The sequence below is a fragment of the Liberiplasma polymorphum genome, assembly GCF_043951795.1.
Taxonomy (GTDB): Bacteria; Bacillota_I; Bacilli_A; order Izemoplasmatales; family Izemoplasmataceae; genus Liberiplasma; species Liberiplasma polymorphum.
Map to the genome: position 1 here is coordinate 1 of NZ_JBIOAG010000013.1, position 55187 is coordinate 55187.

At 35.2% G+C, this 55187-nt stretch carries 70 protein-coding genes and 1 other annotated feature; of the genes, 68 read left to right on the top strand and 2 right to left on the bottom strand.

Annotated elements, in window-relative coordinates; all coding sequences use genetic code 11:
- Positions 1 to 21: 21 nt before the first annotated feature.
- Both ACHAJD_RS04280 and ACHAJD_RS04285 read right to left on the bottom strand, forming a co-directional pair.
- Positions 22 to 708, bottom strand: coding sequence for an ABC transporter permease (locus ACHAJD_RS04280; protein ID WP_435584634.1), 687 nt, complete (start codon positions 706 to 708; stop codon positions 22 to 24).
- A 35-nt stretch (positions 709 to 743) separates the two neighbouring features.
- Positions 744 to 1691, bottom strand: a complete 948-nt coding sequence (locus tag ACHAJD_RS04285) for an MqnA/MqnD/SBP family protein (protein WP_435584635.1) — start codon at positions 1689 to 1691, stop codon at positions 744 to 746.
- A gap of 83 nt (positions 1692 to 1774) precedes the next feature.
- On the opposite strand from ACHAJD_RS04285, the gene ACHAJD_RS04290 reads away from it, so the two are divergent.
- From ACHAJD_RS04290 to ACHAJD_RS04625, 68 genes are all read left to right on the top strand, one after another.
- The gene (locus tag ACHAJD_RS04290) at positions 1775 to 2374 is read left to right on the top strand and encodes a Crp/Fnr family transcriptional regulator (RefSeq protein ID WP_435584636.1); all 600 of its coding nucleotides are present in this window, start codon (positions 1775 to 1777) and stop codon (positions 2372 to 2374) included.
- A gap of 232 nt (positions 2375 to 2606) precedes the next feature.
- The gene (gene rpsJ / locus ACHAJD_RS04295) at positions 2607 to 2912 is read left to right on the top strand and encodes a 30S ribosomal protein S10 (protein ID WP_435584637.1); all 306 of its coding nucleotides are present in this window, start codon (positions 2607 to 2609) and stop codon (positions 2910 to 2912) included.
- 16 nt (positions 2913 to 2928) lie between these two features.
- Positions 2929 to 3624 carry a 50S ribosomal protein L3 gene (rplC, locus tag ACHAJD_RS04300; RefSeq protein WP_435584638.1) on the top strand — a complete coding sequence of 232 codons (696 nt, stop codon included), beginning with the start codon at positions 2929 to 2931 and terminating at the stop codon, positions 3622 to 3624.
- Positions 3625 to 3645: 21 nt separating this feature from the next.
- On the top strand, positions 3646 to 4269 hold the full coding sequence (gene rplD, locus ACHAJD_RS04305; RefSeq protein WP_435584639.1) for a 50S ribosomal protein L4: 624 nt from the start codon (positions 3646 to 3648) through the stop codon (positions 4267 to 4269).
- Complete coding sequence (gene rplW / locus ACHAJD_RS04310; protein ID WP_435584640.1) at positions 4269 to 4553, top strand: 50S ribosomal protein L23; 285 nt, start codon at positions 4269 to 4271, stop codon at positions 4551 to 4553. Before rplD ends, rplW begins: the two co-directional genes overlap by 1 nt.
- A 27-nt stretch (positions 4554 to 4580) precedes the next feature.
- A complete protein-coding gene (rplB, locus tag ACHAJD_RS04315; RefSeq protein ID WP_435584641.1) occupies positions 4581 to 5408 on the top strand; it encodes a 50S ribosomal protein L2 in 828 nt (275 codons plus the stop codon).
- Positions 5409 to 5426: 18 nt separating this feature from the next.
- A complete protein-coding gene (gene rpsS / locus ACHAJD_RS04320) occupies positions 5427 to 5705 on the top strand; it encodes a 30S ribosomal protein S19 (RefSeq protein WP_435584642.1) in 279 nt (92 codons plus the stop codon).
- Between the two features lie 11 nt (positions 5706 to 5716).
- Positions 5717 to 6052, top strand: a complete 336-nt coding sequence (gene rplV, locus ACHAJD_RS04325) for a 50S ribosomal protein L22 (protein WP_435584643.1) — start codon at positions 5717 to 5719, stop codon at positions 6050 to 6052.
- A 14-nt stretch (positions 6053 to 6066) separates the two neighbouring features.
- Positions 6067 to 6717 (top strand): 30S ribosomal protein S3, encoded by a 651-nt coding sequence (gene rpsC, locus ACHAJD_RS04330; protein WP_435584644.1) that lies wholly within the window; start codon positions 6067 to 6069, stop codon positions 6715 to 6717.
- A complete protein-coding gene (gene rplP, locus ACHAJD_RS04335) occupies positions 6717 to 7145 on the top strand; it encodes a 50S ribosomal protein L16 (RefSeq protein ID WP_435584645.1) in 429 nt (142 codons plus the stop codon). Before rpsC ends, rplP begins: the two co-directional genes overlap by 1 nt.
- A complete protein-coding gene (rpmC, locus tag ACHAJD_RS04340; RefSeq protein WP_435584646.1) occupies positions 7135 to 7326 on the top strand; it encodes a 50S ribosomal protein L29 in 192 nt (63 codons plus the stop codon). Before rplP ends, rpmC begins: the two co-directional genes overlap by 11 nt.
- 17 nt (positions 7327 to 7343) lie before the next feature.
- Positions 7344 to 7604: a 30S ribosomal protein S17 gene (rpsQ, locus tag ACHAJD_RS04345; RefSeq protein ID WP_435584647.1), complete on the top strand. Its 261-nt coding sequence runs from the start codon at positions 7344 to 7346 to the stop codon at positions 7602 to 7604.
- A gap of 26 nt (positions 7605 to 7630) precedes the next feature.
- On the top strand, positions 7631 to 7999 hold the full coding sequence (rplN, locus tag ACHAJD_RS04350; RefSeq protein WP_435584648.1) for a 50S ribosomal protein L14: 369 nt from the start codon (positions 7631 to 7633) through the stop codon (positions 7997 to 7999).
- Positions 8000 to 8017: 18 nt separating this feature from the next.
- Entirely contained in the window at positions 8018 to 8344 is a 327-nt protein-coding gene (gene rplX, locus ACHAJD_RS04355; protein ID WP_435584649.1) for a 50S ribosomal protein L24, read from the top strand.
- Positions 8345 to 8366: 22 nt separating this feature from the next.
- Positions 8367 to 8909 carry a 50S ribosomal protein L5 gene (rplE, locus tag ACHAJD_RS04360; protein WP_435584650.1) on the top strand — a complete coding sequence of 181 codons (543 nt, stop codon included), beginning with the start codon at positions 8367 to 8369 and terminating at the stop codon, positions 8907 to 8909.
- A 10-nt stretch (positions 8910 to 8919) separates the two neighbouring features.
- Entirely contained in the window at positions 8920 to 9105 is a 186-nt protein-coding gene (locus ACHAJD_RS04365) for a type Z 30S ribosomal protein S14 (protein ID WP_435584651.1), read from the top strand.
- 40 nt (positions 9106 to 9145) lie between these two features.
- Positions 9146 to 9541, top strand: coding sequence for a 30S ribosomal protein S8 (rpsH, locus tag ACHAJD_RS04370; RefSeq protein ID WP_435584652.1), 396 nt, complete (start codon positions 9146 to 9148; stop codon positions 9539 to 9541).
- Positions 9542 to 9563: 22 nt separating this feature from the next.
- On the top strand, positions 9564 to 10100 hold the full coding sequence (gene rplF, locus ACHAJD_RS04375; RefSeq protein WP_435584653.1) for a 50S ribosomal protein L6: 537 nt from the start codon (positions 9564 to 9566) through the stop codon (positions 10098 to 10100).
- A 17-nt stretch (positions 10101 to 10117) separates the two neighbouring features.
- Positions 10118 to 10483 (top strand): 50S ribosomal protein L18, encoded by a 366-nt coding sequence (gene rplR / locus ACHAJD_RS04380; RefSeq protein ID WP_435584654.1) that lies wholly within the window; start codon positions 10118 to 10120, stop codon positions 10481 to 10483.
- Between the two features lie 15 nt (positions 10484 to 10498).
- A complete protein-coding gene (gene rpsE, locus ACHAJD_RS04385; RefSeq protein ID WP_435584655.1) occupies positions 10499 to 11014 on the top strand; it encodes a 30S ribosomal protein S5 in 516 nt (171 codons plus the stop codon).
- A gap of 1 nt (position 11015) precedes the next feature.
- Complete coding sequence (rpmD, locus tag ACHAJD_RS04390; RefSeq protein WP_435584656.1) at positions 11016 to 11195, top strand: 50S ribosomal protein L30; 180 nt, start codon at positions 11016 to 11018, stop codon at positions 11193 to 11195.
- An 11-nt stretch (positions 11196 to 11206) separates the two neighbouring features.
- Positions 11207 to 11647: a 50S ribosomal protein L15 gene (rplO, locus tag ACHAJD_RS04395; protein ID WP_435584657.1), complete on the top strand. Its 441-nt coding sequence runs from the start codon at positions 11207 to 11209 to the stop codon at positions 11645 to 11647.
- The gene (gene secY / locus ACHAJD_RS04400; protein WP_435584658.1) at positions 11647 to 12957 is read left to right on the top strand and encodes a preprotein translocase subunit SecY; all 1311 of its coding nucleotides are present in this window, start codon (positions 11647 to 11649) and stop codon (positions 12955 to 12957) included. Before rplO ends, secY begins: the two co-directional genes overlap by 1 nt.
- Positions 12958 to 12968: 11 nt before the next feature.
- A complete protein-coding gene (locus ACHAJD_RS04405; protein WP_435584659.1) occupies positions 12969 to 13616 on the top strand; it encodes an adenylate kinase in 648 nt (215 codons plus the stop codon).
- Positions 13616 to 14365 (top strand): type I methionyl aminopeptidase, encoded by a 750-nt coding sequence (map, locus tag ACHAJD_RS04410; protein WP_435584660.1) that lies wholly within the window; start codon positions 13616 to 13618, stop codon positions 14363 to 14365. Before ACHAJD_RS04405 ends, map begins: the two co-directional genes overlap by 1 nt.
- A 12-nt stretch (positions 14366 to 14377) precedes the next feature.
- Positions 14378 to 14596 carry a translation initiation factor IF-1 gene (gene infA / locus ACHAJD_RS04415; RefSeq protein WP_435584661.1) on the top strand — a complete coding sequence of 73 codons (219 nt, stop codon included), beginning with the start codon at positions 14378 to 14380 and terminating at the stop codon, positions 14594 to 14596.
- Positions 14597 to 14627: 31 nt separating this feature from the next.
- A complete protein-coding gene (rpmJ, locus tag ACHAJD_RS04420) occupies positions 14628 to 14741 on the top strand; it encodes a 50S ribosomal protein L36 (RefSeq protein WP_022299089.1) in 114 nt (37 codons plus the stop codon).
- 14 nt (positions 14742 to 14755) lie between these two features.
- Positions 14756 to 15121, top strand: a complete 366-nt coding sequence (gene rpsM, locus ACHAJD_RS04425) for a 30S ribosomal protein S13 (RefSeq protein ID WP_435584662.1) — start codon at positions 14756 to 14758, stop codon at positions 15119 to 15121.
- 12 nt (positions 15122 to 15133) lie between these two features.
- The gene (rpsK, locus tag ACHAJD_RS04430) at positions 15134 to 15520 is read left to right on the top strand and encodes a 30S ribosomal protein S11 (RefSeq protein WP_435584663.1); all 387 of its coding nucleotides are present in this window, start codon (positions 15134 to 15136) and stop codon (positions 15518 to 15520) included.
- 30 nt (positions 15521 to 15550) lie between these two features.
- On the top strand, positions 15551 to 16498 hold the full coding sequence (locus ACHAJD_RS04435) for a DNA-directed RNA polymerase subunit alpha (protein WP_435584664.1): 948 nt from the start codon (positions 15551 to 15553) through the stop codon (positions 16496 to 16498).
- A gap of 12 nt (positions 16499 to 16510) precedes the next feature.
- The gene (gene rplQ / locus ACHAJD_RS04440) at positions 16511 to 16873 is read left to right on the top strand and encodes a 50S ribosomal protein L17 (RefSeq protein ID WP_435584665.1); all 363 of its coding nucleotides are present in this window, start codon (positions 16511 to 16513) and stop codon (positions 16871 to 16873) included.
- A gap of 97 nt (positions 16874 to 16970) precedes the next feature.
- The gene (locus tag ACHAJD_RS04445; RefSeq protein WP_435584666.1) at positions 16971 to 17777 is read left to right on the top strand and encodes an energy-coupling factor transporter ATPase; all 807 of its coding nucleotides are present in this window, start codon (positions 16971 to 16973) and stop codon (positions 17775 to 17777) included.
- The gene (locus ACHAJD_RS04450; RefSeq protein ID WP_435584667.1) at positions 17753 to 18616 is read left to right on the top strand and encodes an energy-coupling factor transporter ATPase; all 864 of its coding nucleotides are present in this window, start codon (positions 17753 to 17755) and stop codon (positions 18614 to 18616) included. Before ACHAJD_RS04445 ends, ACHAJD_RS04450 begins: the two co-directional genes overlap by 25 nt.
- Positions 18613 to 19578 carry an energy-coupling factor transporter transmembrane component T family protein gene (locus ACHAJD_RS04455; RefSeq protein ID WP_435584668.1) on the top strand — a complete coding sequence of 322 codons (966 nt, stop codon included), beginning with the start codon at positions 18613 to 18615 and terminating at the stop codon, positions 19576 to 19578. Before ACHAJD_RS04450 ends, ACHAJD_RS04455 begins: the two co-directional genes overlap by 4 nt.
- A 1-nt stretch (position 19579) precedes the next feature.
- Positions 19580 to 20584 (top strand): tRNA pseudouridine(38-40) synthase TruA, encoded by a 1005-nt coding sequence (gene truA, locus ACHAJD_RS04460; RefSeq protein WP_435584669.1) that lies wholly within the window; start codon positions 19580 to 19582, stop codon positions 20582 to 20584.
- Between the two features lie 141 nt (positions 20585 to 20725).
- On the top strand, positions 20726 to 21346 hold the full coding sequence (tmk, locus tag ACHAJD_RS04465; protein WP_435584670.1) for a dTMP kinase: 621 nt from the start codon (positions 20726 to 20728) through the stop codon (positions 21344 to 21346).
- Between the two features lie 13 nt (positions 21347 to 21359).
- The gene (gene holB, locus ACHAJD_RS04470; RefSeq protein WP_435584671.1) at positions 21360 to 22355 is read left to right on the top strand and encodes a DNA polymerase III subunit delta'; all 996 of its coding nucleotides are present in this window, start codon (positions 21360 to 21362) and stop codon (positions 22353 to 22355) included.
- Complete coding sequence (locus ACHAJD_RS04475; protein ID WP_435584672.1) at positions 22345 to 23196, top strand: PSP1 domain-containing protein; 852 nt, start codon at positions 22345 to 22347, stop codon at positions 23194 to 23196. The genes holB and ACHAJD_RS04475 overlap by 11 nt, the downstream gene beginning before the upstream one ends.
- Positions 23180 to 23926: a tRNA1(Val) (adenine(37)-N6)-methyltransferase gene (locus ACHAJD_RS04480; RefSeq protein WP_435584673.1), complete on the top strand. Its 747-nt coding sequence runs from the start codon at positions 23180 to 23182 to the stop codon at positions 23924 to 23926. The genes ACHAJD_RS04475 and ACHAJD_RS04480 overlap by 17 nt, the downstream gene beginning before the upstream one ends.
- A gap of 4 nt (positions 23927 to 23930) precedes the next feature.
- Positions 23931 to 24788: a 16S rRNA (cytidine(1402)-2'-O)-methyltransferase gene (gene rsmI / locus ACHAJD_RS04485; RefSeq protein WP_435584674.1), complete on the top strand. Its 858-nt coding sequence runs from the start codon at positions 23931 to 23933 to the stop codon at positions 24786 to 24788.
- 14 nt (positions 24789 to 24802) lie between these two features.
- Positions 24803 to 26734 carry a methionine--tRNA ligase gene (gene metG / locus ACHAJD_RS04490; RefSeq protein ID WP_435584675.1) on the top strand — a complete coding sequence of 644 codons (1932 nt, stop codon included), beginning with the start codon at positions 24803 to 24805 and terminating at the stop codon, positions 26732 to 26734.
- A 121-nt stretch (positions 26735 to 26855) separates the two neighbouring features.
- Positions 26856 to 27290 (top strand): 50S ribosomal protein L13, encoded by a 435-nt coding sequence (gene rplM, locus ACHAJD_RS04495; RefSeq protein ID WP_435584676.1) that lies wholly within the window; start codon positions 26856 to 26858, stop codon positions 27288 to 27290.
- Positions 27291 to 27300: 10 nt separating this feature from the next.
- Positions 27301 to 27696: a 30S ribosomal protein S9 gene (rpsI, locus tag ACHAJD_RS04500; protein ID WP_435584677.1), complete on the top strand. Its 396-nt coding sequence runs from the start codon at positions 27301 to 27303 to the stop codon at positions 27694 to 27696.
- A 93-nt stretch (positions 27697 to 27789) separates the two neighbouring features.
- Positions 27790 to 29217, top strand: coding sequence for a glutamate--tRNA ligase (gltX, locus tag ACHAJD_RS04505; RefSeq protein WP_435584678.1), 1428 nt, complete (start codon positions 27790 to 27792; stop codon positions 29215 to 29217).
- A gap of 113 nt (positions 29218 to 29330) precedes the next feature.
- Positions 29331 to 29528 carry a cold-shock protein gene (locus ACHAJD_RS04510; RefSeq protein WP_435584679.1) on the top strand — a complete coding sequence of 66 codons (198 nt, stop codon included), beginning with the start codon at positions 29331 to 29333 and terminating at the stop codon, positions 29526 to 29528.
- A 113-nt stretch (positions 29529 to 29641) separates the two neighbouring features.
- Positions 29642 to 30979, top strand: coding sequence for a cysteine--tRNA ligase (cysS, locus tag ACHAJD_RS04515; protein WP_435584680.1), 1338 nt, complete (start codon positions 29642 to 29644; stop codon positions 30977 to 30979).
- Positions 30976 to 31341 carry a Mini-ribonuclease 3 gene (locus ACHAJD_RS04520; protein ID WP_435584681.1) on the top strand — a complete coding sequence of 122 codons (366 nt, stop codon included), beginning with the start codon at positions 30976 to 30978 and terminating at the stop codon, positions 31339 to 31341. The genes cysS and ACHAJD_RS04520 overlap by 4 nt, the downstream gene beginning before the upstream one ends.
- Positions 31342 to 31434: 93 nt before the next feature.
- Positions 31435 to 32139: a 23S rRNA (guanosine(2251)-2'-O)-methyltransferase RlmB gene (rlmB, locus tag ACHAJD_RS04525; RefSeq protein WP_435584682.1), complete on the top strand. Its 705-nt coding sequence runs from the start codon at positions 31435 to 31437 to the stop codon at positions 32137 to 32139.
- A gap of 3 nt (positions 32140 to 32142) precedes the next feature.
- Complete coding sequence (locus ACHAJD_RS04530) at positions 32143 to 32688, top strand: sigma-70 family RNA polymerase sigma factor (RefSeq protein ID WP_435584683.1); 546 nt, start codon at positions 32143 to 32145, stop codon at positions 32686 to 32688.
- A gap of 57 nt (positions 32689 to 32745) precedes the next feature.
- Positions 32746 to 32892, top strand: coding sequence for a 50S ribosomal protein L33 (rpmG, locus tag ACHAJD_RS04535; RefSeq protein WP_435584684.1), 147 nt, complete (start codon positions 32746 to 32748; stop codon positions 32890 to 32892).
- A 12-nt stretch (positions 32893 to 32904) separates the two neighbouring features.
- Positions 32905 to 33333, top strand: a complete 429-nt coding sequence (gene secE, locus ACHAJD_RS04540; RefSeq protein ID WP_435584685.1) for a preprotein translocase subunit SecE — start codon at positions 32905 to 32907, stop codon at positions 33331 to 33333.
- Between the two features lies 1 nt (position 33334).
- Positions 33335 to 33886: a transcription termination/antitermination protein NusG gene (gene nusG / locus ACHAJD_RS04545; protein ID WP_435584686.1), complete on the top strand. Its 552-nt coding sequence runs from the start codon at positions 33335 to 33337 to the stop codon at positions 33884 to 33886.
- Between the two features lie 181 nt (positions 33887 to 34067).
- A complete protein-coding gene (rplK, locus tag ACHAJD_RS04550; RefSeq protein ID WP_435584687.1) occupies positions 34068 to 34493 on the top strand; it encodes a 50S ribosomal protein L11 in 426 nt (141 codons plus the stop codon).
- A 70-nt stretch (positions 34494 to 34563) separates the two neighbouring features.
- The gene (gene rplA, locus ACHAJD_RS04555) at positions 34564 to 35259 is read left to right on the top strand and encodes a 50S ribosomal protein L1 (protein ID WP_435584688.1); all 696 of its coding nucleotides are present in this window, start codon (positions 34564 to 34566) and stop codon (positions 35257 to 35259) included.
- Positions 35260 to 35270: 11 nt separating this feature from the next.
- Positions 35271 to 35397 (top strand) — a sequence feature (ribosomal protein L10 leader region).
- Between the two features lie 15 nt (positions 35398 to 35412).
- Complete coding sequence (gene rplJ / locus ACHAJD_RS04560; RefSeq protein WP_435584689.1) at positions 35413 to 35913, top strand: 50S ribosomal protein L10; 501 nt, start codon at positions 35413 to 35415, stop codon at positions 35911 to 35913.
- Positions 35914 to 35939: 26 nt separating this feature from the next.
- On the top strand, positions 35940 to 36305 hold the full coding sequence (gene rplL / locus ACHAJD_RS04565) for a 50S ribosomal protein L7/L12 (RefSeq protein WP_435584690.1): 366 nt from the start codon (positions 35940 to 35942) through the stop codon (positions 36303 to 36305).
- Positions 36306 to 36385: 80 nt separating this feature from the next.
- Positions 36386 to 36979 carry a class I SAM-dependent methyltransferase gene (locus tag ACHAJD_RS04570; protein WP_435584691.1) on the top strand — a complete coding sequence of 198 codons (594 nt, stop codon included), beginning with the start codon at positions 36386 to 36388 and terminating at the stop codon, positions 36977 to 36979.
- Positions 36980 to 37067: 88 nt separating this feature from the next.
- On the top strand, positions 37068 to 40832 hold the full coding sequence (gene rpoB, locus ACHAJD_RS04575) for a DNA-directed RNA polymerase subunit beta (protein ID WP_435584692.1): 3765 nt from the start codon (positions 37068 to 37070) through the stop codon (positions 40830 to 40832).
- 17 nt (positions 40833 to 40849) lie between these two features.
- Positions 40850 to 44560: a DNA-directed RNA polymerase subunit beta' gene (gene rpoC, locus ACHAJD_RS04580; protein WP_435584693.1), complete on the top strand. Its 3711-nt coding sequence runs from the start codon at positions 40850 to 40852 to the stop codon at positions 44558 to 44560.
- 194 nt (positions 44561 to 44754) lie between these two features.
- Positions 44755 to 45165 (top strand): 30S ribosomal protein S12, encoded by a 411-nt coding sequence (gene rpsL, locus ACHAJD_RS04585; protein WP_435584694.1) that lies wholly within the window; start codon positions 44755 to 44757, stop codon positions 45163 to 45165.
- Positions 45166 to 45219: 54 nt separating this feature from the next.
- On the top strand, positions 45220 to 45690 hold the full coding sequence (rpsG, locus tag ACHAJD_RS04590) for a 30S ribosomal protein S7 (protein ID WP_435584695.1): 471 nt from the start codon (positions 45220 to 45222) through the stop codon (positions 45688 to 45690).
- Between the two features lie 15 nt (positions 45691 to 45705).
- A complete protein-coding gene (gene fusA, locus ACHAJD_RS04595) occupies positions 45706 to 47775 on the top strand; it encodes an elongation factor G (RefSeq protein ID WP_435584696.1) in 2070 nt (689 codons plus the stop codon).
- An 81-nt stretch (positions 47776 to 47856) separates the two neighbouring features.
- Positions 47857 to 49047 (top strand): elongation factor Tu, encoded by a 1191-nt coding sequence (gene tuf / locus ACHAJD_RS04600; RefSeq protein WP_435584697.1) that lies wholly within the window; start codon positions 47857 to 47859, stop codon positions 49045 to 49047.
- A 199-nt stretch (positions 49048 to 49246) separates the two neighbouring features.
- Positions 49247 to 51322 (top strand): elongation factor G, encoded by a 2076-nt coding sequence (gene fusA, locus ACHAJD_RS04605; protein ID WP_435584698.1) that lies wholly within the window; start codon positions 49247 to 49249, stop codon positions 51320 to 51322.
- Positions 51323 to 51431: 109 nt separating this feature from the next.
- Complete coding sequence (locus ACHAJD_RS04610) at positions 51432 to 52190, top strand: TatD family hydrolase (RefSeq protein ID WP_435584702.1); 759 nt, start codon at positions 51432 to 51434, stop codon at positions 52188 to 52190.
- 10 nt (positions 52191 to 52200) lie between these two features.
- Complete coding sequence (locus ACHAJD_RS04615; RefSeq protein WP_435584699.1) at positions 52201 to 53487, top strand: S1C family serine protease; 1287 nt, start codon at positions 52201 to 52203, stop codon at positions 53485 to 53487.
- 89 nt (positions 53488 to 53576) lie between these two features.
- The gene (gene ychF / locus ACHAJD_RS04620) at positions 53577 to 54680 is read left to right on the top strand and encodes a redox-regulated ATPase YchF (protein ID WP_435584700.1); all 1104 of its coding nucleotides are present in this window, start codon (positions 53577 to 53579) and stop codon (positions 54678 to 54680) included.
- Between the two features lie 11 nt (positions 54681 to 54691).
- On the top strand, positions 54692 to 55153 hold the full coding sequence (locus tag ACHAJD_RS04625; protein ID WP_435584701.1) for a hypothetical protein: 462 nt from the start codon (positions 54692 to 54694) through the stop codon (positions 55151 to 55153).
- Positions 55154 to 55187: the final 34 nt, after the last annotated feature.

The following is a 55187-nucleotide window of genomic DNA, read 5'->3' on the forward strand; positions in this document are numbered from 1 at the left end:
ATTCTTAGTAAGAAAGTGTTTTTATATTGTATTTAGTTTTTTTACTAAATTTTCTATTATGGTAACAATCACTATCAATATAATAGTCCAGGCAAAAACATTTGCATAATTAATACTAATAGATCCAAAATATAAAGCTCTACCAATACTGTTATCAGCTTGTGAAATAAACTCAGCCATTACTAGTACTTTAAAGCCTAATCCGATACTTTGCAAAATAGCAGTCTTAATATAAGGAAAAGATAATGGTAGCACGATATAAAATTGCTTATAGATAAAATGAACTTGTTCTAACAAAAGGGCATCTTTTAAATTTTTTTCTATATGAAGTACACCTTGTTTTGTAGCCTCATAAATAATTGGAAAAAGCATAAGAAATGTTATCACGAATAATGCATTGTTACGCGCGAATAATATAAGGATGATTATTATGACAGACGCAACAGGCAAAGTTCTTAAACTAACTACTATAGGATTTAAGAAATAGTCTACACAATAACACTGACCCGCTAGCAGACCCAACCCGATTCCAATCCCTCCTGCTAAAATCAAAGATATAATTAAGCGAGTAAAGGAGTTTACAATAATCATGTAGGTGCTTTTATCGCTTAATAACGTTAATAAAGCATTGAAAACATGTGTAACAGTTGGAAAGATGTATATATTGTTAACGCGTAAAGCATATAGTTCCCAAATCAATAAAATCAAAAAAATCATCAACGAGCCAAATAGTATTTTTTTCATTATTCTTTAACCTTATTATAATAGAAGGATTCATTAGGCAATTTATTATGAATCAGATCTGGGTTTTTGTCCAATATGAAATTAAAATACGCTTCAACCGATTCTTTAGCATCAAGCGCTGGATTAAATACTAAGCCACTTCGTTCAATTGAATGCGAGATAATATTAGAATCAAAAGGATAGGATAACTCATTGCAATAGTGAGCTAAGAGATTTGGATAGGTATTTGCAAATATAATACTTTCTTCAAAAAGCTGCATATATTGCTCGATTAAATGTGGTGATACATCATTTTTAACAAATAGACCTGCTTGTGGAAACGATGGAAGTTCTAATAATTCTTGCCAAACTTGATTTAAGTCGATAAGAAATACTTCTTCTAGATGATTATTAGACATACTCACAAAAGGTTCAGATATTAACACTATCGAATCTTCGCTTCTTAGAAGTTCTGCAAGTGTTGCTTGTGTATTTCCGACATACTCAATAGTTGGTGAACTATTAAAATTTATAGCACTTAAAATGCTTTGTAAGACAATATCAGGTGTGTTGTTTTGTCCAAAAGCAATGATATGTTTACCAGACAAATCATGGATACTCAATAAAGGCTTTCTAGATGCTAATAATAAGTTGCCTTCAGTGATTGTAGCTAAAAAAGTATAGTTAGCACCAGTATTAATCAACTTAGCACCTAAATTAATCGGAGCTATAATAAAGTCAAACTCTTCATTTACAAATGCAGCAATTAAGGGTTCCGGTCCTGATACTCTTAATACGTTATAATCATATATATCAGAATCCTTTAAAGTATATTCTAAATAAGCTTGTGCAATACTTGTAGAACCGTTTGGAACGATAACGGTTATAGAATCAGCGTTACTTTCATTAGAACAACCCAGTAACGAAAAAACTAAGATTAGTAATAAAACATTTGAAATGCGTTTCATAAAATCACCTCTTCATTATTCACAACCATATGTTATAATAATTTGTACAATAAATATGTAACATATGTTACGAGGTGATACTATTGTTAAATATTATAAATAATAGTTCAATTAAGTTTTACTTATCTTTAATATGTGTATATCCAAAAGGTTATGTTGTATTTAACGAACAAGATTTGTGTGATTCAATTGGTATTATCATTAACGGAAAACTAAAGTTAAGCCACTATTCTTTAGATGGTAATGAATTCATCTTTAGTGAGTTAGGTAAAGGGGATGTATTCGGCGACTTCTTAATTTTTTCAAATAATCCTTATTACCCTGGAACTTTAGAGACTATTGAGGAATCCCAAATAGTCTACATCACAAAACACAATTTAATTCATTTACTAAATACATCCGAAGCATTTAGATCTCTTTACATATCAAAATTAAGTTCAAAAGCCTTAGAACTTAACCTTAACAATAAGCTGTTAAGACAAGTTAACATTAGAGAAAAAGTGTTGTTTTGGATTGACCTTGAAAGAAAAAAACAAAATAAAAGTAAAATTTTCATTGAAAGTAAAGAAAAATTATCTAAAATCTTAAGTGTTCAAAGACCTTCCTTATCGCGAGAACTTGCAAACATGAAAAACGAAAAAATCATTGATTTTGACCGAAAAAACATTTGGCTCATAGAGTAAAAAATGGCTTATTTTAGAGAAAAAAGCGATACTTCGTTGTTTTTATATAAAAATAAAGAAAAAGACTTGCAATAGGTCTTTTTTTTTGGTAAGATATCATAGACTCTCGCCGGAGTCAGGCTGTGATGTGGGAGGTTGTTGACACACGCGTAGGCGTTGTCTATGTGTGTTCGAGTAAATTTCCATGGAGCAAGTCTATGAATATATTGTAGGCGAAAGGAGGACATTATTAATGGCAAATCAAAAAATCAGAATCCGATTAAAGTCTTATGATCACAGATTGTTAGACACATCGGCAAAGAAAATTGTTGATACTGCGAAAAAGACTGGTTCAACTATCTCTGGTCCAATTCCGTTACCAACAGAAAAAGAGGTGTTCACAATCTTACGAAGTGTGCATGTTAACAAAACTTCACGTGAACAGTTCGAAAGACGTACGCATAAACGTCTAATCGATATTTTGAATCCAACACCACAAACTATCGATGCGTTAATGCATTTAGACTTACCATCTGGTGTGGATATCATTTTAAAATAATATAGGAGGTGTACTCATGGCCAAAGGTATCTTAGGAACAAAAATAGGAATGACTCAAATATTCAATGAAACCGGACAACTTGTCCCAGTAACCATTGTTAGTTGTGAACCTAACGTTGTTCTACAAAAGAAAACCATTGAGAACGATGGTTACGAAGCTGTACAACTGGGCTTCAAAGACAAGCGTCAACGCTTAGCGAATAAACCTGAATTAGGACATTTCGCGAAATCTAACTCTAACCCTAAGCGCTACATTAAAGAGATTGCAGGAACTGAATTAAGCAATTTCGAAGTAGGTCAAGAGATTAGAGTAAATATATTTGAAGAGGGTGAAATCGTAGATGTCACCGGTACTTCAAAAGGTAAAGGATTCCAAGGGGTTATCAAACGTCATAACCAAAGTCGCGGGCCAATGGCTCACGGATCGCGTTATCACAGAAGACCTGGTTCAATGGGATCAATCGACCCTAACCATGTAAGAAAAGGTAAAAAATTACCAGGACACATGGGTGTGGACACAGTAACAATTCAAAATTTAGAAGTCGTAAAAGTGGACGTTGAAAGAAATATTTTACTTATAAAAGGTAACGTTCCTGGACCAAAACGTGGATTAGTCGTTGTAAAACGCGGTGTAAAAACACCATCAATCCAACCGTTAGATCCATCACAATACACTGCACAAAATAACAGCTCGGAAGAGTCAGTAGAATAGTACTTGAAAGGAGGATTTGAAATGCCAAAATTAGCATTGTTAAATCAAGCTGGAGAAAATGTTGGAGAGATTACCTTACTAGATTCAGTATTTGGAATTGAACCAAATCAGCAAGCTTTATTCGACGTTGTAAAATCACAACGCGCTGCAATGCGTCAAGGAACTCACGATAGTAAAACTCGTAGTGAGGTTCGTGGCGGAGGACGTAAACCTTGGAGACAAAAGGGAACTGGACGCGCTCGTCAAGGATCAATCCGTTCACCACAATGGGTTGGCGGAGGTGTTGTCTTTGGACCAACACCACGTAGTTATATTTTAAAAGTTAATCGTAAAGTTAGAAGATTAGCACTTAAATCCGTTTTATCTTCTAAAGTTAATGATAAGCAAATTTTTGTTTTAGATGCTTTAGCACTTGAAACACCTAAAACAAAAGACATGATTCAGGTATTAAACAATCTTTCACTTTCAGGTAAAGTGATGATCGTTTTAGACCAAATGAACGAAACTGTAGCATTAGCTGCTCGTAACATACCTGGGGTTTTCGTAACAACAGTAGAACAAGCAAGTGTTTATGAATTACTTAACTACCCAGTTATGGTAACTACACAAGACGCAGTTAAAAAATATGAGGAGGTGCTTGGGTAATGTTAGCATCAGAAATCATCAAGCGCCCTATTATCACTGAAAAAAGCATGTTATTAGTTGAAAACTTAAACAAGTACACTTTCTCAGTAGATAAACGCGCAAATAAAATTCAAATTAAAAAAGCAGTCGAAGAATTATTCGAAGTTAAAGTGTTAGCAGTTAATATTATTAACACTACACCTAAAAAGAAACGCGTTGGACAACACCAAGGTTACAAAGCAGAACTTACTAAAGCAATCGTAACATTGGCAAAAGAAGACAAAATTGAGATCTTCTCAGCGTAATAATCATTTAAAAAGGAGGTTACCGTAATGGCTTTAAAAAAGCATAAAGCGATCACAAATGGTCAAAGACACATGACTAGCCTTGATTATGCAGAACTAACAACTGACAAACCAGAGAAATCACTTCTTGTAAAACTTAATAAAAAATCTGGACGTAATAATCAAGGGAAAATCACTGTTCGCCATCAAGGTGGAGGCGCAAAAAGAAAATACCGTATTATTGACTTTAAAAGAAATAAAGATGGTATTCCTGGACGCGTAGCAACCATTGAATACGATCCAAACCGTACTGCAAATATTGCTTTAATCAATTATGCAGATGGTGAAAAAAGATATATTTTAGCACCTAAAGGATTAAAAGTAGGTATGTTTATCGAGTCTGGAGAAACTGCAGATATCAAAATAGGTAATGCATTACCACTTAAAAACATCCCAGTAGGTAGCACAATACATAATATTGAACTTGCACCTAATAAAGGTGGACAACTTGTTCGTTCAGCTGGAACAAGTGCACAAATTTTAGGACGCGAAGAAAAGTATGTACTTGTTAAACTTGCTTCGGGTGAGGTTAGAAAAATTCTTTCTACTTGTCGCGCAACACTTGGTGAAGTAGGAAACGAAGATCATGAATTGGTTAATATTGGTAAAGCAGGACGCACACGTCATATGGGAACAAGACCTACCGTACGTGGTTCAGTAATGAACCCTGTAGATCACCCTCACGGTGGTGGAGAAGGTAGACAACCTATCGGACGTAAGAGCCCAGTTACTCCTTGGGGTAAACCAGCTCTTGGTCTTAAAACTAGAAAATCTAAAAAAGCTAGCGAACGCTTAATCGTTAGACGTAAGAAATAGGAAAGGAGGAACTCATACATGGCACGTTCGGTTAAAAAAGGTCCATTTTGCGACGATCATCTTTTAAAGAAAGTCGATGCAATGAACCAAGAAAACAAAAAGAAAGTGATTCAAACATGGTCTAGACGTTCAACTATATTCCCTCAATTCGTAGGTCATACTATTGCGGTATACAATGGAAAAGAACATGTACCTGTATACGTTACAGAAGACATGGTTGGACATAAATTGGGAGAGTTCGCTCCTACTAGAAGTTACCGTGGACACGAAAAAGACAAGAAAGCTAAGAGAAAGTAGAGGAGGATATTATGGAAGCTAGAGCACAAGTAAAGATGGTTCGCATTTCTTCTCGCAAAGTAAAATTAGTAATCGATTTAATTAGAGGTAAAAACGTAGGCGAAGCATTAGCAATTTTAAACCACACACCAAAAGCAGCCTCACCAATGGTTGAAAAGTTATTACTTTCAGCAATTGCAAACGCTGAGCACAATTATAATATGGATGCTGAAAACCTTTATGTTAAAGAAATTTACGTAGGAGAAGGTCCAACCTTAAAACGTATTAGACCTCGTGCAAAAGGAAGCGCATCACAAATCTTGAAAAGAACCAGCCATACAACAATTGTAGTGGCTGAGAAAGAGTAAAGGAGGGAATCTAAATGGGTCAAAAAGTAAGTCCGGTCGGATTACGAGTTGGAATTATTCGAGATTGGGATTCTCGTTGGTATGCTGATAAAAACGATGTCGCTGATTTGTTACAAGAAGATATAAGAATTCGTGATTTATTATCAGAATTATATGTGAACTCTGCAGTTTCAAAAATTGAAATTGAGAGACTTAAAAATAGAATTATCTTAACAGTACATACTGCTAAACCAGGAATGGTTATCGGTAGAGAAGGTTCTGTTAAAAACGAAGTTGTTGGAAAATTACAACAATTAACTAAAAAAGATATTATATTAAATGTTGTTGAAGTGAAAAAACCTGAGTTAGACGCTAAATTAGTAGCTGATTCAATCGCTCAACAATTAGAAAACCGCGCATCATTTAGACGTGTTCAAAAAATGGCTATTCAAAGAGCTATGAGAGCAGGCGCTAAAGGATGTAAAACCCTAGTATCTGGACGTTTAGGTGGTGCTGAAATGGCACGTAGCGAAGGTTATAGTGAAGGGAATGTTCCTTTACATACTTTACGCGCGGACATTGATTATTCAACAGCAGAAGCAGCAACTACATACGGAAAACTAGGCGTTAAAGTTTGGATTTACAAAGGTGAAATCTTGCCTGAAAAGAAAAGGGGGGCAAAATAATGTTAACACCAAAAAGAACAAAATATAGACGCCCTCATAGAGTATCATATGAAGGAAAAGCTAAAGGTGGTACAACAATCAACTTTGGTGAATTTGCACTTCAATCTCTTGAAGGAGCTTGGATTACAAACCGTCAAATCGAAGCTGCTCGTATTGCGATTAATCGTAATATGAAGCGTCAAGGAAAATTATGGATTAGAATTTTCCCACATTTAGCAAAAACTGCTAAACCTATGGAAGTACGTATGGGATCTGGTAAAGGATCTCCAGAAGGATGGGTAGCAGTAGTAAAAGAAGGAACAATCATGTTCGAAGTAGCTGGTGTACCTGAAGATATCGCAAGAGAATGTTTACGTCTTGCTGCGCATAAATTACCAGTTAAAACAAAAGTAATTAAGAAAGAAAGTGGTGATTCTAATGAAAGCTAACGAAATTAGAGAATGGGACACTACTAAAATAAATAGTGAAATCATTGCACTTAAAAAAGAATTATTCGACCTTCGTTTTCAACAAGCAACAGGTCAATTAGAAAATACTGCTCGTATTGGCAAAGTAAAAAAAGCAATTGCGCGTATGAAAACCGTTTTAAACGAACGCGATGCGAAGTAAGACGAGAGGAGAATTCGATGGAACGTAATCGTAGAAGAATCCTTACTGGCACTGTCGTATCTGCAAGCGCAGACAAAACAATTTCAGTAATGGTTGAAACAGCTAAAAAACATAGATTATATGGAAAACAAGTAAAACAATCTAATAAATTTGCTGCACATGACGAAAATAATCAAGCTAAAGTCGGAGATGTTGTTAGAATTATGGAGACCCGTCCACTTTCTAAGTCAAAAAAATTCCGCTTACTTGAAATCGTAGAGAGCAAAGTTCTCGTTTAGTAGAGCTTAAAAGGAGGTTCTTTAATATGATTCAACAAGAATCAAGATTAAAAATTGCTGATAACTCTGGTGCTAAAGAGATTTTAACTATTAAAGTTCTCGGAGGAACTAGAAGAAAATATGCAAGAGTTGGTGACATTATCACCGCTACAGTAAAACAAGCGACACCGGGCGGAGCCGTTAAAAAAGGTGAAGTCGTGAAAGCTGTAATCGTACGTACTGTTAGAGAAATAAGACGCCCTGATGGAACGTATATTAAATTCGACGATAATGCTGCTGTAATCGTGCGTGAAGACAAATCTCCACGTGGAACCCGAATTTTCGGTCCAGTAGCAAGAGAGTTACGTGAAAAAGGTTTTATGAAAATCGTATCACTAGCTCCAGAAGTATTATAAAGAGTAGGAGGAGAACGTATGAAAATTAAAAAAGGTGATAAAGTACAAGTCATCTCTGGTGAAGCTAGAGGGAAACAAGGTACTGTGTTAAGAGTCTTCCCTAAAACTGATCGTGTATTAGTTGAAGGCGTGAACATCATCAAGAAACACGCGAAACCTACTCAAGCAAACCCTGATGGGGGAATTTTAGAATATGAAGCGCCAATCCATGTATCTAATGTTATGATTGTGGATAAAAAAGGTGTTACAAGAGTAGGATACAAAACAATCACAGAAACTGTGAAGAAAAAAGAAGTTACACGTAAAGTACGTGTTGCAAAAAAATCTGGCGAGGTCTTAGACTAACCGAGAGAGGAGGCATTAGTGGATGAATCGTTTACAAGAAAGATATAATAACGAAATCCGTTCATCACTCGTTGAAAAATTCGATTATTCATCAGTGATGCAAGTACCAAAAGTAGAAAAAATTGTTCTTAATATCGGTGTAGGAGATGCAGTAGCAAACACGAAAGCATTAGATGATGCAGTTGCTGAACTTGCGCAAATTACAGGACAAAAACCACTCATTACAAAAGCGAAAAGATCTATAGCATCTTTCAAATTAAGAGAAGGTATGCCTATCGGTTGCAAAGTAACGCTTCGTGGTGAAAGAATGTACGAATTTTTAGATAAACTCATGAACATTGCACTTCCACGTGTGCGTGACTTTCAAGGGGTAAGCCCTAAGGCGTTTGATGGAAGAGGAAACTTTACATTAGGTGTCAAAGAACAATTAATTTTCCCTGAAATCAACTACGATAAAGTCAATCGTGTTCGTGGTATGGATATTGTAATAGTAACTACGGCTGATACTGATGAAGAAGCTAAAGAATTACTTACACAATTAGGCATGCCGTTTAGAAAAAATTAAGGAGGCTATTATGGCTAAAACATCAATGAAGGTAAAAGCGAAACGCCCTCAAAAATACGATGTACGTGAGTATACTCGTTGTGAGCGCTGCGGTAGACCACATGCCGTTATTCGTAAATTTAAATTATGCCGTATTTGTTTCCGTGAATTAGCATACAAAGGACAAATACCAGGCGTTAAAAAAGCAAGTTGGTAAAAATTTATATTCCTAATATTTTGGGAGGAGGCAATTATTTATGGTAATGACAGATCCTATTGCTGATATGTTAACGCGTATTAGAAACGCGAACCAAATGAAAAAAGAAACAGTTGATATCCCTGCATCGAAACTAAAATTACAAGTTTTAGAACTTCTTCGTGAAGAAGGGTATATTACTAATGTAGTGGTTATTAATGGTAACCCAAGCAATCAATTGCGCGTCACTTTAAAATATATGCAAAATGAACGTGTAGTTAAAGGACTTAAAAGAATTTCAAAGCCTGGACTAAGAGTCTACGCTAAGCAAGGTGAAATTCCTAAAGTATTAAATGGATTAGGTATCGCTATAATTTCAACTTCAAAAGGGTTAATGACTGACCGTGAAGCACGCAAACAAAACGTTGGCGGAGAAATTTTAGCATACGTATGGTAATTAAATAAAGGAGGTACGAAAGATGAGTCGTATTGGGAAGAAACCAATTACATTACCTCAAGGCGTAACCTTAACAGTTGATGGACAACTTGTTGAAGTTAAAGGGCCTAAAGGAACTTTATCTATGACTGTTCATGAAAACATGTCAGTAAATATAGATGAATCAAACGTGACGGTTGAAAGACCTTCAGAAACCAAACAAAACAAAACCTTACACGGTACTACTCGTGCGTTAATCCAAAACATGGTTGTTGGCGTTAGCGAGGGGTATACTAAAAAACTTCAAATGGTTGGAGTTGGTTACCGTTCAGCGGTACAAGGTAAAAATATCGTCGTAAGCGCAGGATATTCTCAACCTGTTGAATTAACTATTCCAGAAGGATTAACTGTCGAAGTAGTTAAAAACACAGAAATTTCTATTTCAGGAATTGACAAACAACTCGTTGGTGAGTTTGCTGCTAACATTCGTGCGATCCGTAAACCTGAACCGTATCTAGGTAAAGGAATTCGTTATGTAGACGAATATGTACGTCGTAAAGAAGGAAAAACTGCTAAGTAGTAGTTAGGAGTGAAATTATGATTAACAAGAAACCAAGAAATACAATGCGTCAAAAAAGACACTTACGTATCAGAAAAACTTTAGTTGGTACAGCTTTAAGACCGCGTTTAAGTGTATTTCGCTCGAATAAAAACATCTCAGCACAATTAATCGACGATGTTAATGGAATCACTTTAGTAAGTGCTTCAACCGTCGAAAAAGACTTTTCAGAAGCTACAAATGCTAGCAATATAAAAGGTGCTGAAGTAGTAGGTAAATTAATCGCTGAAAGAGCATTAGAAAAAGATATTATAAAAGTTGTATTTGACAGAAGTGGATATTTATATCATGGCCGTGTCAAAGCATTAGCTGAGTCTGCACGCGCTGCAGGATTAGAATTCTAATAAGGAGGTAAGCCAATGCAAAAAGATCGTAATAGACGCAAAAGAAGAGAAGAAAACATCTACGAAGAACGCGTTGTAAATATAAACCGTGTTACGAAAGTTGTTAAAGGTGGACGTCGTTTCCGTTTTAGCGCTTTAGTCGTAGTCGGTGATAAAAATGGACAAGTTGGATTTGGTACTGGAAAAGCGCAAGAAGTACCAGATGCTATTAAAAAAGCCATTGAAGATGCAAAAAGAAATTTTATCAAAGTCCCAATGTATGGAACAACTATTCCACACGCAATTGAAGGACGTCACGGTGCAGGGCATGTATACTTAAAACCAGCTGTCGAAGGGACAGGGGTAATCGCAGGAGGACCAGTACGTGCAGTATTAGAAGCTGCAGGCGTACATGACATTTTAAGTAAATCACTCGGTTCAGCAACACCAATCAACGTTGTTAGAGCAACAATGGATGCACTCGTAAATTTACGTACAGCTGACGAAGTAGCTCGCACACGTGGAAAAACTGCAAAGGAGATTTTGAGATAATATGAAAAATTTAGAAATCACCTTAGTAAAAAGTTTAATTGCTACAAAACCAAAACAAAGAAAAACAGCTAAAGCACTAGGTTTAAACAAAATTAATCAAACTGTAGTAAAACAAGATACAGAAACCATTAGGGGAATGATCAACATTATCTCTCACTTAGTGAATGTTGTTGAGAAATAGGAGGTACCCATATGAAATTACATGAATTAAAACCAACACCTGGATCAACGCATGCCAAAAAACGTGTTGGCCGTGGAACAGGTAGTGGTACTGGAAAAACTGCTGGTGCAGGACACAAAGGACAACGTGCACGTGCTGGTGCAACAATTCGTTTAGGATTTGAAGGTGGTCAAACACCATTATTCAAACGTCTAAGAAAAGTTGGTTTTACAAACCCACACCGCGTTGAATATTCAATTGTAAACGTCGAATCTTTAAACAAATATGATAACGGAACGGAAATTACACCAGAATTATTACTTGCAGACCGTTTAGTTACTAAAAAAACATTACCAATTAAAATTTTAGGAAATGGCACTCTCGAAAAGAAGTTAACAGTAAAAGCAAATAAATTTACAGCTTCAGCTGAGGAAAAAATTAAGGCTGTTGGTGGAAACGTCGAGGTGATTTAATGGAAACAATCAAGGCGGTATTAAAGAATCAAGATGTGATGAAAAAGATTTACTTCACACTCCTTGCATTTCTTATTTACAGATTAGCGATTTATATTCATATTCCATTAATTAATCCAGCGGAAATCAGAAGTGTATTTGACACTGCTGGTGGTGGGTTTTTAGGAATTATGGATGCCTTTACAGGTAGTGCATTGAGTAATTTCTCAATTATAGCACTTGGTATTGGGCCATACATTACCGCATCTATCGTTATTCAATTATTACAAATGGACATCGTTCCAATTCTAAAAGAATGGTCAGAAGAAGGCGAATCAGGAAAACAAAAAATCAATCAAGTAACACGCTATTTAGCGATTGGGCTTGCATTTATTCAAGCACTTGGTATGATTTACGGATTTCATTTATCTTCAGGTGGCGCAATATTTGCTTGGGGAGATCCAAACTTCCTAACATTTACATACTTAGCACTTGTTTTAACAGGTGGGACAGCGTTCTTACTTTGGTTAGCTGATCAAATTACATTAAAAGGAATCGGAAATGGAACTTCAATGATTATCGTTGCAGGGATTATTGCTGGTATACCTGGTATGTTTAGATCACTTGCTGATGATTATTTAAGAGGAACAGGTACTAACCTTGCGAGTTATTCAACATTTGGAATTATCGTAATCGTTTATTTACTTGTATTAGTTGGCGTAACTTACATGCAATCTGCAGTTAGAAAAGTACCGATTCAATATTCAAACCGTCCTGGGTCTAGTCGTTTCAAAGGGAAACAAGACTCGAACATTCCATTAAAAATTAACTCTGCAGGTGTTATCCCAGTAATCTTCGCAGTAACCATTTTAAGTTTGCCGCAAACTGTGGTAAGTTTTGTTCCAGGTTTAGCTAGTACAACAGCTGGATTATGGCTTGGTGAAATGTTTGATTACACAAGACCACTTGGATTAGCAATCTATGTCATTTTAATCATTGTCTTTACGTTCTTTTATTCGTTCGTACAAATCAATCCAGATAAAATGGCTAACAATTTACAAAAACAAAATGCATACATTCCAGGGATTAGACCAGGAAGAGAAACCGAAAACTACATTTCAAAGCTACTCTTTAAAATTACAGTCATCGGTGCACTATATTTAGTTCTAGTTGCGATTTTACCTATTATTGCAGCAATCATTTTTGGACTACCTAGTTATGTGCAAATCGGTGGAACCTCATTACTTATCGTTGTTGGGGTAGCCATTGAAACTACAAAACAAATCAAAACCGATGTACAAGGTAAGAGCTATAGCGGATTCTTGAAATAGGGGGTTATGTCTTGAAAATTTTACTCATGGGGCCCCCAGGTGCTGGTAAAGGTAGTCAATCTGCCAAACTAGTAGAAGAATTTCAGTTAACAAATATTTCAACAGGTGAAATGTTTCGTGAATCATTTAGAAACAATGAACCCCTTGGAATAGAAGCAATGAAGTATATCGATAAAGGCAATTTAGTCGCGGATGATATAACGAATGAAATTGTTCGTAAACGTCTCTTACGTGAAGATGCAGAACGCTGTTTTTTACTTGATGGTTATCCGCGTACAGTTGCACAAGCAGAAGCACTTGATGAGATGCTCAATCAAATGAACTCTAAACTAACAGCGGTTATCAACATTACTGTCGATAAAGAAGCAATTTTAGAGCGCATGGTTGGAAGACGTGTTTGTAAAAAGTGTGGACTAAGCTATCATCTATCATTTAAACCACCCAAACAAGATGGGGTTTGTGATGAATGTGGTGGCGAGTTATATCAAAGAACAGATGATCAATTAAGCTCAGTTAAAAATCGTTTAGATATATATGAAAATAAAACGAAACCAATTATTGAGTATTATAAAAATCGAGGCATTTTAAAAAATGTTGACGGGATGCAATCTTTCGATGAAGTTTATCAGGATATCAAAAAAGCTTTAGGTGAAGCTTAATGATTACCATTAAATCAAACCGAGAAATTAAGTTTATGCGAGAAGCTGGACGAATAGTCGCTTTAGCGCATGAAACGATAAAAGATATGATTAGACCCGGAATCTCGACTTATGATATTGATCAAATCGTCGAAAAGGTTATACGTGAACATAACGCTACCCCTTCATTTAAAGGTTACGGAGGTTTCCCCGGCAGTGCTTGTACTTCAATTAACGAAGAAGTCGTACACGGAATACCATCTAAAAACCGAATTCTTAAAGATGGCGATATTATCAAAGTAGATATAGGTGCAAACTACAAGGGATACCACGGCGATTCAGCTTGGACATATCCTGTAGGAAAAATTTCAGAAAAAGCTCAAAAATTACTAGAAGTAACCGAAGCATCACTGTTTGAGGGACTGAAATACGCAAGAAGCGGTAACCGATTATCTGATATATCGCACGCCATTCAAACCTATGCAGAGTCACAAGGATTTAGCATTGTTCGCGAATTTGTAGGACATGGAATCGGAAAAAACTTACACGAAGACCCACAGATTCCAAACTATGGACTACCAAATAAAGGCACTATACTTAAACCAGGTATGACCTTAGCTATTGAGCCAATGGTCAATGTTGGAAGAAAAGAAGTAAAAGTGTTAGAGGATCAATGGACCGCTGTCACAGTTGATGGTGCCTACAGTGCTCATTATGAACACACGATCCTCATTACAGAAGAAGAATGTATACTTCTAACCGTGTTATAAGGAGGAATCATCATGGCAAAAGAAGATAAAATTGAACTTGAAGGTAAAGTTGTTGAAGCGTTACCAAATACACAGTTTTTAGTAGAATTAGAAAACGGTCATCAAATATTAGCGCACGTTTCGGGTAAAATCCGTATGTATTACATACGCATCTTACCTGGGGATAAAGTCACGGTTGAATTATCACCATACGACTTAACACGTGGGCGTATAACCTACAGACATAAATAAAGATTGAAAGCTCCAAAGGAGGAAATTAATAATGAAAGTAAGACCATCAGTAAAGAAAATTTGTGATAAATGTAAAGTGATAAAACGCAAGGGCAAAGTAATGGTCATTTGCGAAAATCCAAAGCATAAACAAAGACAAGGTTAATAGGAGGTGCACACATGGCACGTATTTCTGGTGTAGATATCCCAAGAGATAAACGCGTAGTTATCGCATTAACATATGTATACGGAATTGGGAATACCATATCAAAACAAATTTTAGAAGCTGCTGAAGTTTCTGAAGATACACGCGTAAAAGATTTAACCGAAGAAGAATTAGTACGCATAAGAAGTGAAGTCGCTAAAGTGAAAACAGAAGGTGACTTAAGACGAGAAGTTTCTCTAAACATCAAACGATTACAAGAAATTGGTTCATATAGAGGAATGCGTCATCGTAGAGGGCTACCAACACGTGGACAAAATACACGTAACAATTCACGTACCCGTAAAGGGCCACGTAAAACAGTAGCTAATAAGAAGAAATAGGAGGAAATTAATATGGCACGTAAAACAAGAACTAAACGTCGCGTAAGAAAAAACATTCCTTCCGGAGTCGCGCATATTCATTCGACTTTTAATAATACAATTATTACAATTACGGATCCTAGCGGAAATGCTATCGCTTGGACAAGTTCAGGCGCTCTCGGATTCAAAGGAAGCCGTAAATCAACTCCATATGCTGCACAAATCGCAAGCGAAGCTTGTGCTAAAGCTGCAATGGAACACGGGATGCAAAGAGTAGAAGTTTCTGTAAAAGGACCAGGACCTGGTCGTGAAGCTGCAATTCGTTCATTACAAACCGCGGGATTAGAAATTACTTCAATTAAGGATGTAACACCAGTCCCTCATAACGGATGTCGTCCACCAAAACGACCTCGTGGCTAGTTTTGAAATTAAACAAGGGAGGTTGTTAAATTGAAAGACTTAAAATTCGAAAAACCGGATACAAGAATTATTGAGACTGATGATTTTCGTGGTAAATTCGAAATCAGCCCACTAGAGCGCGGATATGGAATTACTATAGGAAATTCATTACGCAGAATCTTATTATCAAGTTTACCAGGATCTGCAATTATTAACTGCCAAATTGACGGCGTACAACATGAATTTTCCGCAATCGAAGGCGTTGTCGAAGATGTTACAACCATCGTACTTAATCTAAAAGATGTGGTGCTCTCTATTGATAGTGATGATCCTGATGTAGAGAAAAAGCTAGAAATTAGTGTTGAAGGCCCACACACGATTACGGCTAAAGATATTATTCACGATAATGATGTAACCATTATCAATGAAGACCAACACATCGCAACGGTTACAAAAGGATCATTTAAAATGACAATGACTGCAAGACGCGGAATTGGTTATGTTAGTGCAGAGAAAAACAAAGCCTTTAACCGTGTTGTTGGCGTGATTCCAATTGATAGTATCTATACACCAGTACAACGCGTTAAATACGATGTTGAAAAAACACGTCATGACGATGTTGCTGACTTAGATAAATTAATCGTTGAACTTGAAACAAATGGTAGCCTATCACCAAAAGAAGCACTGGGTATGGCTGCTAAAATGCTAATCAATCATTTAGAAGTCGTAGTTGAACTTTCAGAAAAAGCGAAAGAAGAAGACTATATGGTTGAAAGAGAGTCTGAACAAAACTCTCAAATCTTAGAAATGCAAATCGAAGATCTTGATCTATCTGTAAGAAGCTATAATTGTTTAAAACGCGCAGGGATTCATACCGTAGATGAACTTACTCACAAAACTGAAGAAGACATGATGAAAGTTCGTAATCTAGGTAAAAAATCACTCAAAGAAGTTAAACAAAAGCTTGAAGATCTCGGTCTATCACTTGCAAGACATTAATAGGAGGTTTTTATGGCTGGATATCGTAAATTAAATCGCAGAAGCGATCAAAGAAAAGCGATGCTTCGTGACTTAGTGACTCAACTCATTATCCATGAACGCATTGAAACGACAGTAACAAAAGCGAAAGAGTTAAGACGCCTTGTTGAAAAAATGGTAACCTTAGGTAAGAAAAATACCTTAGCATCAAGAAGACAAGCTGCTGAAACTGTACGCTTTTTAGATGTAACCGAAGATCAAAACGCTTTACAAAAGTTGTTTTCTGATATAGCACCACGCTTTCAAGAACGCGCCGGAGGATACACAAGAATTATGAAACTTGGACCTCGTCGCGGAGACGGTGTGGAAATGGCTATCATCGAATTTGTCGAATAATTAAAATGCGAGCTTGCTCGCATTTTTCTTTTATACGATTTCATCGCAATTTAACTCAACATTTGATATAATAAAGAAGGTTTCAAGGAGTGATTACATGAACATCATAGAGATAAAAAACTTGAACTTTCACTATACCCAAGATAAACCAGTTTTAAAAGATATTAACCTTACTATAAGAAAAGGTGAGTGGATATCAATCTTAGGGCATAACGGAAGTGGAAAATCGACTTTATCTAAACTTATCATAGGCTTATTAAAAGCAAAATCAGGAGATATCTATATCGATGATATTCTTTTATCTTACGAAACAGTTTATGATATTAGAAAAAAAGTAGGTATTGTTTTCCAAAATCCAGACAATCAATTTGTCGGTGTCACCGTTAGAGATGACATCGCTTTTGGTCTAGAAAATTTACAAGTTCCACGAGAAGAAATGATTGAACGCATTGAAACCTTCGCACATAAAGTAAATATGAGCGAATTTTTAAACAAAGAACCTCACGCACTAAGTGGTGGGCAAAAACAACGTGTTGCTATTGCAGGTATTTTAGCAATGAACACAGATATTATAATATTTGATGAAGCCACATCAATGCTAGATCCTAAAGGACGTCGCATGATTTTAAACTATATGCAACAACTCAGTAATGAAGGTAAAACCATTATCACCATCACACACGATATGAAAGAAGCGGTGTTAAGCGACCGCATTGTGGTATTAAAAAACGGTGAAATATTAAAAGTTGATACATCAGAAAATATATTAAGAGATAAAGAAACACTAGAAAAATCCAATTTAGAACTTCTCCTCCCTTTAAAAATCATGTACAAACTAGAAGAATCAAATATCAATAAAAAAGAGTTAAGGGACTATTTGTGGGCATTAAGTTTGAACGTGTAGATTTCAAATATCACGGCATTGATAATAAAGGGTATTTAGCACTATCCAATGTTAGCTTAAACATTGAAAAAACAGGAGAGTTTATCACACTAATTGGAGAAACTGGTAGCGGAAAAACAACACTTGTCCAGCATATGAATGCTTTACTTACACCAACAGCTGGTCAAGTTGATATACTTGGCATCAAGATAAATAAAGAAGTTGTAAAAAAGAAAAAGGTTAAACTAAATCCAATTAGACAAAAGGTTGGATTAGTTTTCCAGTTTCCAGAATATCAACTCTTTGAAGCAACAGTATTAAAAGACATTATTTTCGGTCCGAAAAACTATGGTGTCGATGAAGCAACGGCAATTAAACGCGCTGAAGAAGTTATTGAAATCGTTGGGTTAGATAAAAGTTACTTAAGTCGCACACCATTTAATTTAAGTGGTGGGGAGAAAAAACGTGTTAGTATTGCTGGTATTTTAGCAATGCAACCAGATATCTTAATTCTTGATGAACCTACAAGCGGTCTTGATCCTGTAGGACGCGACGAGTTATTAAAAGTATTCTTTGATATTCATCAAAAATTAAATAAAACTGTCATTATTATTACGCACGATATGAACACCGTTTATTCTTATGCAAAACGTGTTTTAGTTATGAGAGATTCTTATTTAGTATATGATGGTAATCCTATGTCACTATTCACGAGTAAAAATATAGATTCATGGAACCTTGATGTACCCGATTTACTTCAATTAACAAGGTTAATCGAGCAAAAATTTCATGTAAAATTTCCTAAAAATCCACGCTCTCAAGAAGAGTTAGTAGCACTTATTGAGGAGGGATTGGCATGAAAAACATTGTAATTGGACGTTTTATTCCAGGGAATAGTTTCCTTTATAAAATGGATCCAAGAACCAAAATTATTGCACTCATTATTTTGATGGTTGCAGCCTTTATGATAGGGACATTTACACAAATGTTTATCGGAATGATGATTATATTATTTATATTAATTATTGGTAGAATTAGTGTAAAACGCGTTTATTTAGGACTGAGACCTTTAATGTTTTTACTATTTTTCACTTTTTCATTTCAAATTTTCTTCAATACTCAAGGTGAAATCGTATTTGATTATGCTTTAAATTATTCCATTCTTAATTTCTTACTAGTCGGTGCAATAATCTTTATATGGATAGTCACTAAAAAATATATTAAACTTAAACTCATTTATTTCTTGTTTACAGTATTTATATCATTTTATGTGCTCATAAACTTAGAGTTAGGTGATGTTTATAGAGTGGGCCAATTCACCGTTTATGAACAAGGTCTAGAAACCGCGTTTTTTATCATGATGCGTTTAATCATAATCGTTACACTCTCAACGATACTAACACTCACCACAAAGCCAACGGATTTAAACTTAGGATTAGAAGCTGTATTAAAACCTCTCAAGTATGTTCGCGTTAATACTGAGGAAATGGCAATGATTATAGCCCTTAGCTTGCGCTACATTCCTACGCTTTTAGACGAAGCCAATAAAATTATGCTTGCACAAGCTAGCCGCGGTGTAGATTTTACTGAAGGTAAATTAAAAGATAAAGTCATGCAAATTATCTCCTTACTTATACCAATGTTTATTATTTCCTTTAAACGAAGTGATGAACTAGCCGATGCAATGGAAGCACGCTCTTTTGTACCGGGGAAAATGCGAACAAGATTGCACTTACTAACATGGACAGCGATTGATACATTTACGATTATTTTTAGTATTGCGATGTTAACATTAACCATTGTATTAAGGGTGGTGTACTAATATGATTGAACAACTTATAAATACTCAAAACATAAGCGATTTAGAGCATCTTTTAGATGTACAAATCGCTTTAAAAATACCAGGAAAAGAATCGATTTTTACGAAAGATAATGTTGTAGAAACATTAAGTAAGTATAGAAATATTATCGTAAATGACGTTAGTTATTATTTAAGTTACTACTTAGTGTACTTTGATTACAACGATCAAAACTATATCGCTAAATTAAAAACAAACCACGATTTAATTAGGTCCATTTATGTTGAAAAATTACGAACTAATAGTAGGCGCATTCGGCTAGATATTTCCTATGATGGCAGTCAGTACAGTGGTTCACAGCGTCAACTAAACGCCTCTACAGTTCAAGAAACACTAGAAGGGTGCTTAAACAATCTACTTAAAGATTCCATTCAGCTACAAAGTGCCTCACGCACTGATAAAGGTGTCCACGCGTTGCATCAAGTGATACATTTCGATACCGTAAACCCACTACCCACACATAAAATTAAATCTTTGCTCAATACAATGTTAGATGAGGCTATCTATGTTATAAAAGCAGAAGATGTTCCGCAAGTTTTTCATGCACGATATGATGTTGTAGATAAAACATATGTTTATAAAATTAGCCACATAAAAGATCCATTCAAATCAAAATACACCTATTATCATAAAATGATTGATTTAAACACATTAAATGAAAATATAAGTGTTTTTCAAGGTAAACATGATTTTAGATCGTTTTCAAAAGCCGTTAATGTAGAAGATACCACAAGAACAATTAAATCAATAAAAGCTTACTACGCATCAGGTCAAACGATTATTGAAATATGTGGGGATGGGTTTTTAAGGAATATGATTAGAATGATGATTGGCCAAGTAATCTACGATATTGACTTTGGAAAAAATACAGTTAAAGAAGCACTTAACCACCCGGATGACTTATCAATGAAACATGTTGCTAAAGCCGAAGGATTATATTTAAAAACCATTAATTATGAGAAACGTTAATGACCGTTTCTCATTTTACTTTTTTAAGCGATTAGGGCTTTTTATAAACCCTTTAATTAAACCGTCTATTTATTAAAATCATATTCAAAAAATGAATGAAATATGCGATAATAGACAAAAGAGATGAAGGAGTGACAACACGTGAAACCAAAATTTATAACTTTTGAAGGACCTGAAGGTTCTGGGAAAACATCTGTCATTAAAGTAGTTGTTGAACAATTACTAAAAATGAATCTACCAATTACAACCACCCGTGAACCTGGTGGCATTAAAATATCCGAACTTATCCGACACATCATTTTAGATGTTGAAAATACAGAAATGGATGCAAGAACAGAAGCACTCCTTTATGCTGCAGCCAGACGTCAACATATGGCAGAAATTATATTGCCTGCATTAGAAAAAGGAAACCATGTTTTATGTGATCGTTTTATTGATTCTAGTTTAGCTTATCAAGGTCATGGAAGAGGCTTAGGTATTGATAAAGTATTTGAAATCAATCGCTTTGCAATTGATGATTGTTTACCAGATTTAACGATTTTTATTGATGTCCCACCGCATATTGGGTTAAAACGCGTTTTTTCAAACGGTAGAAAAGTTGACCGTTTAGATTTAGAAAGCATAGAGTTTCATCAAACCGTTTACGAAGGTTATCATGAAGTAATCAAGCGTTTCCCAGAACGTATTAAAGTTGTTGATGGGACACAACCAATTGAACAAGTAATCGAAAGCGTATTAAACCTCGTACTAAATACAATTTAAAGGTGTGTAAAATATGAATTATGACACATTACGATCTTCTCAAAAAGAAGCGATAAAAATACTTGAAAATAGTTATAAAAATAATCGGTTATCGCACGCTTATATTTTCGAAGGTGAAGCGGGCACAAAGAAATTTGATACCGCGCTTTTTTTTGCGTCTTTACTTCTTTGTCAAAGTGAAACGAATAAACCGTGTGGAAGCTGTCATAATTGCCGTAGAATCAATCATTTGACTCACCCTAATATCTACACCATCAAACCTTCAAAACGCCAAATCGTCAAAGAAGACATCCGTTTGCTTCAAGAAGAGTTTAACAAAACGGCGATTGAAGAAGGTTCTAAAATTTATATAATCGAACAAGCAGATACCATGAATGCTTATGCATCAAATGCATTGCTTAAATTTTTAGAAGAGCCGCATCCTAATATTTATGCTATTTTACTAACATCGGATGCTAAACAACTCTTAACTACAATCCGTTCTAGAAGTCAATTAATTCATTTTAACAACTTACCTTCTAAAGCGATTTACACTGCGTTAATTGAAGACGGATATGAAGAACAACTCGCACGTCTTGCATCGGCTAAAACATCTACAATTACAGAAGCACAAGCTTTTTTATCTATGCCAAATCTATTTGAGTTACTCGATTTGGTTTATGTAATGTATGAACATCTAGCTAATGGAAAATCATTAGTCATTGCCTTCCAAGAAGAGGCGCAAAGTCTTCTTAGATCCACTGAGGATTATATAGCACTTATCGATCTGATGATTTACTATCAAAAAGACATAATTTATGGTAAAATGAACCATTATAAAAAAATGATTTTTAAAGACCAACATGCAATTATAGAATCGATTATACCGTTTAAAAGTAAAGCCATGTTATTAGAGGAATTAGAACTAATGCTTGTGCTTAAAAATAAACTCACACAATATATCAATGAGCGATTAGCGTTTGATAATCTGATGTTGGCATTAGAAAGAAGGATTGAACGTGAAGAATAAAGTTGTAGGCATTCGCTTTAAGACTGCCGGTAAAAAATATTATTTTGATCCCCTCGAGTTTGATTTAAATCCCGGGGATTTTGTTGTAGTTGAAACTGTACGAGGCATTGAACTTGGCGAAGTTATTGAAGCCATGAAAACTATTGATGAAGCAGAACTGATTGCTTCATTAAAACCTGTATTGCGCAAAGCCACTGAAAAAGATATAGAACAAGAAAAAAGAAATAATGAAGAAAATACACTCATTATGAAGGTATGTAAACAGTTAGTTATCAAGCATAAACTTGATATGAAATTACTTGGGACAGAATATACACTTGATAAGAGTAAACTGATTATCTATTTTACGGCTGAGGGTAGAATTGACTTTAGAGATTTAGTTAAGGATTTAGCCAATGAGTTCCGTGTAAGAATTGAGTTAAGACAAGTTGGTGCCCGTGATGGAGCTAAATTCCTAGGTGGCATTGGACCATGTGGTTATTTACTATGTTGTAACACGTTCTTAGGAGAGTTTGAAACGGTCTCGATTAAAATGGCTAAAAATCAAAACTTATCACTAAATCCAACGAATATATCCGGATTATGTGGTAAATTATTATGTTGTATTAGATATGAAGACGATACTTATTACGAGTTCCGTCAAAAGATGCCTAAAATGATGTCTAAAGTAAAAACTGTTGAAGGCATCGGAAAAGTCATTGCATCCAATATTATTGATTTAAGTGTTAAGGTTTTATTTGAAGATAGCGTCATTAGACATTACAAAGTAGATCAACTACTTAAAATCTTTGAATACGATATTCCAAGTAATGGTGACAATGATAATGAAGTCGTTGAATAAAGAAGAAGTTATTAACGATTTATTAGGTTATGATGGGATTAAAATTATTCAAAGACCTGATATGTTTAACTTTTCACTTGATTCAACCTTACTCGCAGATTTTGTGCCACTTAACAGTAAAATTCGGTCTATAATGGATTTTGGAACAGGGTTTGCCCCTATTCCGCTATTTTTATCACTTAGAACAAATATTCCTATTACAGGGATAGAAATTCAAAAAGAAGTTGCAGATTTAGCAAAACGTAATGTTTCACTAAATCACTTAGACCATCAAATCACCATCATCGAAGAGGATATCAAAAATTTACCAAAACGCTTTCCATCAACTTCGATTGATTTAATTACATGCAATCCACCATTTTTTAAATATAAAGCATCCTCAAATATAAACGAATCACCTTTTAAAACTGTTGCGCGTCACGAAGTATTAATCGATTTAGCAACGATTATCAAAGTAGCTAAAACATTATTAAACAACAAAGGCCATTTAGTAATGGTACACCGTGCTGAACGGTTAACAGATATTATTACTTTACTAGAGGCACATAAATTTGCATTAAAACGATTGCGTTTCGTGCATCCGAAAAAAGAAGAATTTGCTAATATGGTATTAATTGATGCTACAAATAATGGATTACCAGGTGTAAAAATATTACCACCACTTTATGTACATGAAAATAATACATACACCGAAGAAATAATGAAAATATTTAATTATGGAAGAAAGTGATTTTATGTATCATCAAAAAAGTTATCATGAAAATAAACCAACACTTTATTTGGTTGCAACGCCCATTGGTAATTTAGAAGATATTACATTAAGAGCACTTAGTATTTTAAAAACCGTAGATTTAATATACGCAGAAGATACTAGAAATAGCGGCCATTTACTTAAGCATTTTGACATAAAAACCCCTATGCATAGTTATCACACCCACAATGAAAAATTAAGAAACGAACAAATTTTAGAGGAGTTAAAAAGTGAAAAAAATATTGCTTTAATTAGCGATGCTGGAACCCCTCTTATTAACGACCCCGGAGAAACACTTGTGCAAGATATTATCAGTGCAGGGTATCCAGTAGTTAGTATACCTGGACCTACGGCATTTTTAACTGCCTTAACAAGTTCTGGTATAAAAAGTCATCCATTTATATTTTATGGCTTCTTGCCACAAAAATCTTCAGCTAGAAAAAAGGCGCTAGAATCGTTAAAAAAATCACCTTATACGTTGATATTTTATGAGGCTCCGCACCGCATCAACGAGACTTTACTTGACTTAAGAACGATATTTAAATCACGCAAAGTTACCCTCGCAAGAGAATTGACTAAACGTTTTGAGGAATATATCCACATTGACTTAGAAACCTTTAATGAGTTCTTAGAACTAAAAGGAGAAATGGTTTTAGTTGTTGAAGGATTTACTGATGACACCGTTGTAACAGAAGGTGACGTCATTAATCATATAGAATTACTTATTCAAGATGGCTTAAGTGAAATGGAAGCCATAAAAAAAGCGGCAAAATCAAGAAACATGAAAAAAAATGATGTTTACATGGCGTATCAAACCCATAAAAAACATTTTCAAGATTAAAGGAGTGACCTTTCATGTCTAAAACATTTTATATTACAACACCAATCTACTATCCAAGTGGAAAATTACATATTGGAAACACGTATACAACAGTGTTATGTGATACTTTAACACGCTATAAAAAGTTACGTGGATTTGATACTTACTACTTAACTGGAATGGATGAACACGGAAAAAAAATCGAAACGGTAGCTTCTGAGAGAAATCTTTCACCTATAGATCATGTAACAGAAATGGCTAATGAAACTAGAGCACTTTGGGACAAACTAAATATCTCTTATGATGATTTTATTCGTACAACAGAAAAACGTCATAAAACGGTAGTTCAAAAAATCTTTGAACAGTTACTTGAACAAGGAGATATTTATCTAGGAACCTATAAAGGTTATTACTGTATGCCTTGCGAATCTTTTTATACTGAGACGCAATTATCTGAAAATCATACTTGTCCAGATTGTGGAAGAGAAACCAGTCAATTAGAAGAAGAAAGTTATTTCTTTAAATTATCAAAGTATCAGAAAAAACTATTACATTTTATTGAAGATAAACCAGATTTTATTACCCCAGAAACAAGAAAAAATGAAGTCATTGCTTTTATTAAACAAGGACTTAATGATTTAAGTGTTTCACGTACAACTTTTGATTGGGGAATTAAAGTTGTATCAAACCCAAAACATGTTGTTTATGTTTGGATTGATGCATTATCTAATTATATTAGCGCATTAGGCTATGGGACAGACCAAGATCAACTTTACCAAAAGTATTGGAATGGTCAAGAAGTCGTCCATGTTGTAGGAAAAGATATTTTAAGATTTCATGCAATATATTGGCCGATTATGTTAATGGCTTTAGATATCCCTGTAAATTTTAAACTACACGCACATGGTTTTTACATGATGAAAGATGGAAAAATGAGTAAATCAAAAGGGTCTGTCATTTATCCAGATGTTGTATTAAAGCATTACGGGCTAGATGAGTTACGCTATTTCTTACTTAGAGAACTTCCTTATGGTGGGGACGGTGTATTTAGTCCAGAAGCGTTTATTGAGCGTATTAACTTCGATTTAGCAAATGACTTTGGGAACTTACTAAATCGTACTATTTCTATGATCAATAAATATTTTGAAGGGACCATCTCAGGATTCCACGGAGACCAAACAGAGTTTGATCAAGATTTACAAAATACGATTACTGATGTCGTTTTACAATATAAAAACAATATGAATACATTAAAATTATCTTTAGCCCTTCAAGAAGTATGGCGTTTGATTTCACGTACAAATAAATACATTGACGAAACTATGCCGTGGGTCTTAGCAAAAGATGAAGCAAATAAAGATAAATTAGAAACTGTGTTATATCATCTAGCAGAATCTTTACGTCATATTGGTATCTTATTAAAACCCATTTTATTAGATGCTGCACCAGCATTATTTAAACAACTTAATGTCCCTGACAATCTTACTACTTGGGACGCACTTGAGTTTGGTGTACAAAAGGAATATCAAGTAATTAAAAAACCAATTCCACTCTTCCCTAGACTTGACGTAGAAGAAGAAGTAGAAAAACTTAAGAAAATTATTCAAGGTAAAGAAGAAATAGATGAAAAAGAGATAACCATTGAAGAAATAACCATTGAAGATTTTGTAAAACTAGATTTACGCATCGGTGAAATTATTCATTGTGAAGTACATCCAGATGCGGATAAATTATTAGTATCTAAAATAGATATAGGTAAAGGCAAAATTCGTCAAATCGTCTCAGGCATTGCTAAGCATTACGAACCAAAAGATTTAATAGGTAAAAAAGTCGTAGTAGTAACAAACTTAAAACCAGTGAAATTAAGAGGCGTTTTAAGTGAAGGGATGCTACTAGCAGGCTCAAATAAGAACACTTTAGAAGTTTTAACAACAGAAAAATTAAGTGCTGGAGACATCGTAAAATAATCGCTAAAAAAAACCACAAATAATTTGACAAACACGTGCTTTTAAGCTATTATATATGACGGTACATTTTTACAAAACTCCAAGCCCTATTATTATAATATAATTAGGAGGCTATCAAGCTATGAAAACATATATGGCAAACAATCAAACGGTAGAACGTAAATGGTTTGTAATTGATGCTGCAGGACAAAGACTTGGGCGCTTATCAACCGAAGTTGCTGTTATCTTACGCGGTAAACACAAACCAACATTCACGCCGCACGTAGACTGTGGAGACTACGTGATCGTAATTAACGCAAAACAAATCGAGTTAACCGGTAACAAATGGGATGACAAAAAATACTACACGCATTCTCAATATCCAGGTGGATTAAGAGAAACTACAGCAAAAGTAATGAATCAAAAACACCCAGAACGTATTATTGAATTTGCAATCAAAGGTATGCTACCAAAAGGAAGACTAGGACGTCAAATGTACAAGAAACTCTTTGTGTATGCTGAAGAATCGCATCCACATGCAGCTCAAAAACCTGAAGTTTTAGAGCTTAAAGGCTAAGGAGGCTATTATGGCTAAACAAGTTATGTACCGTGGAACCGGTCGTAGAAAAAGTTCCGTTGCACGTGTTATGTTAACACCTGGAACAGGGAAGTTTACCATCAATGGTAGAACATTTGAAGATTATATTCCTTCTGCAGCTACACGTCTAGACGTGTCACAACCTTTTGATTTAACAAATAGCGCAAAATCATTCGATACCAATGTAAATGTTTATGGTGGAGGAATCACCGGCCAAGCTGGTGCAATCCGCTTAGGAATTACTAGAGCATTACTAGAAGTCAACCCAGATTATCGTCCAACATTAAAAGCGGCAGGGCTCATTACTCGTGACCCACGTGAAACAGAACGTAAAAAATACGGTCTTAAAAAAGCACGTCGCGCACCACAATTTAGCAAGCGTTAAGAGCAATAAAAAAGCACAATTATTTGTGCTTTTTTTATAGATTGAATTTTGAACAAATCATACTATAATAGAATATGATGAGGAGGCGTTAAAATGAAAGTTAGAGTACGCTATGCACCAAGTCCAACCGGACACTTACATATAGGTAACGCAAGAACGGCACTATTTAATTATTTATTTGCAAAAAAATATGAGGGTGACTTCATTGTTCGTATTGAAGATACAGATATAGCAAGAAATGTTGAAACAGGTGTTGATTCTCAAATGGCTTATCTTAAATGGTTAGGCATTGATTGGGATGAGTCAATTGATAAAGATGGTGGTTATGGACCTTATAGTCAGCTTGAACGCCTTGATTTATATAGAAAATATACCGATATTTTATTAGAAAATGGCTTAGCCTATAAATGTTATTGTACCTCAGAAGAACTTACTGAAGAACGGGAAGCACAAATCGCACGTGGAGATGATCAATTTCATTATTCCAGAAAATGTTTAGGACTGCCAGAACAAGACAAACCATTTACCATTCGATTTAAAGTACCTGAAAATAAGCAATACACATTTAATGACATGGTAAAAGGTGAAGTAACATTTAGTTCTGATGATGTTGGTGACTGGGTTATGATGAAACAAAACGGGATTCCAACTTACAACTTCGCATGTGTAGTAGATGATTATTTAATGGAAATATCTCATGTATTACGTGGTGAAGATCATATTACGAATACACCAAAACAACTTATGGTGTTTGACGCCTTTAATTGGCGATATCCCACTTATGGACATATGACTTTAATTGTAAACGAAAACAATAAAAAACTCTCAAAACGTGATGAATCTATTCTTCAATTTATTGAACAGTATAAAGCATTAGGGTATTTACCTGAGGCATTATTTAATTTCATTACTTTACTCGGCTGGAGTCCTAAAGAAGAAGGAGAAATATTTACTAAGAGTGAATTTATAACTATGTTTGATGAATCACGTCTATCAAAAAGCCCAGCAAAATTTGATAAAGATAAATTAGCTTATATTAATAATCGATACATCAAGCAATTGTCACTTGAAGATACCATCAGTTTATGTCGTCCCTTCTTAGATTCAGCACAAATCGGAATCGATCAAGAAGATAGTTGGTTTGAAAGTTTAATTGGTGTGTTTAAAGACCGTCTTAGTTATGGACAAGAAATTGTAAAACTCTATCATGATTTCTTTGACCAAGCGTTCACTTTAGACTCTGAAGAAAAATCTTTCATGAAACAAGAGGGTGTTGTAAATCTAATCGAAATATTTAAAACGAAAATTATTGAAACATCTACATTAAACCCAGAATCTTTAAAAGAACTCATTAAAGAAAGTGGGAAACTCACAAATATGAAAGGCAAAATGCTTTTTATGCCGATACGTATTGCGGTAAGTGGAGCAATGCATGGTCCAGAATTACCACAAATGATGCATCTAATGGGAAAAAATAGATTACTTGAAAATCTAGATAAAACACTAGACCTTATTAAGTAAACTAACACCTAAAGGCTTTTAAAAAGCCCTGTTAAGCGAAAAATATTTGCATTTTAAAATAAAACCGTGTATAATTTACACTATCAATTAAAAAGAAGGAGATTTTGTTTTACATGACTGGAACAGTAAAATGGTTTAATTCAGAAAAAGGCTACGGATTTATTACCACTGAAGAAGGACAAGACATTTTTGTTCACTATAGCGCTATTACCGCTGAAGGGTTCAAAACATTAAATGAAGGAGATCAAGTTCAGTTCGAAGTAACTGAAGGAGATCGTGGACCTCAAGCTTCTAACGTAGAAAAACTTTAATGAATTAACTAAAAACAGGCTCTTGCCTGTTTTTTTCATGAATAACATTATCTATAAAACCTCGAATTATGATACAATTAATGTGAAAATAACTAAGAAACAGGTGAAAACACATGAAAATATTTAATACACTAACAAACACACTAGAAACTTTTAAGCCTATTCATAAAAACACTGTAAATATGTATGTGTGTGGGCCAACTGTTTATAATTATATCCAAATCGGAAATGCTAGACCGGTTATTTTCTTTGATGTGGTTAGACGTTATTTCGAATATAAAGGCTACACCGTTAATTTCGTGTCTAATTTTACAGATGTCGATGACAAAATAATCACAAAAGCAATCGAAGATGAAACGACTGAAAAAGTTATTGCTGAAAAATTTATTCAAGCATTTTATGAAGACGTAGAACGTGTTGGAAGTTCAACAAAATATCTGGCGCCACGTGTTACTGAATATATGAGCTCCATTATTCATTACATTGAACAACTTATTAATAAAGATTTTGCCTATAGTATTGATGGTGATGTTTATTTTAGAGTAAGCAAAATTAAAGACTATGGTATTTTATCGGGAAGAAAGATTGATGAACTTCAATCAGGTTCTCGTATTGAAGTTAATACCAAAAAAGAAAATCCACTTGATTTTACATTATGGAAAACTACTGATGTAGGCATCAAATATCCATCACCTTGGGGTGAAGGACGTCCCGGTTGGCACACTGAATGTGTGGCAATGATTGAGGATATTTTTGGTGGTAAAATCGATATTCATGGTGGAGGTCAAGATTTAATGTTTCCACATCACGAAAATGAAATAGCCCAACATCAAGCACTTCATCAAGAAGTTGTGGCTAATTATTGGATGCACAATGGGTTTTTAAATATTGATAACAAAAAAATGTCTAAAAGTGATAACAATTATATCTTTGTTAAAGATTTAGATACCGATTATATGGGATTTAGACTCTTTACACTAAGCACTCATTACCGTGCCCCTATTAACTATACAGATGAAGCATTAAAACATTATGTTACTGAATGGGACAAACTAAAACGCACCTATTCTCAAGCGTTTTATGCACTTGATTTAGCGGAATATTTAGATGAATCGGTCGAAGAAAATGATGATTTAAAAAAGATTAGAGAAGCATTTGAAACCGCACTAGATCAAGATTTCAATACAGCTAATGCCATTACAGAACTTCAAAATCTAGCCAAGTATACCAATCAAAAAGTACGTCAAAAAGATGGGTTTGATGCCCTCTTAGCGTCGCTTAATTTATTCGAAGATTTCTTTGAAGTGTTAGGACTAAAACCAGGGGTATCACGAATGAGTAAAGCTACCCGCTCAATCTACATGGAATGGGCTGATGCACGTAAGAATAAAGACTTTGATAAGGCAGATCGTTTAAGAGATGCATTAACAGAAAAAGGTGTTCTATCTTGACTCAATATAATGGACAAACCCTTGCTTATTTAGGTGATGCAATATACGAATTACTAGTCAGAGAATATTTACTTTCTAAAGGCATTACTAAACCAATTAATTTACATGATGAAGCAGTTAAATACACATGCGCTGAAGGTCAGTACAAACGTTTATCAATCATAGAACATAACTTAACTGAAGAAGAGTTAAGCGTTTTAAAACGTGGTCGAAATGGAAACATTTCAAGAAAAGCACGAAATGTTGATTTAAAAACATACCAGTATGCAACAGGCTTAGAAGCATTATTTGGATATTTATATTTAGATAATAATATGGATAGAATTAGAGAGCTATTCAATTTAATGACTGCGAACGACTAAACACTGCAGTCATTTTAAGTGGGAAAATCTTTACTTTTTATCAAACCGATTTAGACTAAAACTATGCTACAATAAATTTGTGAGGTGCATTGTATGGCGATATTAATCCATGGTAAAAATCCTGTTAACGAAGCAATTAAAGCAAGCCGAAAAATTTATGAACTTTATGTTTTGGAAAACCATGATCAAGAAATTATTTCATCACTTGATGTAAGAAATATCAAAGTAAAAAAGTTAAATAAACAAAAGATGAATCAAATGTTTCCTCCAGTACATCAAGGGATTGGGGCATTGGTTGCCGATTATGAAACCATGACACTAGAAAAGTCGTTAGCTCAAGCAGGTAGTAAACTATATATTATGCTTGATTCTGTAGAAGACCCACACAATCTAGGCGCTATATTACGCAGTGCAGATGCATTTGGTGTAACAGGAGTTATTATTCCAAAACACCGTAGTGCACAAATCACACCAACAGTAGTTAAAGTATCTTCAGGTGCGATTGAATATGTTGATATTATCAGCGTAACGAACCTGAATCAAGCGATTAAAACATTAAAAGAACATAATGTTTGGGTAGTTGGGACCGATTTAGAAACCAATCAAACTTTAGATGCTATTCATGTGGATACAGACTTATGTATCGTACTAGGTAGTGAAGGCAAAGGCCTTAGTCGACTAATAAAAGAAAACTGTGATTATACTGTTAAGATACCAATGGTAGGGCATGTGAATAGTTTAAATGTTAGTGTCTCATGTGGTATTATTTTACAAGATATTGTAAGACGAAAGGGTTAAGTTATGAAGAAATATCCACTTTACAATGATTATGAGCTTATTAGCCTAATACAAGAAGGGCATGAAGACGCGTTCTCATTCATGGTGGATAAATACTCCAGGTTTATTGCGAAAAAGATTCATAAGTTCAACCTAAATTATGATTATGAAGATTTGTTTCAAGAAAGCTTATTAATTTTACATAAGTCGATTACAAGTTTTGACGAATCATTTAATAAAACATTTACTAAATTTTTAGAACTCAATCTAGAACGGTATTTTATTACCTATATTAGAACTGCAAAATCAAGAAAACATACCCAAGTAACTCATTATCACGAGATTAAAGACTACAATCATCGCATAAAAGAAAATTCAGTTTATTTTTATGCACACCTAGAAGAAATTAAAAAAGTTTTGACAGAACTTGAATATCGTGTTTATATATTAAGAGAGATTAAAAATTATGATATAGAATTTATCTCCGAACAACTCGGAACCTCTTCAAAAACTGTTTATAATTCACTACACCGAGCGAAATCAAAGATAAAGGCGTATTTCAAAGGGTAAACCTTGACAAAAAGGTTTCTTTTTGTTAAATTATATATTTGCAAGGTTGTGAAAAAAATGAGAAAAAAAGTTATCTTAATCTGTGAAGTCTGTTTATCAAGAAATTACACAGTATTAAAGCATAAAGATTCAAAAGAACGATTAACGATGAATAAATTCTGCAAACGATGTGGAAAACATACCGTCCACAAAGAAAGTAAATAGGAGCGTGTCACTATGGTTAAAAAAACTGACGAGAAAAAACAAAGTAAATTACTTGAGATATTAAAAACTGAATACCCTTTTGAAGGTGTATTATTAGGATTCTTAGGAATTTTAGTATTGATTATTGGTGTGTATATTTTCGAAGGACAAGTGCTTGTTATTCGATTAACTTCATTATGGATTTTTAATACACCAACCAAAATTACAATCTTCTCTATCATTGTCATGGTAGTTGGGACAGGTGCAATTGCATTAGCATTTTCTCCATTCTTTATTCCAGGACTTAAAGAAATGAAGCGTGTGACATGGCCAACAAGAAGTTTATTCTTAAACCATACAGCACGTGTACTTGGATTTATAACATTCTTAGGGTTTATGTTCGTGCTTTACGATAGCGTATTAGCACCAATCTTCAGTTGGTTATACGAGATTGGATTCTAAGATGACCGCTACGAAGTTACCAGACAAAAGATGGTATGTAGTCCAAACCTATTCTGGATTAGAAAATTCAGTTAAAGCTAATTTAGAACGTCGTATTGAATCCATGCAAATGGAAGATTTAATTTTCTCAGTTGTTATCCCTGAAGAAATTCGTCTAGAGAAAAAAGCGGATGGATCTACAAAAGAAAAACTAGTTAAGCTCTATCCTGGATATATTTTTATAGAACTTATTGTTACTGATGACTCATGGTTTGTTGTCCGTAATACACCTGGTGTTACAGGATTCTTAGGCAGTAGTGGTGGCGGAACTAAGCCAATCCCATTACCACCCGAAGAAATCAACCCAATACTTAAAAAAGCAGGATTATTACAAACACCTAAGCTTGATGTAAAAATCGGTCAAAAAGTACGTGTTACTTCAGGACCATTTACAAATCAAATTGGGATTGTTGATGAAATTGATGCAGAAAAAGGCGAAGTTACAGTACTTGTTGAAATGTTTGGAAGACAAACGCCAGCAGAACTGAAATTCGACGAAATAGACCCACAATAAATTCACAAGGAATGATTTTTTCATTCCTTGTTTCTTTGTTTAAGATATCACGCATTTTCACTTGACACTAAACAGTCAATCGTATATAATAGCAAAGCGTGCATTATGCATGCGTTTAGAGTGGGAGGATTCCAAATAAAGAATCTGATTACCACATCACGAATAAGAGGAGGTGTCTATCGTGGCTAAAGATATTAAGACGGTTATTAAGTTACAAATTCCTGCAGGGAAGGCGAATCCAGCGCCACCGGTTGGTCCGGCATTAGGACAAGCACAGGTTAACATCCAAGAATTCTGTACTAAATTTAATGATCAAACAAGAGAAAAAATGGGATCTATTATTCCAGTTGTGATCACAGTTTATACAGACCGTACATTTACATTTGTAACAAAAACCCCACCAGCAGCAGATTTATTAATCAAAGCAGCTGGAATTAAAAAGGGTTCTGGAAATCCACTTAAAGAAAAAGTTGGAACGATTACACGTGATCAATTACGTGAAATTGCAGAACTAAAAATGCCTGACTTAAACGCAAATGACGTTGAAGCGGCAATGAACATCATTGCAGGATCTGCAAGAAACATGGGAATCGTAATTAAGGACTAAGCAATTAGTTGTTTCTAACAACTATTTGTGGGAGGAGATTCCGTTAGACCACATTTAGGAGGAAAAAAATATGGCTAAAGGTAAAAAATTCAAAGCTGCATTAGAAAAAGTAGATAAATCAAAACGCTATGCAGCAACTGAAGCGATTGGTTTAGTTAAAGAAATTTCTTTTGAGAAATTTGATGCTTCAATTGAATGCGCAATTCGCCTTAATATTGACCCACGTAAAGCGGATCAAAACTTGCGTGGTGCGATCGTATTACCACACGGTACTGGTAAAGTAAAACGTGTATTAGTATTTGCAAAAGGTGAAAAAGCAAAAGAAGCAGAAGCAGCAGGCGCTGATTATGTTGGCGATGACGAAATAGTAGATAAAGTATTAGCTGGATGGTTAGACTTTGATACTGTAGTTGCAACACCAGACATGATGGCTCAGGTAGGAAAATTAGGACGTACTTTAGGACCTAAAGGACTTATGCCGAATCCAAAAACTGGTACTGTAACATTCGATGTTGCAAAAGCTGTTGAAGAAATCAAAGCAGGTAAAGTAGAGTATCGTACTGATAAAGTTGGTAACATTCATGTTACTTTAGGAAAAGTTTCATTTACTGAAATTCAAATCCTTGAAAACTTAAGAGTATTCTTCGATACAATGATGAAATCAAAACCTGCAACCGCAAAAGGAATTTATGTACAAAACTTATCAATTGCATCAACCATGGGCCCTGGAGTCAAACTTGACCCAAGCTCAATCGCAAAATCATAATTACTTACAAACTCAACTATAAAATTCTGTCTAAGACTTAGGTGCTACGGCTTAAAATCCTAACGAGATGAAAGAATCAACTATATTTGTATATAGTCCTCTTTTATCGTTAGATAGAAGAGGTTTTTTATTAACACTATTGGAGGTGGAACTGTGTCACAAAAAGCAATTGAAAGAAAACAATTACTCGTAGAAGAATTAACTAAGAAGATAAAAGAATCTAAATCAGTTGTAATCTTAGACTATCTAGGATTAACAGTTGAAGAAGTTACAAATCTTCGTGTTGAATTACTTAACAACGGTTGTGAAATGCAAGTTATTAAAAACAACATTACACGCCGTGCAATGGCAGAATTGGGCTTTGAAGAAATGGCAGATCATTTAGTCGGACCTAATGCTGTTGCATTTTCAAACGTTGATAGCGTATCAGCGGCTAAAGTTGTTTACGAATTCGCTAAAAACCACAAGAAACTTGAAATGAAAGTTGGTATCGTGGACGAAGCATTCATGAACAATGCACAAATGACTACTATCGCAACTCTTCCATCAAGAGAAACATTACTTACAATGTTCGCAGGTGGATTATTGCAACCGATTAAAGAATTTGCAATCGGCTTAAGCTTACATATTGAAAATCTAGAACAAAATGCGTAAATCGTAAATATAAGGAGGAAACTACCATGGCATTAACAAATGCACAAATTATTGAAGCGTTAAAAGAAAAAACATTATTAGAATTAAAAGACTTAGTTGACTTAATGAAAGAAGAATTCGGAGTTGACCCAAGTGCTGTTGCAGTTGCTGGACCAGCTGCTGCTGCTGAAGAAGCTGCACCAAGCGAAGTAAACGTAGTAATTACTGATGCTGGAGCGAAAAAAATTGGAGTTCTTAAAGTGGTTCGTGAATTAACTGGTTTAGGACTTAAAGAAGCAAAAGAATTAGTAGACAACCTTCCAGGTGTTGTTAAAGAACAAATTAGCCCAGAAGATGCTCAAGAAATTAAAGCTAAATTAGAAGAAGCTGGCGCTACAGTTGAAGTTAAGTAATTTATTAGTCAGATAAAAAGACCTGAGTTTATATACTCAGGTTTTTGCCTGTCTAAAAGCCTTTAGAAAAGGGTGGATTTATGTCACATTATTTTTCTAAAAATACGGACACAAAATCAAATGAAAAAACGATAGCATACACCTATAGAGGATTCAATTTATCTTTTATAAGTGATCATGGTGTATTTTCAAAAGATCATGTTGATGACGCTACTGATTTATTATTGAATCACTTAAATATTAATAACGGCGCATCAATACTAGATTTAGGAACAGGTTATGGTATCATTGGCATTTCAGTTACGAAAGCATTTCAAACTAAAACACAGATGATTGATATCAACGAGCGTGCACTTACGCTAGCAACACGTAATGCACAACTCAATAATGTCGATGTTAAAATTATCTACAGTGATGGGTTTGAAGCTGTAAATGAAAGCTTTGATCATATCATTTCTAATCCACCAATACGTATTGGAAAACAATCATTATACCAATTATTTAAAACCGCAAAAGAGCATTTGAATAAAAACGGCACACTTTGGCTTGTCATGCATAAGAAACATGGCGCTTTATCTGCAATCGAATTTCTGAAAAATCATTACGAGGTTCATGTAGTTAAAAAGCAAAAAGGCTTTCATGTACTGCAATGTATAAACTCATTGACTAATTGACAAGCTTGTGCTAAAATATCAAAATGCGATACAATGCGCTTTTTTGTGTTGTAGTCACTTTTTTAAACAAAAAACGGGGTGAATATTAGTGAATTACAAAATTGTAAAATATGGAAAAGCACGTGAAAGAAGAAATTATTCTCGTGTAAAATCCAACATTGAATTACCTAATTTAATTCAAGTTCAAACAGATTCATTTAAATGGTTTGTCGAACATGGATTAGAGGAATTATTCAAAGACATTTCACCTATTGAAAACTTTACGCAAGATCTCGAACTGTATTTTGAAGATTTCGAATTCGGTAAAGCAAAGTATGACATTGCTCAATCGAAAGAAAAAGATTTAACTTACGCAAGACCATTACGCGTAAGTGTGAAATTAGTAAACAAAACTACCGGTGAAATTAAAGAACAAAAAATCTTTATGGGTGATTTCCCATTTATGTCTCCGACTGGATCATTTATTATAAACGGTTCAGAGCGTGTAATTGTATCTCAGATTGTACGTAGTGCTGGTGTATTCTTCTCTGAAGAGATTGATAAAAAAACTTTAAGAAGAAAATATTTAGGACAAGTTATTCCTAATCGTGGTGCATGGTTAGAATACGAAATCGGATCAAAAGATATTTTATTTGTTAAATTAGACCGTTCTAAAAAAATTCCAATGACGACATTACTTCGTGCATTAGGATTTTCTAGTACCGAACAAATGAAGGAACTTTATAAAAATAATCCATTATTTGATAGTACTTTAGAAAAGGACTTAACACGTTCATCTAGCGATGCAATCTTAGAAGTATATTCTAAATTACGACAAGGTGAAACCGCTACAATTGAAGGAGCAATGAGCTTCTTTGTTAGTCGTTTATTTGACTCTAAACGTTATGAACTTGCAGAAGTCGGACGTTACAAGCTTAATAAAAAATTAAATATCTTAAATCATTTACGCGGAAAATCTTTAGCACATGACCTAATTAATCCTGAAACAGGTGAAGTGGTTTTAGCAAAAGATGTAAATATAGACCGTAAAGTTTTAAAACTTCTTGATGAAAATAGACACTTATTTACCCAAGAAATTCCTGGGGTTATGGCTGCTGGACTGGAATATGATTTTGCAGCTCAAAAACAAGTGCTTGAAGCGAACCCTTACCTAAGTTATTTAACTGAAGAAGAAAAACTAGATATGATTCGCTCTCGAAAATATTTAACGACTGAAGAGTACGTCAAAGGTTATTTAAAACATCAAGGATTTACAAAAAAACAATTTATTGCAGATAAAGGAAACGAAGCATATGATGTCTTAGTTTCTACCATTGAAGAAACACTTAAAAAAGAAGACTTATATTTAGAACTTGCAAAAGTGGAAATATTAGATATTAACCATAGAAATCGTCAAGATGAAGAAATTGTTATCCGAGTAATCGGAAACAATACTAAAGAAGACAAAGAACATATCGTGCCTTCTGATATCATCGCAAGTATCGGTTACTACTTAAACTTATTTGACAACTATGGTCGCCTAGATGATATTGATCATTTAGGAAACCGTCGTTTAAGACTTATTGGTGAATTACTGAAAAATCAATTTAGAATTGGATTATCTAAATTAGAGAAAAATGTTAAAGACAGAATGAGTACACAAGGGGCGCAAGATATTACTCCACAAAACCTCATTAATATTCGTCCTTTAACCAGTTCACTGAAAGAATTTTTTGGTTCAAGTCAGTTATCACAGTTTATGTCTCAAACCAATCCACTAGATGAACTAACACACAAACGTCGCTTATCAGCACTTGGACCGGGTGGTTTAACCCGTGATCGTGCCGGATTCGAAGTTCGTGACGTTCATTATTCACATTACGGACGTATCTGTCCTATCGAAACACCTGAGGGACAAAATATCGGTCTTATCAACAGTTTAGCTTCATACGTAACTGTTAACAAGTACGGATTTATTGAAACCCCTTATTTAAAAGTTGATTCTAAAGATTTAGGTGACGGTCAATTTGAAATGACTGTTACAGGTGATATGGTATTTTTAACTGCAGATGAAGAAGAACAATACACCATTGGGCAAGCAAACATGCAGCTAGATGATGACAAAATAATTCTTAATGATAACGTCGTTGCACGTTACATGGGAGAAACTAAAATGTTTGCGAAAGAAACCATTGAACTTATTGACGTTTCACCAAAACAGATCGTATCTATTTCAACAGCATGTATTCCTTTCTTAGAGCATGACGATGCAAACCGTGCACTTATGGGTGCAAACATGCAACGTCAAGCGATTCCATTACTTCGTCCTGAAGCACCATTTGTTGGGACAGGGATTGAATACAAAGCCGCAAAAGATTCAGGGGCTTGTTTAGTAGCTGAAGCGCCAGGTGTTGTTGATTTTGTTGATTCAAAATCTATCATAATTAGAAAAGAAGACGGTACTTATGATACGTATCGCTTAAGAAAGTTCGAAAGAAGTAATCAAGGAACCAATATGAATCAAATTCCAATTGTAAGAATTGGTGATGTGATTGATGCTGGAGATGTTATTACAGATGGTCCATCAATGGATCAAGGTGAACTTGCATTAGGTAGAAACGTAGTCGTTGCATTTATGACCTGGAATGGATACAACTATGAAGATGCGATTATTTTAAGTGAACGTCTTGTTAAAGAAGATGTATATACTTCAATCCATATTGAAAAGTATGAAGTTGAAGCACGTGAAACAAAACTTGGTAAAGAAGAAATTACCCGTGAAATTCCTAACGTTGGAGAAGAAGGCCGTCGTTTCTTAGATGATACAGGCATTATTATTCCTGGTGCAGAAGTTGAAGAAGGCGATATTTTAGTTGGTAAAATTACCCCTAAAGGACATACTGATCCAACCCCTGAAGATAAACTGCTCTTAGCAATATTCGGTGAAAAATCACGTGAAGTTAGAGACACTTCATTAAGAGTACCTCATGGTGGAGGCGGAATCGTTCAAAGCGTTAAATATTTTTCTCGCGCAAATGATGACGAATTACCACCAGGTGCAAACGAAGTTGTTCAAGTATTTATTGTTCAAAAACGTAAAATTTCAGAAGGTGACAAGATGGCGGGTCGTCATGGTAATAAAGGGGTTATCTCTAAAATATTACCTGAAGAAGATATGCCATATTTACCAGATGGAACACCAATCGATATTATGTTAAACCCACTTGGAGTACCATCACGTATGAACATTGGCCAAGTTCTTGAAATTCATTTAGGAATGGCAGCTAAACGTTTAGGTATTCACGTTGCAACACCAGTATTTGATGGGGTTGAGAACGATGACCTTGTTGAAATTATGAAAGAAGCTGGGATGCAACCAAACGGTAAAACAAAATTATTCTCTGGTAGAACCGGTGACGCTTATGATAATGATGTATCTGTAGGCGTTATGCACATGATTAAACTAGACCACATGGTTGACGATAAACTTCATGCACGAAGCGTCGGACCTTATACCCTTGTAACACAACAGCCAATGGGTGGTAAAGCTCAAAATGGTGGACAACGTTTCGGAGAAATGGAAGTATGGGCACTTGAAGCATATGGTGCTGCTTACTGTTTACAAGAAATGTTAACTGTTAAGAGTGATGACATTATTGGTAGAAATAAAGTATTTAGAGCAATCGTTGATGGAAAAAGCATTCCAGGACCAAGCCTACCTGAATCATTTAGAGTCTTAACGCGTGAACTTCAAGCCTTAGGTATTTATGTTGAACTCATTAATCGTGAAACAAAGAAAAATGAGGCAAACAAATCCTTAGTTGAAGATTCAGACGCAGAAGACTTTATTGACAAATACGGCTTCAATTCCTAAAGGCAAGGTGATTTGATATGAGTAAAAAATTCTCACATTACAAAATCCGATTAGCATCACCAGAAGAAATTCTATCATGGTCATTCGGAGAAGTAGAAAAGCACGAAACCATCAACTATCGTACACTAAAACCAGAACGCAAAGGGTTGTTCTGTGAAGAAATATTTGGTCCAACAAAAGATTTCCAATGTGCATGTAATAATAAATCTAAAAGAAGCTCACAAAGTGGAAAAAAATGTCCGGTTTGTGGTGTAGAAATAACTGAAAGTAAAGTACGTCGTGAACGTATGGGGCATATTAAACTTGCAGCACCAGTTGTTCATACTTGGTACTTAAGAAATACACCTTCACGTATTGCTACATTACTTGATATTAAACCAAAAGACTTAGAAGAAGTTGTATACTTAGCGTCATACATTGTCATCGACAAAGGTGATACTGACTTACAATACAAACAAATTCTTTCAGAAGCGAAATATACAGAAAAATATATGGAGTATGGTAGTCGTTTCAGAGCTTTAACAGGTGCTGAGGCGGTTAAGATTTTACTTCAACAACTAGATTTAGCTGAGGATGCGTATAAATTACGTAAAGAACTTCCTCATGCTGCGAAACAAAAACGTGAAAAAATCATCAAACGTTTAGAAATATTAGAAGCGTTCAAAAATTCTGATAATAAACCTGAATGGATGGTATTAGAAGTATTACCAGTTATTCCACCGGAACTTCGCCCAATGGTACAACTTGATGGTGGACGTTTCGCTACAACAGACTTAAACGATTTATATCGTCGTATCTTAAACCGTAATAATCGTTTAAAACGTCAAATAGAACAAAACGCACCACATTTAATTACGAAAAACGAAAAACGTATGCTTCAAGAAGCCGTTGATGCTTTAATTGATAACTCTAAACGAGGACGTAAAGTTGTTGTTGAAAAGAACCGTCCATTAAAATCACTCTCAGATATGTTACGTGGTAAACAAGGACGTTTCCGTCAAAACTTACTTGGTAAACGTGTAGATTATTCAGGACGAAGTGTTATCGTAGTTGGACCAGACTTAGAAATGTATCAATGTGGTCTACCTAAAGAAATGGCTATTTCACTATTCAAACCATTTGTTATTCGTGAATTAATTGAACGTGATATTGCGACAAACATTAAAAGTGCAAAAGGTTTAATTGAACGTTTAGATCCGAAAATTTGGTCTGTATTAGACGAAGTTATTCGTGAGCATCCAGTATTATTAAACCGTGCACCTACCTTACATAGACTTGGGATTCAAGCATTCGAACCGATTTTAGTTGAAGGAAAAGCTATCCGCTTACACCCACTTGTTACAACAGCGTTTAACGCGGACTTTGACGGAGACCAAATGGCAGTTCATGTGCCACTTAGTGAAGAAGCTCAAGCAGAAGCACGTATTTTAATGCTTGCTTCAAATAACATTCTTAACCCTAAAGATGGTAAACCTGTTGTTACCCCGTCTCAGGATATGGTACTTGGAAATTACTATCTTACCCTTGAACGCCCTGGTGCAAAGGGGGAAGGTAAAGTATTTGGTGATTATAACGAAGCACTACTCGCTTATGAAAACGGAGAAGTTACCCTACACTCTCGTATAGCATTACGCGGTAGTTCATTAGGAAACGCACCATTAACTGAAAAGCAAAAAAATGGTTATTTAGTAACCACCATTGGTAAACTTACTTTCAATGAAATTCTTCCAAGAAGTTTCCCTTACTTAAATGAACCGACTCAAGAAAACTTAGAAGAAAATACACCTGATGTTTACTTTATTGAACGTGGACAAAATATTCCAGAAATTATTAAGGAAATGCCATTAGTAGAACCATTCAAGAAAAAATTCTTATCGATGATCATTTCACGTGTATTTGTTGATTTCAAAATTAACGAAACCAGTAAAATGTTAGATAAAATGAAAAATTTAGGATTTAAATATTCAACATTCGCCGGAATCACTGTAAGTGCGTTTGATGTTACGCCATATAGTAAAAAAATCGAAGAAATAGCGGCTGCAGACCACGAAGTTGAACAAATCCAAGAATTGTTTGAATTAGGATTACTTACTGATAATGAACGTTATGAATTAGTTCTTAAAGTATGGACAAAAACAAAAGACAGTATCCAAAAAGGATTACTAGCGGAACTACCAAAAGATAATCACATCTTTATGATGAGTGACTCTGGTGCCCGTGGGAATGCTTCAAACTTTACACAGCTTGCAGGGATGCGTGGACTTATGTCTAACCCGTCTGGGAAAACCATTGAGCTTCCAATTAAAGCAGCCTTCCGAGAAGGATTAACGATGAGTGAATTCTTTATCTCAACGCATGGTGCACGTAAAGGTTCAACGGATACCGCACTTAAAACAGCCGATTCAGGATACTTAACACGTCGTTTAGTAGATGTCAGTCAAGATTTAGTTATTACTGAAGAAGATTGTCAAACTGATAGAGGTATTATTGTTCATTCAATTATTGATTCTGATAACCGTATGATTGAACCGTTAATTGATCGATTAATTGGGCGTTATAGCCAACAAACAGTCGTTCATCCAAAAACAGGCGAAATCATCGTTCAAAAAGACACTTATATTACTGAAGCCTTAGCAAGACAAATTGTAAATGCAGGTATTGATGCAGTTAAAATCCGTACAGTATTAACATGTAATGCAAAAGGTGGATTATGTAAAAAATGTTACGGACAAAACTTAGCAACAGGTGAAAAAGTAGAAGTTGGTGAAAGTGTTGGGATTATTGCAGCACAATCAATTGGTGAGCCTGGAACACAGTTAACCATGCGTACTTTCCATACAGGAGGGGTTGCTGGTGCCGATATTACTCAAGGGTTACCTCGTATTCAAGAACTTTTTGAAGCGCGTACACCTAAGGGGAAATCAATCATCAGTGAAATCGATGGTAGAATTGATGACATCGAACAAATCAACGAACGCTATAAAGTTACCGTTAAAGGAAACTATGACATTCATGTCTATGAAACCAATAGTGGAGTTACTTTACTTGTAAAAGTGGGCGATGAAGTTGAAGCAGGTCAACAAATCACTGAAGGGTCTATCGATCCTAAACAATTACTTAAAGCTACTGATGCTGAAACCGTCCAAGAATATATTTTAAAAGAAGTTCAAAAAGTTTACCGTGCACAATCGGTAGAAATCTCAGATAAACATATTGAGATTATTGTTCACCAAATGATGCGTAAAGTTAACATCATTATTGAAGGTGACACTGACTTATTACCAGGTGCACAAGTTTCAATTAGAGAGTTCAAAGTTGCCAACGCAAACGCATTAAAAGAACGTAAACGTCCTGCAGTTGGACGTCCGGTACTCCTTGGTATTACCCGTGCATCATTAAGAAGTGAATCATTCTTAAGTGCAGCGAGTTTCCAGGAAACCACTCGTGTGTTAACAGATGCGGCAATACGTGGTAAAGTGGACGATTTAGTTGGATTAAAAGAAAATGTTATCATCGGTGGTCTCATTCCAGCAGGAACAGGGATTTTAAAACATACTTCATTCGATTATGAAAAACCAGAACTAGAAGACGATGAAGATGATGAACCAATCAATCAAATTACCCGTGCAAAAGACGTTGATTTCGATGATTTCGATGATGATACAGACGAAGAATTATTTGAAGATTTAGCTACAGGATTTGATGACGACGATAATTTATATGAATAATTTGAAGGGTGGAAACACCCTTCATTTCTTTTTTTTAAAAAATTTTTCAAATCTATTGACACACCAGGTTCGGTGTTATATAATAACAATGCTTAAATATAAAGAAAAACATCAGGGTAGTGTTACAGCCCTTGTTTTTATGAGAACCACGGCACACATGGATGTGTTGTACATATTTAGAGAGGAGGATCCCAATGCCTACAATCAATCAATTGGTACGTAAAGGAAGACATTCTAAAATCAGAAAAACCAAATCACCACATTTAGGAATCGGTTTTAACTCAATTAAAAAAGAGTATACTGATGCACCTAGTCCACAAAAACGTGGGGTTTGTACTCGTGTTGCTACGATGACACCAAAAAAACCTAACTCGGCGTTACGTAAATACGCACGTGTTCGTTTAACAAACGGAATCGAAGTAACCGCATATATTCCTGGTATCGGACACAAGTTACAAGAACATAGTGTTGTATTAATTCGTGGTGGTCGTGTAAAAGACTTACCAGGGGTTCGTTATCATATCGTTCGCGGAACACGTGACACTACCGGTGTAGATAAACGTAAACAAGGCCGTTCAAAATACGGTACTAAAAAACCTCAATAATTTGAGCGTATAATTATAAAACGGAAACATACCTATTGAAAGGAGGAGTCAACTATGCCTCGTAAAGGACATATTGCAAAAAGAGACGTATTACCAGATCCGATGTATAATTCAAAATTGGTGACAAAACTCATCAATAGCATCATGAAAGATGGTAAAAAAGGAACTTCACAACAAATATTATATAACGCGTTTAATCGTGTTGAAGAAATTACAAACCGCCCACCACTTGAAGTATTCGAAGACGCATTAAAAAACATCATGCCGACATTCGAAGTACGTTCACGTCGTATCGGTGGACAAAACTATCAAGTACCAGTAGAAGTGCGTGAAGAAAGAAAATTCACTTTAGGGTTAAGATGGTTAGTATTATATTCAAGACTAAGAAATGAAAAAACAATGGAAGAGCGTTTAGCGAAGGAAATTGTTGATGCCGCAAACGGCGTTGGCGCTTCAGTTAAAAAACGTGAAGACATGCATAGAATGGCAGACGCTAACAAAGCATTTGCACATTATCGTTGGTAGAAAGGAGCACTCATTATGGCGCGTGCATTTAGTTTAGAAAAAACACGCAATATTGGAATTATGGCACACATTGATGCGGGTAAAACCACAACAACCGAACGCGTCTTATTTCATACCGGAAAGATTCATAAAATCGGTGAAACACATGATGGTGCTTCACAAATGGACTGGATGGAACAAGAGCAAGAGCGTGGAATTACAATCACATCAGCTGCCACCACTGCGTTTTGGAAAGACCACAGAGTAAACATTATTGATACTCCAGGTCACGTAGACTTTACAGTTGAGGTATCACGTTCGCTTCGTGTCCTTGATGGTGCAGTAGCAGTATTAGATGCCCAAGCGGGTGTTGAACCTCAAACTGAAACCGTTTGGAGACAAGCGACTGAATATAGAGTACCAAGAATTGTACTCGTAAACAAAATGGATAAAATTGGTGCAGATTTTGCATACAGTTTATCAACCATTAAATCGCGTTTAGGCGTTAACGCTGCAGCGATTCAATGGCCAATTGGTTCTGAGAACCAATTCTCAGGAATTATCGATTTAGTTGAAATGAAAGCCTATCATTTTGATGGAGCAGCTGAAGAAGTAGCTCAAGAAATTGAAATTCCAGAACACTTACAAGAAATCGTTGCAGAAAAAAGACAAGACTTATTAGAATCTTTAGCAGATTTTAATGAAGAACTTATGTTACTTTACTTAGAAGATGAAGAAGTCCCTCTTGAAATGATTAAAGAAACCATTCGTATTGCTACATTAAGTGTTAAATTCTTCCCTGTATTATGCGGAAGTGCCTTTAAAAATAAAGGTGTAAAAATGATGCTTGATGCTGTCATTAGTTACTTACCAGCTCCAACTGATGTTGTTGAAGTTAAAGGAACTTTAAAAGATGGAACCGAAGTAAAAATACCTTCAAGTGATGATCATAAATTTGCTGCTTTAGCATTTAAAGTTATGACAGATCCATTTGTTGGAAAATTAACATTCTTTAGAGTGTACTCAGGTGTCTTAAACAAAGGCTCTTATGTAATGAACACAACTAAAGGAAACAAAGAAAGAATTGGTCGTATTCTTCAAATGCATGCCAACCACCGTGAAGAAATTGACGTGGTGTATGCAGGTGATATCGCTGCAGCTATCGGACTTAAAAACACAACTACCGGTGATACATTAGCAGAAGAAAAATATGACATCATCTTAGAAAAAATGAACTTCCCTGAACCAGTTATTAGTGTCGCGATTGAACCAAAATCAAAAGCAGACTCTGATAAAATGGGGAATGCCCTTGCAAAACTTGCAGAAGAAGATCCAACATTCCGTACTTACACAGACCAAGAAACTGGTCAGACTATCATAGCTGGAATGGGAGAACTTCACTTAGATATCCTTGTTGATCGTATGAAACGTGAATTCAAAGTAGAAGCAAACGTAGGCGCACCACAAGTTAGTTACCGTGAGACGATTACTGTTGCTGCAAACATTGAAGGAAAATTTGTACGTCAATCTGGTGGACGTGGACAATATGGACACGTTTGGATCAAATTCGAACCAAACCCAGGAAAAGGATTTGAATATGCTGATGCAGTTGTTGGTGGTGTAGTTCCACGTGAATATGTTCCAGTAGTCGGAAAAGGAATCGAAGAATCTTTAGAAGACGGAATTATTGCGGGATATCCATTAATCGACCTTAAAGCAACATTATATGACGGGTCATACCATGATGTAGATTCATCAGAAATGGCTTTCAAAGTAGCTGCAGGAATGGCACTTAAAAAAGCGAAAGAACTGTGTAAAGCAATTCTTTTAGAACCAATCATGGATGTAGATGTTATTGTACCAGAAGATTACTTAGGTAATGTTATGGGAGATATCAACTCACGCCGTGGTAAAATTGAAGCACAATCACAACGTGGAAACGCATACCAAGTGGAATCTAAAGTTCCATTATCAGAAATGTTTGGTTATGCAACGAGCTTAAGATCAAATACTCAAGGTCGTGGGAATTACTCAATGTCATTTTCTCACTACGAACCAGCACCTAAATCTATTGCCGAAGAAATTATTAAAAAACGCAACGGCTAAAAGTTTTAATGACTTGCAATATAGAATATTTTAAGTTAAAATAACAATGTTATAAGACCATACTAAGGAGGAAAATCTAAAATGGGAAAACAAAAATTTGAACGTAATAAAATCCATGTCAATATTGGAACAATTGGACATGTTGACCATGGGAAAACTACATTAACTGCTGCAATTGCAACTACACTTGCTAAAAGAGGAATCGGTGGAACAACTGCTGCTGACTACGCTTCTATCGATAACGCACCTGAAGAAAAAGAAAGAGGAATCACAATTAACTCTGCACACATTGAATATTCAACTGAAGCGCGTCATTACGCGCACGTTGACTGCCCAGGACATGCTGACTACGTTAAAAACATGATTACTGGAGCTGCACAAATGGACGGAGCTATCTTAGTTGTTAGTGCTGCTGATGGACCTATGCCACAAACACGTGAGCATATCTTATTAAGCCGCCAAGTTGGTGTACCTAGACTTGTTGTATTCATGAACAAAGTTGACATGGTAGACGACGAAGAATTATTAGAATTAGTAGAAATGGAAATTCGTGAATTATTAAGCGATTATGACTTCCCTGGAGACGACATTCCAGTTATCATGGGATCTGCGTTAAAAGCATTAGAAGGTGACGAAGCATACGAAGAAAAAATTCTTGAATTAATGGAAGCTGTTGATACTTACTTCCCTAACCCAACTCGCGAAATCGACAAGCCATTCATGATGCCAATCGAGGACGTATTCAGTATTACTGGACGTGGAACTGTTGCGACAGGACGCGTAGACCGTGGTACTGTTAAAGTTCAAGAAGAAGTTGAAATCGTTGGTATTAGACCAACTAAAAAAACTGTTGTTACAGGTGTTGAAATGTTCCGTAAATTATTAGACCGTGCTGAAGCAGGGGATAACATTGGAGCATTATTACGCGGGGTTACTCGTGATGATATCCAACGTGGACAAGTATTAGCGAAACCAGGAAGCGTTACGCCTCATACTAAGTTCCGTGGAGAAGTTTACGTATTAAGTAAAGAAGAGGGTGGACGTCATACTCCGTTCTTCTCAAACTATCGCCCACAATTCTACTTCCGTACTACAGATGTTACAGGTGTCATCGAATTACCAGCTGGTGTTGAGATGGTTATGCCTGGAGACAACGTAGAGATGATTGTAGATCTTATTCATCCAATTGCACTTGAGCAAGGGACTAAATTCTCGATTCGTGAGGGTGGACGTACCGTTGGTGCTGGTGTAGTTGCTGAAGTTCTTAAATAATTAATACATATTAAATGTCTAAAAGGCCATAAAGAAAGATCAATTGATCATTTATTCTTTACGGCCTTTTTTAATCCCCAAAAAATAAGCGCTTACACAATTCGTTTAAAATCCCTATAAAACACTATACATAAGCGATGCTTATGCTATAATAAAACTAAAAGTAGATGCCAAAAATTACATGGAGGACAGGAATTTTATGAAACAATACGAAACCGAAAAGATCCGTAATATCGCTATTTTAGGCCACCTCGGTTGTGGAAAGACTTCATTATCCGAATCCATCTTGTTAGCAACAGGTGCCATTGAAAAAAAGGGTGAAGTAGAAAAAAAGAGTACTGTATCAGATTATTTACCTGAAGAGCATGCACGTTTAACTTCATTATCGATGTCATTAATCCCAGTTGAATGGAAAGATTATAAGTTCAACTTTATTGACACACCAGGTAGTGAAGAATTCATGGGAGAAATTAACCAAGCATTATCAATTGTTAAAGGAGCTGTACTAGTTATAGACGGTTCTAAAGGGATTGAAGTAGGAACAGAACGTCTATGGATTGAGTTAACTAAACGTCATATACCAACCCTCATCTACATTAACAAACTAGACAAAGAAAACATTAAATTTGAAGAACTTATGACTAAAATACGTGACCGTTTTGGTAAACAAGTAGTACCATTTGCCTGGCCAATTGGCGAAGGTGAAACGTTTAACGGCTATGTTAATTTAGTTGACGACCAAGCAAAAATATCAAACGGAACCATGTGTGTAGACGCACCGATGCCAGACGACTTAAGCGATAAAGCATCAGAATTACGCGAACAAATCATGGAATCAGTTGCTGAGACAAGTGAAGAATTACTAGAAAAATATTTTTCTGGTGAAGCTTTAACTAAGGAAGAGATTCATTCTGGCTTAAGAAAAGGTGTCTTAGACGGTGAACTTAAACCAATACTAGTTGGTTCTGCAACGAATACTTTAGGTGTTAGAACCATGCTTGATATGCTTGTTTATTTCTTACCAGCACCAAACGAACTTAACCCAATGAAAGGTAAAGACTTATCATCCGATCAAGTTGTAGAACGTAAAACGATAGACTCTGAACCTTTTTCAGCTTATGTATTTAAAACTACTGTCGATCCATTTATTGGAGCGGTCAATTTATTCAAAGTAGTTTCAGGAACGCTTAGCGTTGGAAAAGAAGTCATGATTACCAACACTAAAAAAACCGAAAAAATTAATCAACTATTCTCACTTCGTGGGAAACAACAAATTTCAGTAGATGCACTGAGTGCTGGCGATATTGGAGCGGTTGCTAAATTAGATAATATTTATACAGGATGTACTTTAGCAGATCCTAAAAAACCGATTATTTTTGAACCAGCAGAAGTCCCATCACCAACCATTTATGTCGCTATACATCCTAAAAACAAACAAGATGAAGACAAAATTTCATCTGCATTACAACGTTTGAATTTTGAAGACCCTACATTTGAGGTGCGCAGAAATAAAGAAACTGCACAGCTTTTAATTGGTGGTCAAGGAATGACGCATATTGGGTATATCGTTGAAAAAATGAAAAATATGTTTAAAGTTGAAGTTGATACTTCAGATCAAAAAATTGTTTATCGTGAAACCATTAAACAAAAAACTCAAGCTCAAGGCAGACATAAAAAACAATCAGGTGGATCGGGTCAATTTGGTGATGTTCATATTCGTTTTGAACCACTAAATCCTAACGAGCACGACTTTGAATTTACAGAAGAAGTCTTTGGTGGGGCGGTTCCTAAAAACTATTTTCCAGCTGTTGAAAAAGGACTAATCGATATATTAGAAAAAGGCCCACTTGCAGGATTTCCTGTTATTGGCCTTAGAGCAACTTTATATGATGGATCATATCATGCGGTAGATTCAAACGAGATTTCATTTAAGTTGGCTGCCGGACTTGCGTTTAAAGAAGCGTGTAAAACCGCAAAGCCAACCATCCTAGAACCAATCATGAATGTTAAAATCATGGTAAAAGATGAGTATGTTGGAGATGTAATGGGTGATATTAACAAACGACGTGGCCGTGTACTTGGTATGGAACCTATAGAAGGTGGTATGCAGGTTATTTCTGCAGATATTCCGGAAGCTGAAATTGTTAAATATACCATTGACTTAAAAGCCATGACACAAGGAAGTGGATCATTCACACGTGATTTTGCTAGGTATGATGAAGTTCCTTCTCATTTAATCGATAAAATTATAGAAGAACATAAAAAAGAAAAGTAAGATATTAGAACCATTTAAGGATTAGGAAACTAATCCTTTTCTTTTATGTAAAATATTATAAAAAAAGGCAAAAAAACGTTATAATATAACTTACGAGGAGTTGATAATATTGTATATAGATACCCATGTCCATTTAAATAGTGATGTCCTATATGAGAATCTCGATATGTATATAAAAAAAGCAATCGATGCAAACGTAAGCAATCTTGTCGTCATAGGGTTTGACCACTTGACCAATCAACGCGCAATAGAGATTGCAGAAAAATACCCCTTTGTTTTTGCATCAGTAGGTTTTCACCCGACTGAGGCAAAAAATATTACACAAAAAGATTATGATGTACTAGATAAACTATTAACACATGAAAAAGTCGTAGCCATCGGTGAATGCGGACTTGATTTTTACTGGGATAAAGACCATAAAAAAGAACAAATCGACGTTTTCGAAGCCCAAATATTACGTTCTAAAAAATTAAATAAACCCCTTTCGATTCATATGCGTGATGCTTCAGAAAAGATTTATGAAGTCATGGAAAAACATGCCCCCCTAAAAGGTGTAATGCATTGTTTTAGTGGATCAAAAGAAATGGCGCAAAAATTTCTTGATATTGGTTTACACATATCTTTAGGTGGACCTGTAACATTTAAAAATGCTAAAACGCCAAAAGAAGTAGCAAGTATTGTTCCATTAAATCGCTTGCTGATAGAAACCGATGCACCATACTTAGCACCGCATCCTTATAGAGGAAAGCAAAACGATTCAAGTTATTTACCTCTAATTGCTGAGGCAATCGCAAAAATTAAAGATATATCACTCGAAGAAGTAGCAACACATACCACAAACAACGCAAAAGCATTGTTTAACCTATAGGAGGCTAACCATGAAAAAAATATTACTAATCATCACATTACTTTTTACATTATCGCTTGCAGCTTGTGATTTAGCTTTTGAAAGTCCAAGTCCAAATAACGGACTAACAGATGAACAAGTAAGGGCCATGATTGAAGAAATTTTAGCAGAAAAAGAAGATGAAAATCTTCTATACTTAACCCAAGCACAACTTGAAGCATTTATCACTTCTTTAGTCCCTACTCATTTAACCGAAGAAGCAATCGCTGATTTAGTCGAGAGTTATTTACCGACTGATTTAACACGTGCAGAAGTTATTGATATTATTAGAGACTTACTACCTGAAAATAAGTACACTAGTGTTTACGAACTAGAAGCATTTGAACAAGCAATGGTTCAAATGCTAGAAGATCGTGCTAAAACCGTTGTAGGCATACAAGTTATGCGTGCTGATGGTGGAGGATCTGGTTCTGGGGTTATTTATAAAGCGGTAGGAAATACTTACTATGTTGTAACGAACCATCACGTTATTGAAAACTTTACAGAAATTGAAGTAATCTATGAACGCTATGGGATGTTGAACTTTATTGAATTTGAAAATATTACATTCTATGGTAGTGACCCAATTACTGACATGGCTGTAATTAGCTTTGAATCAACTGAATTTTTCCCAACAGTTGAGTTTGGCGATTCCTATGCATTAAGACCAGGACAAATGGTCTTTGCAGTTGGGAATCCATTAGGATTTCAATATTTTGGTAGTGTAACCATGGGCATCATCTCAGGACCAAGCAGGTTCTTAGATTCTGGTGCATTTAACGCTACTGTAATTCAACATGATGCTTCAATTAGCCCAGGTAATAGTGGTGGGGCACTATTTGATATCAATGGATATTTAATAGGGATTAATCACATGAAAATTGTGGATACGTTAGCGGCTAATATAGGCTTTGCAGTCCCTAGTAACACAGTAGAGCGCATCGTTAGAGACTTAGAAGAAAATGGGCGTGTCATTCGCCCTTATTTAGGGGTCATCTCTAGTGTGTATGTAAATCTTTGTGATACCGAGTATGGTGTTTGTATCGATGTACAAGAAGGTGGCGCTGCAGCTGCAGCCGGCTTACAAGACGGTGATACAATCGTGGGATTTAAACATGTTGATTGGGATGATTACATACCAATTTACAATTTTAACGATTTAAGAGAAGCAATTTTAAATTCGCGTGTTGGGGATGAAATACGCTTACTTTATATTCGTAATGGCATAGAGTATGAATCAAGTGTTACAACACTAAATCCACATCCTGACGATAACTAAATTACTCGCCTTTATTGCCTAGACAAATGTGTTGTAATTTTGACTATTTTACTATACAATGTTAAAGGCACTTTAAAGGAGGAAACACAATGGCTTTAACCGCAGGAATTGTTGGCTTACCTAATGTCGGTAAATCAACATTATTTAACGCAATTACTAATGCAGGCGCACTTGCTGCTAATTATCCGTTTGCAACGATCGAACCTAACGTAGGAACCGTCATCGTACCTGATGAGCGTCTATATAAAATTTCAGATATCGTTAATCCTAAAAAAATCGTTCCAACTACATTCGAATTTACAGATATTGCAGGTCTTGTAAAAGGCGCAAGTAAAGGCGAAGGATTGGGGAATCAATTTTTATCTCATATACGCGAGGTTGATGCGATTATCCATGTAGTTCGTTGTTTTGAGGATGAAAATGTTACCCACGTTGATGGGGATGTTGATTCTATTAGAGATATTGAAACTATTGATATCGAACTTATTTTCTCAGATTTAGAAATTGTTGAAAAAAGATTACCGAAAATTGAGAAAAAAGCTCAGTTAAAACTCGATCAAAATATGGAAAAAGAGTTTGAACTTTTAAAATTAATTCATGAAACTTTAATGGATAATAGACCGATAAGAAGCATACTTTTTAATAAAGAAGAACTTTCTTTAATTAAAGGATACGGATTTTTAACACAAAAACCTGTGATTTATGTTTGTAATATATCAGAAGAAGACTTTTCTAATAACCACGTCAATGCCCATGCACAATCTGTAATCTTTCATGCAGAAAACGAAAAAAGTGAAGCATTATTAATCAGTGCTAAAATTGAGGCTGAACTTTCGGAGTTAGAAGTTGAAGAAAAAGCGATGTATTTAGAAGAACTCGGTATCGAACAAACAGGACTTGATCAACTTATTAAAAGAAGTTACGAGATCTTAGGACTACAAACATTCTTCACTGCTGGAGAAAAAGAAGTACGTGCTTGGACATTTAAAAAAGGTATGAAAGCACCTGAATGTGCAGGTGTCATCCATAGTGACTTTCAAAAAGGATTTATCCGCGCTGAAACCATTAGTTATCAAGATTTATTGGATACAAAATCAATGGTTGCTGCTAAAGAACATGGTAAAATGCGTTCTGAAGGAAAATCATATGAAGTTAAAGATGGCGATATCATGTTATTCCGTTTTAATGTCTAAGGAGGCAAATTATGTTACTTGATTATATCTCGTTTATACTACTACTATTTTTCATGACGTTTTTTGTTGATATATTTCGACAATATTTTAAAACTAGAATGATTATACCTAGGAAAATGATGACAGCCAAAGAAGGCGGTTTGTTTGAACACTACATTATTGTAGGGATTTTAACAGGAATCGTCTTAAGTGTTCATTTAGCTACTGGACTTAGACCATTTGCTGAAGATAATATTTTAAGTAATATTATTCAAGTCATCTCATTTTCAATTGTAGGGTTTATATTTATTGTATTTATCTTTGTGTTTGTATTTTATTTCATAGCAGTTATTTATGCAAAAATTACGAAAATTGAAGATAAAGCCGCATTTTTTAGAGAACATACGCATAAAATGATTACTACAGCGTTTGTAATTGCAACCGTCTCTATTTTACTCGTTTTAATTACAACGATTATTGGATTATTAAATTAAGCATGCGTTGGCATGCTTTTTTCATTGATTAAAT

Bases quoted from the DNA above. Each gene is read 5' to 3' on its own strand.
- ACHAJD_RS04285 (WP_435584635.1), bottom strand. From the start codon at position 1,691: ATGAAACGCATTTCAAATGTTTTATTACTAATCTTAGTTTTTTCGTTA.
- rpsJ (WP_435584637.1), top strand. From the start codon at position 2,607: ATGGCAAATCAAAAAATCAGAATCCGATTAAAGTCTTATGATCACAGA.
- rplC (WP_435584638.1), top strand. From the start codon at position 2,929: ATGGCCAAAGGTATCTTAGGAACAAAAATAGGAATGACTCAAATATTC.
- rplD (WP_435584639.1), top strand. From the start codon at position 3,646: ATGCCAAAATTAGCATTGTTAAATCAAGCTGGAGAAAATGTTGGAGAG.
- rplW (WP_435584640.1), top strand. From the start codon at position 4,269: ATGTTAGCATCAGAAATCATCAAGCGCCCTATTATCACTGAAAAAAGC.
- rplB (WP_435584641.1), top strand. From the start codon at position 4,581: ATGGCTTTAAAAAAGCATAAAGCGATCACAAATGGTCAAAGACACATG.
- rpsS (WP_435584642.1), top strand. From the start codon at position 5,427: ATGGCACGTTCGGTTAAAAAAGGTCCATTTTGCGACGATCATCTTTTA.
- rplV (WP_435584643.1), top strand. From the start codon at position 5,717: ATGGAAGCTAGAGCACAAGTAAAGATGGTTCGCATTTCTTCTCGCAAA.
- rpsC (WP_435584644.1), top strand. From the start codon at position 6,067: ATGGGTCAAAAAGTAAGTCCGGTCGGATTACGAGTTGGAATTATTCGA.
- rplP (WP_435584645.1), top strand. From the start codon at position 6,717: ATGTTAACACCAAAAAGAACAAAATATAGACGCCCTCATAGAGTATCA.
- rpmC (WP_435584646.1), top strand. From the start codon at position 7,135: ATGAAAGCTAACGAAATTAGAGAATGGGACACTACTAAAATAAATAGT.
- rpsQ (WP_435584647.1), top strand. From the start codon at position 7,344: ATGGAACGTAATCGTAGAAGAATCCTTACTGGCACTGTCGTATCTGCA.
- rplN (WP_435584648.1), top strand. From the start codon at position 7,631: ATGATTCAACAAGAATCAAGATTAAAAATTGCTGATAACTCTGGTGCT.
- rplX (WP_435584649.1), top strand. From the start codon at position 8,018: ATGAAAATTAAAAAAGGTGATAAAGTACAAGTCATCTCTGGTGAAGCT.
- rplE (WP_435584650.1), top strand. From the start codon at position 8,367: ATGAATCGTTTACAAGAAAGATATAATAACGAAATCCGTTCATCACTC.
- ACHAJD_RS04365 (WP_435584651.1), top strand. From the start codon at position 8,920: ATGGCTAAAACATCAATGAAGGTAAAAGCGAAACGCCCTCAAAAATAC.
- rpsH (WP_435584652.1), top strand. From the start codon at position 9,146: ATGGTAATGACAGATCCTATTGCTGATATGTTAACGCGTATTAGAAAC.
- rplF (WP_435584653.1), top strand. From the start codon at position 9,564: ATGAGTCGTATTGGGAAGAAACCAATTACATTACCTCAAGGCGTAACC.
- rplR (WP_435584654.1), top strand. From the start codon at position 10,118: ATGATTAACAAGAAACCAAGAAATACAATGCGTCAAAAAAGACACTTA.
- rpsE (WP_435584655.1), top strand. From the start codon at position 10,499: ATGCAAAAAGATCGTAATAGACGCAAAAGAAGAGAAGAAAACATCTAC.
- rpmD (WP_435584656.1), top strand. From the start codon at position 11,016: ATGAAAAATTTAGAAATCACCTTAGTAAAAAGTTTAATTGCTACAAAA.
- rplO (WP_435584657.1), top strand. From the start codon at position 11,207: ATGAAATTACATGAATTAAAACCAACACCTGGATCAACGCATGCCAAA.
- secY (WP_435584658.1), top strand. From the start codon at position 11,647: ATGGAAACAATCAAGGCGGTATTAAAGAATCAAGATGTGATGAAAAAG.
- map (WP_435584660.1), top strand. From the start codon at position 13,616: ATGATTACCATTAAATCAAACCGAGAAATTAAGTTTATGCGAGAAGCT.
- infA (WP_435584661.1), top strand. From the start codon at position 14,378: ATGGCAAAAGAAGATAAAATTGAACTTGAAGGTAAAGTTGTTGAAGCG.
- rpmJ (WP_022299089.1), top strand. From the start codon at position 14,628: ATGAAAGTAAGACCATCAGTAAAGAAAATTTGTGATAAATGTAAAGTG.
- rpsM (WP_435584662.1), top strand. From the start codon at position 14,756: ATGGCACGTATTTCTGGTGTAGATATCCCAAGAGATAAACGCGTAGTT.
- rpsK (WP_435584663.1), top strand. From the start codon at position 15,134: ATGGCACGTAAAACAAGAACTAAACGTCGCGTAAGAAAAAACATTCCT.
- rplQ (WP_435584665.1), top strand. From the start codon at position 16,511: ATGGCTGGATATCGTAAATTAAATCGCAGAAGCGATCAAAGAAAAGCG.
- ACHAJD_RS04445 (WP_435584666.1), top strand. From the start codon at position 16,971: ATGAACATCATAGAGATAAAAAACTTGAACTTTCACTATACCCAAGAT.
- ACHAJD_RS04455 (WP_435584668.1), top strand. From the start codon at position 18,613: ATGAAAAACATTGTAATTGGACGTTTTATTCCAGGGAATAGTTTCCTT.
- truA (WP_435584669.1), top strand. From the start codon at position 19,580: ATGATTGAACAACTTATAAATACTCAAAACATAAGCGATTTAGAGCAT.
- holB (WP_435584671.1), top strand. From the start codon at position 21,360: ATGAATTATGACACATTACGATCTTCTCAAAAAGAAGCGATAAAAATA.
- ACHAJD_RS04480 (WP_435584673.1), top strand. From the start codon at position 23,180: ATGAAGTCGTTGAATAAAGAAGAAGTTATTAACGATTTATTAGGTTAT.
- rsmI (WP_435584674.1), top strand. From the start codon at position 23,931: ATGTATCATCAAAAAAGTTATCATGAAAATAAACCAACACTTTATTTG.
- metG (WP_435584675.1), top strand. From the start codon at position 24,803: ATGTCTAAAACATTTTATATTACAACACCAATCTACTATCCAAGTGGA.
- rplM (WP_435584676.1), top strand. From the start codon at position 26,856: ATGAAAACATATATGGCAAACAATCAAACGGTAGAACGTAAATGGTTT.
- rpsI (WP_435584677.1), top strand. From the start codon at position 27,301: ATGGCTAAACAAGTTATGTACCGTGGAACCGGTCGTAGAAAAAGTTCC.
- gltX (WP_435584678.1), top strand. From the start codon at position 27,790: ATGAAAGTTAGAGTACGCTATGCACCAAGTCCAACCGGACACTTACAT.
- ACHAJD_RS04510 (WP_435584679.1), top strand. From the start codon at position 29,331: ATGACTGGAACAGTAAAATGGTTTAATTCAGAAAAAGGCTACGGATTT.
- cysS (WP_435584680.1), top strand. From the start codon at position 29,642: ATGAAAATATTTAATACACTAACAAACACACTAGAAACTTTTAAGCCT.
- rlmB (WP_435584682.1), top strand. From the start codon at position 31,435: ATGGCGATATTAATCCATGGTAAAAATCCTGTTAACGAAGCAATTAAA.
- ACHAJD_RS04530 (WP_435584683.1), top strand. From the start codon at position 32,143: ATGAAGAAATATCCACTTTACAATGATTATGAGCTTATTAGCCTAATA.
- rpmG (WP_435584684.1), top strand. From the start codon at position 32,746: ATGAGAAAAAAAGTTATCTTAATCTGTGAAGTCTGTTTATCAAGAAAT.
- secE (WP_435584685.1), top strand. From the start codon at position 32,905: ATGGTTAAAAAAACTGACGAGAAAAAACAAAGTAAATTACTTGAGATA.
- nusG (WP_435584686.1), top strand. From the start codon at position 33,335: ATGACCGCTACGAAGTTACCAGACAAAAGATGGTATGTAGTCCAAACC.
- rplA (WP_435584688.1), top strand. From the start codon at position 34,564: ATGGCTAAAGGTAAAAAATTCAAAGCTGCATTAGAAAAAGTAGATAAA.
- rplL (WP_435584690.1), top strand. From the start codon at position 35,940: ATGGCATTAACAAATGCACAAATTATTGAAGCGTTAAAAGAAAAAACA.
- ACHAJD_RS04570 (WP_435584691.1), top strand. From the start codon at position 36,386: ATGTCACATTATTTTTCTAAAAATACGGACACAAAATCAAATGAAAAA.
- rpoC (WP_435584693.1), top strand. From the start codon at position 40,850: ATGAGTAAAAAATTCTCACATTACAAAATCCGATTAGCATCACCAGAA.
- rpsL (WP_435584694.1), top strand. From the start codon at position 44,755: ATGCCTACAATCAATCAATTGGTACGTAAAGGAAGACATTCTAAAATC.
- rpsG (WP_435584695.1), top strand. From the start codon at position 45,220: ATGCCTCGTAAAGGACATATTGCAAAAAGAGACGTATTACCAGATCCG.
- fusA (WP_435584696.1), top strand. From the start codon at position 45,706: ATGGCGCGTGCATTTAGTTTAGAAAAAACACGCAATATTGGAATTATG.
- tuf (WP_435584697.1), top strand. From the start codon at position 47,857: ATGGGAAAACAAAAATTTGAACGTAATAAAATCCATGTCAATATTGGA.
- fusA (WP_435584698.1), top strand. From the start codon at position 49,247: ATGAAACAATACGAAACCGAAAAGATCCGTAATATCGCTATTTTAGGC.
- ACHAJD_RS04615 (WP_435584699.1), top strand. From the start codon at position 52,201: ATGAAAAAAATATTACTAATCATCACATTACTTTTTACATTATCGCTT.
- ychF (WP_435584700.1), top strand. From the start codon at position 53,577: ATGGCTTTAACCGCAGGAATTGTTGGCTTACCTAATGTCGGTAAATCA.
- ACHAJD_RS04625 (WP_435584701.1), top strand. From the start codon at position 54,692: ATGTTACTTGATTATATCTCGTTTATACTACTACTATTTTTCATGACG.